Here is a 57,671-nt window from a genome sequence, read left to right as displayed (position 1 = left end):
GACGGCCTCCAGTGGCGGGAGCGGCAGCAGCGGGCGGTGCGGGCGCACGCGGAGGCCGCCGATCGGCAGCGGGCGGCCGAGCACGCGCAGGCCGCGGAACTGGTCGCCTGGTTCGCCGCCGAGGCGATCCGGCGGGGCCTGCGCACCACGCCGCTGGTCGCCCGCGGGCACGACGGTCGCGGTCGCTACCGGACCCGGCTGACCGGCTGGTACGTCGACCGCGCCGGGACCCGGGCGGTGGACACGGCGGGCCGGTTCCACCTGCTCAGCGTGCCGCCCAGCCTGCGCGGCCGGCTCTTCGGCGTCGACCCCGAGCCCGACCCGGCGCCGCTGGTGCTCGGCCGGGGCGGCCGGGACGGCGAGTCGATCCCGCTGCGGACGCTGCTCACCCGCCGACTGGAGGCTGGGGACGACTGGCGGTGACCCGGCCGGCGCGCCGGCCCACCCGCCACCACCACAGCTGCTGCACGGCGAGGGTGGCCAGGCCGGCGAGCACGATCGCACAGATGTTGATCACGAGCTGGAGCGCCGACCCGGCCGCCTCGTGCCACACCCCGTACGCGGTGGCGACGGCGACGTTCGCGGCGGCCGGCACCGTGGTGACCGAGATCAGCACACCGACCAGCGAGCCGGACTTCTTCGAGGTGAGCGAGAGCATCCCGGCGATCCCGGCGAGGATGCCGACGACCCAGGAGAGCGCGTCGGGCCGCCAGATGAAGTCGGTCAGCGGCCGCTCGGCGAGCAGCATCTCCCGGTTGACCAGGTCGGCGGCGGTGAGCGCCCAGGTGCTCAGCACAGTCGCCACCATGGCGGCCAGGAAGCCCACCGTCAGCGCCTGCACCGAGCGGACGATGGTGCGGGACTTGCGGCGCAGCAGCGCGACGCAGAGCGCGGCGAGGGGGCCGAACTCGGGGCCGACCACCATCGCACCGACGATCAGGATCGGCTGGTCCAGCAGCACGCCCACTCCGGCGATCATCGTGGCGACGATGATCAGCGCCAGGTACGTCCCGGTCAGTTCGGTCTGCTCGCCGGTCTTGGCGGCGATCTCGTCCCAGACGACCGCGTCCTCGCCGTGACCCGGGGCGTCCCGGGCGGCCTGCTTCGCGGCCCGGGACAGGGTCAGCTCGACGTCGTCGGCGGAGATCCCGCCGTGCGCCTCGACCCCGAGCTCCTGCAACTGGTGCAGCACCCGGTCGGCGCTCTCCCGGACCACATCGCAGAGGACCAGGTCGCCGGGGGGCTGCCGGGCCGCGCCGGAGATCACGGCCAGGTGCGCCACCCCCGGGTTGTCGGCGAGCAGGTCGGCCACCTGGGACGACCGGTCGGCCGGCGCGATGATCCTCAAGTGCAGCAAGAATCGCTCCCCTCGAGGCACGAACCGCCGGGCGCGGCCCGGAGAACCCTACCGCCGCCGGGGCCCGTCGCCACGGCGCACCTTCCGGATGTCGGCCCTCCCGGTCCACGCCGGACGGACAACGGTCCGGCGCCGCTCGCCCCGCACGGGAGCGGCGGACGGCCGAGCTCCGACAAGACGGCGACACGGCGCAACACTGCGAAAACCGGACGGAAGTGCGTTTGTGGGATATAACCCCTAACGGCAACGCTAACCAGATTTCTAGCGCAGGGCGGGACAATGACCCAGACACGAAGCAGGCCGAAGGCCCCACCGCGGGCCTCCTTCCGGGGTGACATCGAGGGACTTCGCGCCCTGGCGGTCCTGCTGGTACTGGTCAGCCACGCCGGTAGCCAGTTCATCCCCGGCGGCTTCGTCGGCGTGGACGTCTTCTTCGTGATCTCAGGCTTCCTGATCACCGGCCTGCTCGTCGAGGAACTCGACCGCACCGGACGGATCTCGCTGGTGAGCTTCTACGCCCGACGGGCGAAGCGGCTGCTGCCCGCCGCCGGCCTGGTGCTCGTGGTCACCCTGCTGCTCACGTACCTGTTCCTGCCGAAGGTCCGCTTCTCCACCATCGCGTGGGACGTGGTGAGCAGCGCGCTGTACGTGATGAACTGGCGGCTCGCCGAGCAGTCGGTGGACTACATGTTCGTCGACCAGGCACCCAGCGTCCTGCAGCACTACTGGTCGCTCAGCGTCGAGGAGCAGTTCTACCTGATCTGGCCGCTGCTGCTGCTCGGGTTGGCCGTTCTCGGTGGCCGGCGACGGCTACGCCGCGGGGTGCTGATGGTCGGGTTCGCCGTGGTGGCCCTGCCGTCCTTCGCCTGGTCGGTATACCTGACGTCGGCCGATCGGGCCCCGGCGTACTTCGTGACCACCACCCGGATCTGGGAGCTCGCCCTGGGCGGCGCGGTGGCCATCGTCGGTCCCCGACTGCACCGCACCCCGCGTGCGCTCGCCGTCGTGCTCGCCTGGTCCGGGTTGGTCACCGTGGTCGCCTCGGCCTTCCTGCTGGACTCCGCGTCGGCCTTCCCCGGGTACGTCGCCCTGCTGCCGACCGCCGGCACAGCGGTGGTGATCGCCTTCGCGGTGGCCGCCGGCCGGGCCGGGCCGGCCGGGCTGCTCAGCCTGCCGCCGATGCGCGGCGTCGGCGCGCTGTCGTATTCGCTCTACCTGTGGCACTGGCCCCTGCTGATCGTCGCCGACTACCGGTTCGGCGAGCTGAGCGCGTCCGCGCGCCTGGCGGTGGTCGCGCTCTCCGCGGTGCCGGCGGTCCTCACCTACCACTTCGTCGAGAACCCCATCCGCCGATCCCAGACGTTGCACTGGCAGCCGGCGCAGGCGCTGGGGATCGGCGGCCTCTGCACGGGCACGGCGGTGGTCGCCGGCCTGCTCTTCCAGCTGACCGTCTGGTCGCCGGCCCGACCGCCGGTGTCCGCGTCCGCGGTGCCGCCACCGGGTGGGAGCAGCGCGTCGGTGGGCGCCCCCGCCCCGGCCGGGCCGCCGGGAGCCGCCGTCCTGCGTAAGTCGCCCCGGGGTGACCAGGCCGGGAGACCGGTCGACCGGGTCGACTCGATCACCCCCGACCCGCTGGTCGCCGCGAAGGACGTCCCGGCGACGACCCGCACCAACTGTCACGTCCAGCAGAACAGCAGCGAGCCACTGACCTGTGTGTACGGGGTCAAGGACGCCTCCTACACCGTGGTGCTCGCCGGCGACTCGCACGCCGCGCAGTGGCTGCCGGCGCTGGAGGCGGTCGCGGTGCAGCGGAAGTGGCGGGTGGTGACCCACACCAAGTCCTCGTGCCCGTTCCTGGCGATGGAGGTGGCGCTGGACGGCCGGCCGTACACCAGTTGCACCGAGTGGAACCAGCGGGTCCGCGGCCAACTGCGCGCCGACCCGCCCGACCTGCTGCTGGTGGGCAACTCCCATTACCTGACGGTGCGCGACGGCGAGTTGGTGACCCGGGATGCGCACGACATCCTGGCCGACGGGCTACGGAACACCTGGCGGGAGATGACCGGGATCGGAGTGCCGGTGGTGGTGCTCCGGGACCCGCCGTACCACCGTCGGGACCCGGTCGAGTGTGTCTCCGCCAACCCGGACCGGCTCACCCGGTGCGCCCCGCCCCGTGACGAGGTGCTGGCTGCCGGGGGTGGCATCGCCCAGGAGCGGGCCGCCAAGGGACAGTCGGGGGTCCACCTGGTCGACCTCAACGACGCGATCTGTCCCACCGACCGCTGCGCGGCGGTCATCGGTGGCGTACTGGTCTACCGGGACACCAACCACCTCACCGCCACCTACGCCCAGACGCTCGCGCCCCGGCTCGACAGCGCCCTGGCCGCCGTACGGACACCCGGAAGCTGACGGCGTCAGCTTCGTCCCCGCGCCAGTTCTGGCGCGGGGACGGGGGTCGGGCCGGTCAGGATGGTGGGTGAGCAGGACGGGCAGGGCGGCCGCGACCGCGGTCAGTCGGCCGGGCCGCCGGCCTCCGCCCCGACCGGGGCCACCGCGATGCCGTAGCAGTTCATCCGCCGCCCCTCCTGGGTGGTCCAGGTCCCCCGCAGGGTCCACCCGGCCCGTTGGTAGAAGGCGTTGACGCGCTCGTTGTCGTCCGCGTCGGTGGTCAGGTGCGCCGAGCTCACTCCGCGTAGCCGGACCGCCTCCCACCAGGCGTCGAGGAGCCGACGCCCGTGCCCGCCGTGCGCCGCGGCCGGGTCGACGCAGATGGAGCTGAGCAGTGCTCCGCGCGCCTCGACCGGCACCTCGCCGCGGTAGGCCACCCCGCGCAGCAGGCGCAGTGCCACCGCGGGACGGCGGACGACGGCCGGCAGGCTCGCCAGCGCCAACCGGGGGCCCCGCTGGCGAAGCAGGCGGCGGAAGAACAGCTCCGGGGCGATCGTGCCGACCACCACGCCGACCAGCCGACCGTCGGGGTCCCGCGTGACCACCGTGACAGCGTCGGGATCGCGAACGAAGCCGGCGTAGAACTCCCGTAGGAACGGCTCGCCGAGACTGGTGAGGAAGAACCGTTCGAAGGCCCGCACGTGCAGCGCCGCAGCCGTACGAACGTCCTCGGCCCGCAGGACGTCCACCGCCCCGACGGCGCCCCGGCTCACCGGGCACCTGCCGCGACGGCCCGCAGCGCGTCCTCCACCCGCCGTACGCCGGAGGCCAGCGAGTACTCGCGGTCGTAGTACTCCCGCCCGGCCCGGCCGAGCAGTTCCAACTTCTCCCGCCCGAGCTGGCACACCTCCCGGATGGCATCGGCGATCGAGGACGGATCACTGGGCCGGGCGGTGAGCCCGGCCCCGCTGGCCATGGCCACCGCCGCCGCGTCGCCCTCGGCGACGACCAGCATCGCCCGCCCGGCGGCGAGGATGGCCTGAACCTTGCTCGGCATGGTGTACGCCGACATGCCGCCCGGCCGGAGGCTGACCACGTGGGCGTCCCCGGCCCGCATCAGCGCCGGCATCTCGTCGGCCGGCAGCCGGCCGAGAAAGCGCACGTTGCGCAGCTTCCGCTCGGCGGCCTGCCGGCGCAGCCGCTCCTCGCACACCCCGGAGCCGGCCAGCAGGCAGACCAGCCGCGGGTCGTCGACGAGGGCGACGGCGTCGAGCAGGGCGTCGAGCCCCTGCGCCTGCCCCATCGAGCCGGCGTAGACGAGCACCACCTGGTCGTCGCGGAGGCCCAGTTCGGCCCGGAGGTCCCGGTCGCCCGTGGTGGCGGCCGTCTCGTCGGCCCACATCGGAATGTGCACGAGCTTGTGATCCGGCACTCCCCGCCGGGCCAACAGCTCGCCCACCCCCGGGGAGATGTACGCGATCCGGTCCGCGCACCGGTACATCGCGGCGCACCAGCCCCCCATGCCGCGGGCCAGCAGCGTGCCGGCGCCACCCGGCCCGACGAAGCCGCTGGCGTACGCGCTGTCGGGCCAGAGGTCCAGCACGTGCAGCACCACCGGCACCCGGTGGACGTAGCGGGCGTACCACATCGACAGCGAGACGGTGATGGGAGAGTTGCTCACCCACAGCGCGTCCAGGCCGCGCAGCGCGCCGGTGCCCAACGTGAGCGCCGACGCGGCGAAGGAGCCGTAGTTCGCCAGGCGGCGCAGCGCCGAACGGTCGTGGCTCGGGTAGAGGGCGACCCGGCGGATCCGCACGCCGTCGCCGTCGACCTCGTCCCGACGGGGACGGATCCGGTAGCCCGGGGCGACCCGGCCGGTCGGGTAGTTCGGGAAGCCGGTCAGGACCTGGACCTCGTGGCCCCGGCGGGCCAGCGCCCGGGCGAGGGCGCCGGGCAGCGCTGCCGGCCCCGGTTCGGGGTCGTACCACTGGGTCAGCAGGCCAACCCGCATTCGGAACCTCCCGAGCAATATTCGCAAAAGCCTAAATAGTCACCATAAGGGGCAAAGACAGTTTAACCTCCGGCAAGGGAAAATCGGTCGTCAGGTGGCAAAGAGGAGTTCTGGGTGGAAAACAGCAGGCTTCCCTTCGCGTTGCCCGACATCGGCGAGGACGAGATCGCCGCGGTCACCGCTGCGCTCCGCTCCGGCTGGGTCTCCAGCGGGCCGGTGGTGCCACGTTTCGAGCAACGCTTCGCGGAGGCGTGTGGTCACGGGGTCACCGCCGTAGCGCTGAACTCGGCAACTGCCGGCCTGCATCTCGCGCTGGAGGCGCTCGGGGTCGGGCCCGGCATGGAAGTGCTGGTGCCGACCTGGACCTTCACCGCGACGGCGGAGGTCGTCGTGCACCTCGGCGCCGAACCGGTGCTCGTCGACGTGGATCCGCTGACGCTGCACATCGACCTCGCCGACGCGGCGGACAAGGTCACCCCGCGCACCGTCGCGGTGCTGCCGGTGCACTTCGCCGGCCAGCTGGTGTCGCCGGCGCGGCTGCGCGCCTTCGCCGAGTCCCACCGGCTCGCCGTGGTCGAGGACGCCGCCCACTCCTTCCCCGCCGCCGCGGAGGGCGTCGGTGTCGGCTCCGGCACCAGCGCCGCAACGATCTTCAGCTTCTACGCGACCAAGACCATCACCACCGGCGAGGGCGGCATGCTCGTCACCCGGGACGCCGACCTGGCGCGACGGGTCCGGGTGATGCGCCTGCACGGGTTCGACCGGGACGGTTTCGACCGCTACCGCAGCGAGCGACCCGCCTGGCGGTACGACGTCGTCGCGGCCGGCTACAAGTGCAACCTGACGGACCCGGCCGCCGCCCTCGGCCTGGTGCAGCTCGACCGCGCCGAGGCGATGCGGGCACGGCGGGCCGAGATCGCCGACCGCTACCGGCGGGCCTTCGCCGAGCTTCCCCTCGACCTCCCCCCGCCGGCCCCCGCCGGCGCCGTGCACGCCTGGCACCTGTACGTGGTCCGGATGCGCACCGATGCCCGGGTCGACCGCGACGCGTTCGTCGCGGAGATGTCCCACCTCGGCGTCGGGTGCAGCGTGCACTTCATCCCGCTCCACCAGCACACCTACTGGCGGCAGCGGTGCCAGCTGACCGACGCGATGTTCCCGGTGGCCAGCGCGGAGTTCGAGCGGGTGGTGAGCCTGCCGCTCTTCTCCGCGATGACCGACGAGCAGGTCGACCGGGTCATCACCTCCGTCCACAAGGTGCTCGCATGATCAAGCGTTGCTTCGACATCGCCGTCGCCGCGGTGGCCCTGATCCTCTGCGCGCCGGTACTGGCGGCGGTGGCCGTCGCCATCCGGCTCGACGACGGCGGTCCGGTGCTGTTCCGGCAGGAACGCGCCGGTCGCCGGGGCCGCAGCTTCCGAATCCACAAGTTCCGCACCATGCGGGTCGCCCCCGGCTCGGCCGTCACCTCCGACACCGACGACCGGATCACCCGGGTCGGCCGGTTCCTGCGGGCCAGCAAGCTCGACGAACTGCCCCAGCTGTACGACGTCCTGGTGGGCCACATGAGCCTGGTCGGTCCACGACCCGAGGTACGCCGGTACGTGGACTGCTGGCCGCCGATCGCGCGGTGGCGCATCCTGTCGGTGCGGCCCGGCATCACCGACCCGGCGTCGATCATCTACCGCAACGAGTCCGCGGAACTCGCCCGGGCGCCGCAGCCCGAGGACTACTACCTGGCCGTGGTGCTGCCCCGGAAGGTCGAGATGTACGTGCGCTACGTCGAGACCCGCAGCTTCCTCGGCGACCTGCTGATCCTCGCCCGTACCGTGCAGGCCGTCATCGGTCGCTGACCCGCACGCCGCGTACCGAAAAGGGGGCCGGGACCGTCGCGCGGTCCCGGCCCTCGACGGTGTTCTCAGCGGCGGATGCCCGCCCAGTCGTGGTGCCGGCGGACGGTGGAAAGGACGAAGTCGACCACCCGGCGGGAGGTGTCCGGGACCTGGTAGTCGGCCGGGCAGCGCACCCCGTCCGTGGCGACCTGCTCGGTCACCACCCGGATCGCCTCCACCACGCCCGCCGGGTCGAGGCCGGTCATCACGATCCCGCCGGCGTCCAGCGCCTCCGGCCGCTCGATCGACTCCCGCAGGGTCACCGCGGGGAAGCCCAGGATCGCCGCCTCCTCGCTGATCGTGCCGCTGTCCGACAGGGTGCAGCGGGCCCGGCTCTCCAGGTGCACGTAGTCGAAGAGCCCGAACGGTTCGTGGAAGGTGATCCCGTCGAGGGCCAGGGCGTCCGAGGCGAGAGCCTCCAGCCGCTTGCGGGTACGCGGATGGGTGGAGACCAGTACGGGCAGCTTCCAGGCGTCGTGCACGGCCCGGAGGCAGTCCAGCAGTCGGCCCAGCCGGTCCGGCCGGTCGACGTTCTCCTCCCGGTGGGCGCTGACCACGAAGAACTCTCCGGTCGTGAGCCCGAGCTGGTCCAGGATGGTCGACCGTTCGATGTCCGCCCGGTAGTGCAGCAGCACCTCCCGCATGGGCGAGCCGGTGTGCAGGATCCGCCGCGGGTGCAGGCCCTCGGCCAGCAGGTTGCGTCGGGCGTGCTCGGTGTAGACGAGGTTGAAGTCGGCGACGTGGTCCACCAGCCGCCGGTTGGTCTCCTCGGGCACGTTCAGGTCGAAGCACCGGTTGCCGGCCTCCAGGTGGTAGACCGGCACCCGCATCCGGCGGGCCATCAGCGCGGCGATGCAGCTGTTGGTGTCGCCGAGCACCAGCAGCGCGTCGGGGCGCAGCTCGGCGATCGTCTCCTCCATGCCGATCAGCACCCCGCCGAGCACCCGGCCGAGCGACGAGGTGTCCACCCGCAGGAACCGGTCCGGCTGGCGCAGCCGCAGCTCGGTGAAGAACACGTCGGACAGGGACCGGTCCCAGTTCTGGCCGGTGTGGACCAGGGTGTGCTCCACGGTCCGGTCCAGCCGGTCCAGCACCCGGGACAACCGGATGATCTCGGGACGGGTGCCGACGACCGTCATCACGCGGGTCATGCCTGGCCCTCTCTCACGCCGGCACCCCCGCCGGCTCCGCCGTGGTCAGCTCCACCGGCTCCGGCCAGGTGTCCGGCCGGGCGGGGTCGAAGATCTCGTTGGTCCAGAAGAGGGTGAGGAGCTCGTCCGAGCCGGTGTTCACGATGTTGTGCGCCCACATGGTGGGCATGTCCACCACCACCGGCTCGGCACCGCTGACCGGGAACCGGACGACGTCGTCGTCGCCGACCCGGCGCAGCCGGATCTCGGCAGTTCCGCGCAGGACGCAGAAGCGCTCCACCTTGGCCAGGTGGAAGTGCTCTCCCCGGGTGACGCCGGGGCGGCTGGTGGAGCAGAAGGTCTGCCCGCCGCCGCCGTGCACCTTGACCGTCTCCACCAGCTCCCCGCGCGGATCGGCCCGCCGGGTCACCGGCAGCGGGTAGTGCGTCGGGAAGCAGTGCGACCGGTAGGTGTTGAACAGCCGGACCGCGTGCCGGTCCGACAACGCGGGGATCTCCCCGCCGCGGTAGGCGGTCGCAAAGCCGGTGAGCCGGTCCGCCAGTTCCCGGATCCCGACTCGCAGGCCGGGCATGGCGCTGTCCCACGGGCCGCCGTCCGGGGCGCCCATCAGCCGCGCCGCGGCGTCGGTGACGTGCACCAGGGTCACCTCGCGGTCCTCGTGCACCTCGGGCGACCGCTGCTCGGCGAGCAGCCGGCAAAAGGTGGCGACCACCGAGTTGTAGTACGGCCGGCCGTGCTCGCCGTACAGGTTCGGCAGCTTCACGTCGATCAGGTCGGGTCGGGCCACGGCCAGGGTGGCGGCGGCGACGGCCTTCGCATCGCCGTACGGGGTGCCGTTGCCGGACTGCACCGAGTTGGCGAAGACCACCGCGCCGGGCGGGGTGGGGCAGCGTCGCAGCCCACGAGCCAGGGCGGCAGCCAACTCCACGTTGCCGCCGGCCACCTCCTGCGGGTCGCCCCGGTTGACCCCGGCCAGGTGGAGCACCCGGTCCACGCCGTCGAGCTTCGCCGCCACGGTGGCCGCGTCCATCAGGTCGGCGCCGCTGAGCAGGACCGGGTCCGGCCAGCCGAGGGTCCGGGCGAGCACCCGGACGTGCCAGCCCAGGAAGCCCCGACCGCCGGTGAGCGCCAGCCTCAACACGCCAGTACCGGGTCGCGCAGCGCCAGCTCCGCCCGGACCTCCGGCAAGGTGCGCAACAAGTCTTTGATCTCAGGTACGCCGAGGCGCGGAGCGTTCGCCGAGTTGAAGTCCTCGGCCGGGTTCGCCCGCAGCTCACCCTCGGACGTGTAGAGCGCGTAGTTCAGGTCCCGCGCGTCGACCGGCACCCGGAAGAAGTCGCCGAAGTCCTTCGCCCTGGCCAGTTCCTCGCGGCTGGCCAGCGTCTCGTCCTGCTTCTCGCCGTGCCGAACCCCGATGATGTCCAGCTTCGCCGGCACGTCGAAGAGCTGGCAGACCGCCTCGGCCAGGTCGCCGACCGTGCAGGCGGCCGCCTTGCGGACGAAGATGTCGCCGGGCCGGGCGTGCCGGAAGGCGTGCTCCACCAGCTCGACCGACTCGTCGAGGGACATCAGGAAGCGGGTCATGCCCGGATCCGTCACCGTCGGTGCCCGGCCCGCCTTGATCTGGTCGATGAAGAGCGGGATGACCGACCCGCGCGAGTACATGACGTTGCCGTACCGCACGCACGAGACGATGGTGTCGCTGCGGGGGTTGTTGCGGGCGTGGGCCTGGGCCAACTTCTCCATGAGCGCCTTCGACATGCCCATCGCGTTGACCGGACCGACGGCCTTGTCGGTACTGAGCAGCACCACCGACCGGACGCCGTTGCGCTCGGCGGCCTCGATCACGTTCCCGCTGCCGACGACGTTGGTCCGCACCGCCTCGAGCGGGAAGAACTCGCACGACGGCACCTGCTTGAGTGCCGCGGCGTGGAAGACGTGGTCCACGTCCCGACCGGCGCCCGACACGGAGTCGAGGTCGCGTACGTCGCCGACGTAGTACCGGACCCGGTCGTCCCCGACGACCCGGCGCATGGCGTCCTGTTTGGCCTCGTCACGGCTCAGCACCCGGACCTCCTCGACGTCCCGGTCGAGCAGTCTTCGCACCATGGTCTGACCGAACGATCCTGTGCCGCCGGTGATCAGGACCCGGCTGCCGGCAAGCGCAGCGCTCACTCGTGCTCCTTTGTCGGTGACAGTTTCGATCCAGACAACGAGTGAGGTAGACCCCAAGGTACGATTAACGGCGCAATTCGGACATCAGGGGGCTGCCGGGACGATGCCCCGGAAGGCCCGCCGGCGGACGGTGCCACCACGCGACGAGGACGACCAGCACGAGGACCACCAGCAGCCGGCAGCCCGTCCTGCTCACGTAGGTCGAGGTGCCCACCCACATCAGATCGACCATGCCGACGACGACGAGGATGCCGGCCGTGTAGGCCAGCAGCTGCCGTGGCATGGTGACGGGCCGCGACGCCACCCGGTCCACCGCCCGATCGATCCAGCGCAGTGCCAGTCCGGTGACCGGGACCATCAGCAGCAGACCGACCAGGCCGAAGTTGATCAGCCACTCCCCCGGGGAGAGCGCCGCGTGGGTATGGCCGGTGCCCACCATTTCCGGGGAGAGGATGGGCACCAGGGCGGCGCCGAGGCCGTCCGGCTTTCCGGGCCACACCGTGCGCGGCACCAGGGTCACCGCCGCCGCCCAGAAGGTCTCCCCCCACGCCCTGGGCAGCGCGCCCATCGCGTCGAGGTCCAGCAGCCTCGTGAAGTCGCGGAACGGCGTCACGACCGACCCGAGACCGTCCGCATCCCGTTCGTCGGCGCCGGTGGCCGCTCTGATCTGGCCGAGCAGGAACACGGTGGGCGCCGCCACGGCGACCAACCAGAGCTTCACGTGCCGGCGGCCACGGCCCCGGTTCGCCAGGATCACCGCCAGGGCGAAGCCGAGGGAACCGAGGACGATCCGTCCGAAGTCATCGAAGAGGTAGGCGTAGTAGAGCGCGAAGCCCGCCATCGGCACCAGGCCGTAGATCAGCCGGCGCCGACGGCGCCGGCCCGGCAGCAGGCCGAGGCCCAGCAGGACGACACCCACGAACCCGGTCGAGTCGATGAGCAGGTGGTGGTACCGGCTGGGGAACACCACGGTGAGCACCACGCCGAGGACCAGCAGGGTGAGCCCCCACCGCAGCGCCCACCGGCTCAGCTCGGGGTCCGCGCGCACCGGCTCGCTCTCCGGACGCCGACGTATCCGGCTCCAGAAGATGAGCCAGGTCGACACGTGGAGGAAGTAGCACAGCGACAGGGCCTGCAGGATCGGCACCTGGGACGCGCCAGCTCCGGCCTTGATCTCGGTGTACAGCGCGGCGAAGCCGACGAAGAGGGCGAAGCTGAAGTTGTACACCCCGACCGCAGTGATTCGCGCCCCACCGTCGCAGTAGAAGACCCAGAGCCCGAAGAGCAGGGCCAGGGCACCGAGCAGCAGCGTCGTCGAGTGTCGCGGATCGGCGGTGATGCCGAGGGATTCGACGCCCAACGCCGCGATCCCGGCCGCCAGCCAGCCGAGGCCGACCGGAAGATCCCAGCTGAACGCGCCCTTGCCGGCCGCCACTGGCGCGGGTTGCGCCGGGCCGGGCGGGCGGGCGGCCGAGCGGTGACCCGACCACCCGGTCGGTGGGCCCCACCGCTCGACCTGCTGGCGCTCCTGCACTGACATCCCGTTCCCCCGGTGGCGTCCACGTGCGGGGTCGACAGGCGCACCCCGCAGGTGGAAGCGAGGCATCGGGCCCGGGGCGGCGACGACCGTCCGGGTTGCAGGGTCGAGGTCCCCGTACCATCTGAAACCGACACCAGGGCCAACGCTACGCCGACAACTTGGTTACGCTCCGCCACCAACGCCGTCACCGGAGCTGCGGCAAGGTCGTTTGTCCGGGCATGCCACTCAGCCACCCGACCAGCCTCACCGGTTGCCACAGATCGGCGTGGTCGTGAGCGAAGGACAGGACGGGGCAGTTCGACGGGTGACCGGCCGAGCGGAGTCCGCTCCCCTGTCGGTGCTCATGACGTACAACTTCTTCGAGCCGGGGTTCCGGGCCGGCGGGCCCATCCGCTCGATCGCCCGGCTGGTCGACTCCTGCTCCGAGCAGGTCTCCGTCACGCTGGTGACCGGCGACCGGGACCTCGGCGAGGCCACGCCCTACCCCGGCCTTTCCGGCACCTGGATCGACCGGGGGCGGGCGCGCGTGTTCTACCTCGACCCCCGGCGTCCCCGCCACTGGTGGACGCTCTGGCGCACGGTACGGGCGCGCCGCTTCGACCTCCTGTACGTCAACAGTCTCTGGTCCACCTACTCGCTGGTGCCCATCCTCGCGGCCCGGCTCGGGCTGCTCCGGGTTCCCCGGGTGATGATCGCCCCCCGGGGGGAGTTCTCCCCGGCGGCGCTGGCCCTCGGTGCGCGACGTAAGCGCATCTTCCTGCGGTGGTGGATCCACGTGCTGCGCAGAGGTCGCGTGGAGTGGCACGCGGGCAGCCAGTTGGAGGCCGATGCGATCAGCCGGGTGCTGCCATGGGCGGACGTGACGGTCCGCGCGAACCAGGCCGGGCTGCCCGCGGAGCCCATCCCCCCGGACGCCTCCGGCAGCGAGGCACGGCTGGTCTTCGTGGGGCGGATCAGCCCGATGAAGAACGTGGACCTGCTCCTGACCGCCCTCACCCTGACCAGCGCACCGATCCACCTCGACCTCTTCGGCCCGGCCGAGGACGCGGTCTACTGGAGCCGCTGCCAGCAGCTCATCGACGCACTGCCGCCGACGGTCCGGTGCACCTACCACGGCCCGCTCGCGCCGGACCTGGTGCGCGAGACGTTCGCCGGCTACGACGCCTTCGCGATGCCCACCCGGGGGGAGAACTTCGGGCACGTCATCGCCGAGAGCCTCTCCGCGTCCTGCCCGGTCGTCTGCTCGGACCGCACCCCCTGGAGCGACGTCCTCCACGACGGCGGCGGCGTGGTACTGCGCGACCTCACCGCCCCGGCCCTCGCCGCCGAGCTGGAACGGATCGCCCGACTGAGCCCCGAGCAGCGACTGCGGGCGCGGCGGACCGCCGGTGCGGCGTACCGGCGCTGGGCCGCCGCCCGCGACGACTCGAACATCCTCGACCAGGTCCGCGTCCGGTTCCAGGGCGCAGGCGATCCGCTGCGACCGTCCAGGAAGCCGGCACGTGCACATGCGCCCGCGGCACCCCACGACTGACACCTCGGCAACGCCGCGACCGGCCACCGACGACGAGAACGGGGCATCCTCCCCCCGGGTGGACGGCGCCGCGAAGGGCTCGGGTGTGCGGGGGCAGACGATCGTCGCGGCGTTGGCGAGCCTGCTGAGCGGTGTGCTGAACGCCGGCATCCTGGCGATCTGCTCGCGTGGCGGCCAGACCGATGAGCTGGCCGCGTACGCCGTCATGACCGCCGCCCTGACCTGGGTGTCGGTCCTGGCGACCGGCGGGACGGCCATGCTCTACGCCTCCGGTGACGAACGGGAGTGCGCGGCGATCCGCAGCCAACGGGTGCTGGTGGTGTCCCCGCTGCTGGTCGTGAGCGCGGTGGCCGTCTCGCTATTCTACATCGACCGCGGCTATGGCACGGCCGCCCTGGCTGCGGCAGCGTTGGGCACCATCGGCAACAACTTCACCCAGCTGCAGTTCAGCGACCTGTACCGACAGTTCCGCTTCGTCGCGGCATCGGCGGTGATGATCGGCAGCCGGCTCGTCGGCGTGGCGATGGTGCTGGTCGGGGTCCCGCTGACCGTCGCACTGGCCGGTGCCACCGCCCTGCAGCTGGTCACCGCCGAGGCGCTGGTGTGCCGGGATGCGGCGATGCGACGCGGGCGGTGGCGTGGCTTCAGCCTCCGGTCGGCGGCGGCGGCTTTCCGGATGAACGGCCACCTGCTGTCGTGCAGCCTGGCGGAGGTGTTCACCGGGCGGTCGGGTGGAATCGTGCTGTCCATGGTGGCGAGTCCGCACGTGGTCGGCAGCTACGCCGCGGTGAACGGGGTGTACCAGGCGCTGGCTGCGGTGGTCTACCAGGGCCTACGGGTGCCGATGGCGGTCCGGGTGCGTCGCCGGCACGGGCTGGGCGCGCACGCTTCGGTGCGCGAGAGCGAGGTGATGGTCGTCGTCGTCGCGGCCCTCACCGGGGCGGCCGGCTGGATGCTCGCCCCTTGGCTGAGCACTGCGGTGCTGGGCCTCACCGTGCCGGCGACGGACACGGCGCTGGGGCTCTTCCTGCTCGCGCTGCCGTTCCTCACGGTCAACCGGGCGGTCGGCCTCGCCCGCCTCGGTGACGGCGACTACCGCGCGGCCGCTCGACTGGCACTGCTGACCGCCGGCCTGGCCGGCCTCGCTCTGCTGGTCCAGGCACCCCGGATCGGTCCGGTCGGGGCCGCGGTCGCGACGCTCGCCGGCGAGGCGCTGACCACAGTGGTCGTCGGGGGTTTCCTCGGCTACCTGGCGCTCCGGTCGCGGCGGCGTCGCCGGTTGCCGGAGCCGACCCGGTCGGCAGCGCGTCCGGCGGAGCGGGCTTCCGGTGTGACCTCCCGCTCGTAGTTCCCCGCACACCTGACGCCACCTGGCCGCGGTCCCTTCCTCCCGTCGGCTCGGCCGAGGTCAGGACACGAACAACGAGTGCTTTCCCGCCCGGGTCTTGGCCTGCTGGTCGACCTGGGCGAAGGTGATCGACCGGGGATCCAGGTCGGGGTGGTCGCGGCCGAGCTCCTGAACGAAGAACGCGGCGACGTCGTCGAGGTCGAGCGGGCGGTCCGCCTCGACGTGGATCCGCAGGGCATCCGGCCGTTCCTGTCGGAACTGCACCCCGACGATGCCCGGGTAGGACTTGAGGATGTGCACGGGCAGGATCGCGGACAGGTCGAGGATGCCCTGCGCCGAACCGACCTGGACGAAGTCCTGACGCCGGCCGAGGATCGCGTGGAAGGCGAGAGCGTTGCCGTCCCGGATGTCACTCGCCTCCACCCGGTCGCCGATGGCGTAGTTGACCAGGGGGAAGAGCCGGGGAGTCAGAGTTGTCACGTGCAGCTCGCCGTCGTCGTGCGCCAGGCAGACGTAACTGTCCCAGAGCACCCGGACGTTGCGGGTGCGTTGATGGGACATCGCCAGCACGCCGGTTTCCGCAGAGCCGTACTCGATCACGGCGGGAGCGCGGAACACGCGCTCGATCAGGGCGATGTCCGCGTCACTCGCCGTCTCCGCGCAGAGGATCACGGCCCGGAGGCGGTTCTTGTCTCCCAGCTCGAGCCCGTTGCGCTCCACGTAGCGAGCCAGCCTAAACACCGCCGACGTGTAACCCGCCAGGGAGACCGGGTTCCGCCGGCGGAAGGCCAGGTAGTGCCGGCGCAGGGACGGTTCGCTGAGGTCGTAGGCGTTGAGCCGGGTGATCCGCATGCCCCCGTCGGCGAGACGACGCTTGAGGTGGGCCACCTGCCCACGCCAACCGCTGCCGAACAGGTGGGAGTGTCCCCACAGGAGCACGTTCGGATCCATCGGGGCGACGCCCGACCAACTTCGCCCGAGGTACGCGTTGACCCAGCCCTCGTCCAGTTCACCCGGTCCACGCGGGTAGCGGGTGGGCTGCCCGGTGCTGCCGCCGGTGGTGTAGAAGTCGGTGATCCGACCGTCCTGGAAGATCTCCGCACTGCGGGCGATCAGCGTCTCCTTCTCCAGCGGCGGGAAGTAGCGCAGGTCGCTCGGGCGGTCGATCCGCGCCGGGAGGTCGTGTTCGCGCTGCCAGGACTGGTAGAAGGGCACCTCCGCGAGGCAGTAGGCCCAGACGTCATTGAACCGGCGCACCTGGAGGTCCTCGATCTCCTCCCGGGACGGCCAGGCGTCGTACTGGGCGATCTTGCGGTCCAGGCGCCGATGACGGTCGGCGAGGACAGTGCCCCGCAGCAGCGACGAGAGCATCAGGTGGCCCCCCTTCCAAGTGACGATGAACCCAACGATGTGCTGACCGGCGCAGTTACGCATTGATCGCGCAGCGTTCCATCTACGCATTGACATCAGTCGCGAACTCCCACCAGGCTTGCGCACACAAGTCCTTCCACCAGGAGGCGCGATGAGGCGCACACGGTTAGCGATCGCAAGCGTGTTCACTCTGGTCGGCGCTCTGGCGCTGACCGCACCGGCGAGCGCGCGGCCACCGTCCGATCCGGGCGGCCGCGACAGCTTGGAGGTGTACGTCGGCACGCTGGACCCGCAACAGCTGGAGAAGCTGCGCGCGTCCGGTGTCGACCTCGGCCACGACCACCGCGGCACCGACGCGAATGGCACCACCCGGGTCGAGACGGTGCTCAGCAAGCGGGAGGCGGCCCGCCTCGCCGACCAGGGCGTACGGCTGGACGTCAAGAAGGTCCGGGGCAAGGAGGCGTCGCAGGCGCTGCGTGAGCAGGCGGCGGCGGGCTGGGACGCGTTCCGGTCGTACAGCGAGCCGGGCGGCATCCGCGACGAGCTCACCGCGACCGTGGCGCGCTTCCCGAAGCTGGCGAAGCTGGAGACGATCGGCCGGACCGTCCAGGGCAAGCCGATCCTGGCGGTGAAGGTCACGAAGAACGCGCGGACCGTGCCGGACGGGCGACGCCCGGCGGTGCTCTACGGCAGCGCCCAGCACGCCCGCGAGTGGATCACCCCGGAGATGACCCGCCGCCTGCTGCACCACGTGCTGGACAGCTACGGCACCGACCCGGAGATCACCCGGTTGGTGGACCGCACCGAGCTGTGGTTCCTGCCGGTGGCGAACCCGGACGGCTACGACCACACCTTCACCCCGGGCAACCGGTTGTGGCGCAAGAACCTGCGCGACAACGACGGCAACGGCCAGGTCACCACCGCCGACGGCGTCGACCTGAACCGCAACTTCAGCTACAAGTGGGGGTACGACGACGAGGGCTCCTCGCCGGAGCCGAACAGCGACACCTACCGCGGCCCGGCCCCCAACTCGGAGCCGGAGACGAAGGCGCTCGACGCGCTCTTCAAGCGGGTGGGCTTCGAGTTCTTCGTCAACTACCACTCGGCGGCCCAGCTGCTGCTCTACGGCGTCGGCTGGCAGGTCAGCACCCCGACCCCGGACGACGTCATCTACCAGGCGATGGTCGGCGACGACGCGCATCCGGCGGTGCCCGGCTACGATCCCGACATCTCCGCCGAGCTGTACACCACCAACGGGGACACCGACAGCCACGCCACGGTCCGCTACGGCACGCTCGGCTTCACCCCGGAGATGTCCACCTGCCAGTCGGCGGCCGCCTCCGACCCGGACGACCAGTGGCGGCCGGAGGACTGCATCAGCGGGTTCATCTTCCCCGACGACGAGAAGCTGATCTCCGCCGAGGTGGCGAAGAACCTGCCGTTCGCGCTGTCGGTGGCGAAGTCCGCGGCCGACCCGGACGACCCGGTGTCGGTGGTCGGCCGCAGCACCCCGGACTTCGTGGTCGACTCCTTCGGCACCTCCTACGGGCGTACCCAGCAGGTCGCGTCGATCACCCGGCGGGCGCTGACGGACGTCCGGATGCACTACGTGGTCAACGGCGGCCGCCCGAAGACGGTCAAGGTCCGCGAGTGGCGCGGCGGCGAGCGGTACGGCGACACCCACGACGACTACTACGCCGAGCTGCGCGGCACGGTCACCGGCACCAGGCCGGGTGACCGGGTCGAGGTGTGGTTCACCGGGGTCAGGCCGCGCAGCGGCCCGGTGGCCAGCGAACACTTCACCTACCGGGTGCACACCGACATCGGCGGGGACGTGCTGGTGCTCGCGATGGAGGACGTGACCGGGCTCAGCCCGGCGCAGACCGACGGCGCAGGCGCCAAGTACGCCGACGAGGTGGCCGCGTCCCTGGCCAAGGCGGGCCGCAGCAGCGACGTGTACGACTTCGACGCGATGAGTCGCACGGCCCCGCACCCGCTGGGCGTGCTCTCGCACTACCGGGCGGTGGTCTGGGAGACCGGCGACGACATCATCCTGCGCTCACCCGGCCAGGTCGGCGGCACCGCCGCCCGGGCGGCGCTCGACACCGAGCTGGCCGTCCGCGACTACCTCAACGAGGGCGGCAAGCTCCTGGTCAGCGGCAAGTACGCGCTCTTCGCCCAGGCCGCCAACGGCAGCTACGTCTACCAGCCGGACCCGGCGGTGGCGGAGTGCGCCGACCCGGACGACACCACCTGCCTGCCGCTGTTGAACGACTTCCAGCAGTACTACCTGGGGGCCTACAACTACGTCAGCGACGGCGGCAGCGACCCGGACGGCACGCCGTACCCGCTGCGCGGCGCGGACGGGGCCTTCGCCGGCTTCCAGGGGCAGCTCAACGCGGCCGGCTCGGCGGGGAACCAGGACCACACGGCCTCGTTCCTCACCACGTCGAGCTTCCTGGCCCCGGATGAGTTCCCGCAGTTCGCCAGCTCGGCGGCGGTGGACTGGGCCCGGCCGGGCAGCGCGCCGTTCGACCCCCGCACCGGCGACTGGTACCTGTACAGCGGGCGGTCCGACGAGTCGTACAAGCGGCTCACCCGGACCGTCGACCTCACCTCGGCGACCAGCGGGCAGCTGCGCTTCTTCGCCTCGTACGACATCGAGCAGAACTGGGACTTCCTGATCGTCGAGGCGCACGAGGTGGGCAGCGACGACTGGACGACGCTGCCCGACGCCAACGGCCGCACCGGCACCGAGACCGGCGACAGCTGCGAGTCGGGCTGGGCGGAGACCCTGCATCCGTTCCTCACCCACTACCAGGGCGCCGACTGCTCTCCGACGGGCAGCACCGGTAGCTGGAACGCGGCCACCGGCAGCTCCGGCGGCTGGCGGGAGTTCGCCGTCGACCTGTCGGCGTACGCCGGCAAGCAGGTCGAGATCTCCATCTCGTACGTCTCCGACTGGGGCACCCAGGGCCTGGGTGTGTTCCTGGACGACGCGCGGGTGATCACCGACGGCGCGGTCGTCTCGGAAACCTCCTTCGAGACGCCGGACCTCGGTGGGTGGACGGTGGCCGGGCCGCCGCCGGGCTCCGCGCCGGGCGGCAACGACTGGGCCCGTAGCCAGCAGGCGTTCACCGAGGGCGCGGCGGTGGTCACCGACGACACCGTGTACCTCGGCTTCGGTTTGGAGGGGCTGGCCCCGGCGGTCCGGGACGACCTGGTCGCCCGGTCGCTGGCCCACCTGAGCCGGCCGCGCCGCTGACGGACGCGGGTGCGGCGGCGGGCTCCCACCGCCGCCGCACCTGTCCGTACGGCTGCCGGACCGTCCGCCCGTGTGATGAGCTGTACCGGTGGCGGGGTACGTGTTCGGTCTGGTGCTGCATCCCACCCGGGACGTATCCGAGGTCGTGGAGATCGTCGAACGGTGGGCGACCCGGCACGGCAAGAGCCTCGCCGTCCGCGCCGAGGACCGGCACCGGGTGCCACCGTCGGTGGAGCTGGTGCCGGCGGAGGAGCTGGCCCACCGGTCGGACGCGTTGATCAGCATCGGCGGGGACGGCACCATGCTCGGTGCGCTGCGCTCGGCCGTGCGGGACCCGAAGCCGGTGCTCGGGGTGCACCTGGGCAAGCTGGGCTTCCTCGTCGAGGTCGAGCCGCCGGATCTGCCCCGGGCGCTGGACCGGCTGGTCGCCCACGACTTCACCGTCGAGTCGCGCGCCTGCCTGGCCTGCGACGTGTGCGGGGACGACGTGGTGGCGTTCAACGACATCGCCCTCGTCCGCCATCCGGGGTCCGGCTTCGTCACCGCCACCCTCGCCGTCGATGGGCAGCGGTACGGCTACTACCGCTGCGACGCGCTGGTGATCAGCACGCCGACCGGCTCGACGGCGTACAGCTACGCGGCGGGCGGGCCGCTGATCTCGCCGGCGACGCAGGCGCTGGTGCTGACCCCGTCGGCGCCGATGAGCGGCATCTCCCGGTCGATTGTGCTCTCCTGCGACGAGACCATCCGGTTGGAGCTGCTGCCCGGCTCGGCGCCGGTGGCCGTGGAGATGGACGGTGTGATCATCCGGGACGCCTCGACCGAGGGCGCGGTGCACGTGCGGTACCAGCAGGACGCCGGGCTGGTGGTACGCCTGGACCCCCGCCGCTTCCAGGAGCGCAAACAGCTCAAGCTCAGCCTGCTGGACCTGCCGCTGCTGCCGGAGCAGCTGCGCGAGTTGCTGCCGGACGGGATGCGCGAGCACCTGAACCGCCGCGAGCTGCCCCCGCCGCGCTGACCGCGCGCCCCGCGCTCAGGCCTTGGCCAGCACCCCGTCGACGAGCGCCTTCGCCTCCTCCTGGATGCGGGCCAGGTGCTCCGGCCCCTGGAACGACTCGGCGTAGATCTTGTAGACATCCTCCGTGCCGGACGGGCGGGCGGCGAACCAGCCCGACTCGGTGGTCACCTTCAGCCCGCCGATCGCCGCGCCGTTGCCGGGCGCGGTGGTGAGCGTCGCGGTGATCGGCTCGCCGGCCAGCTCGGTGGCGCCCACCTGCTCCGGGGAGAGCTTGCCGAGCACGGCCTTCTGCTCCCGGGTGGCCGGGGCGTCGATCCGGGCGTAGGCGGGGGCGCCGAAGCGCCCGGTCAGCTCGGCGTAGTGCTGGCTGGGGGTCCGGCCCGTGGTGGCGATGATCTCCGAGGCGAGCAGGCAGAGCAGGATGCCGTCCTTGTCGGTGGTCCAGGTGCTCCCGTCGCGGCGCAGGAAGGACGCGCCGGCGCTCTCCTCGCCGCCGAAGCCGACCGCGCCGTCGAGCAGCCCGGGCACGAACCACTTGAAGCCCACCGGCACCTCCAGCAGCGGACGACCCAGGTCGGCCGCGATCCGGTCGATCATGGAGGAGGAGACCAGCGTCTTGCCGACCGCCGCCGCGGGACCCCACTGCTCCCGGGTACGGAACAGGTGCCCGATCGCCACGGCCAGGTAGTGGTTGGGGTTCATCAGGCCGCCGTCGGGGGTGACGATGCCGTGCCGGTCGGCGTCGGCGTCGTTGCCGGTGGAGACCTGGTAGTCGGCGCGGGCGGCGATCAGCGAGGCCATCGCGTTGGGCGAGGAGCAGTCCATCCGGATCTTGCCGTCGCCGTCCAGGGTCATGAACCGCCAGGTCGGGTCGACCGTCGGGTTGATCACGGTCAGGTCCAGCCGGTGCCGCTCGGCGATCTCCCCCCAGTACGCGACGCTGGCCCCGCCGAGCGGGTCGGCGCCGATGCGCACCCCGGCGTCGCGGATGGCGTCGATGTCGATCGCGGCGGGCAGGTCGTCGACGTAGCGGGCGAGGAAGTCGTACCCGCCGGTGGTGTCGGCGGCGCGGGCCCGCGCGTACGGGATGCGCCGGACCTCCTTGAGGCCGGCGGCCAGGATGGCGTTGGCCCGGTCCTGGATCCACCTCGTGACGTCGCTGTCGGCGGGCCCGCCGTGGGTGGGGTTGTACTTGAACCCGCCGTCGTCGGGCGGGTTGTGCGACGGGGTGATGACGATGCCGTCCGCGAGGCCGCTGGTGCGCCCCCGGTTGTGGGTGAGCACGGCGTGCGAGAGCGCCGGCGTGGGGGTGTAGCCGTCGCGGCTGTCCCGCAGCACGGTGACGCCGTTGCCGGCGAGCACCTCCAGGGCGTCGGCCTCGGCGGGGGCGGAGAGCGCGTGGGTGTCCCGGGCGAGGAAGAGTGGGCCGTCGAGGCCCTGTTTGCGGCGGTAGTCGCAGAGCGCCTGGGTGACCGCGAGGATGTGGTCGGAGTTGAAGGCGTTGCGCAGCGACGACCCGCGGTGCCCGGACGTGCCGAAGGAGACCTGCTGCGCCGGGTCGTCGGGGTCCGGGTGCTCGGCGTAGTAGGCGGTCACCAGCCGCGGCACGTCCACCAGGTCGGCGGGCTCGGCGGGCTGTCCGGCGCGGGGATGGGCCACTGCTGCAACCTCCAAGGGCGGTACTCCGACGCTCATTGCTTCCCGGCGACGGCCGGGGTCACACCTGGTTCACGGCTCGACGCGCTGGCCCTTGCCGATCACCACGATGCCGTTGTCGGAGACGGTGTAGCGCTGCCGGTCCTTCTCCAGGTCGACGCCGATCTCCGCGCCCTCGGGGACGAAGACGTTCTTGTCCAGGATGGCCCGGCGGACCACGGCGTGCCGGCCGATCTCGACGCCCTCCATCAGCACCGCGCCGTCGACGTGCGCCCAGGAGTGGACCTTGACCTTCGGCGACACGATCGAGTTCTCCACCAGCGAGCCGGAGATCACCGCGCCGGGCGAGACCATCGAGCCGACCGCCCGGCCGACCCGCTCGCCCCACTGGTGGACGAACTTCGCCGGCGGGTACGGCGGCTGGTTGCTGTAGATCGGCCAGTCGAAGTTGTAGAGGTTGAACACCGGGTGCACGTTGATCAGGTCCATGTGGGCGTCGTAGAAGGAGTCCAGCGTCCCGACGTCCCGCCAGTAGCCGCGGTCCCGGTCGGTGCTGCCCGGCACCTCGTTGTCCTTGAAGTCGTAGACGTTGGCCTCGCCCCGCTCCACCAGCATCGGGATGATGCTGCCGCCCATGTCGTGCTTGCTGGTCTTGTCCTCCGCGTCCCGCTCGACCGCCTCACAGAGGGCGCCGGTGCTGAACACGTAGTTGCCCATCGAGGCGTAGATCTGGTCCGGGGCGTCGGGGAGGCCGACCGCGTCGGTGGGCTTCTCGCGGAACGCCCGGATCCGCCGGCCGTCCTCGCCGACCTCGATCACCCCGAACTGGTCGGCCATCGACAGCGGCTGCCGGATGCCGGCCACGGTCACGCCGGCGCCGGAGGCGATGTGGTCGTCCACCATCTGCCGGGGGTCCATCCGGTAGATGTGGTCGGCCCCGAAGACGATCACGTAGTCGGGCTGCTCGTCGTTGATCAGGTTGAAGCTCTGGTAGATCGCGTCGGCGGACCCGGCGAACCACCACGGGCCGCGGCGCTGCTGCGCCGGCACCGGGGTGACGTAGTTGCCGAGCATCGTCGACATCCGCCAGGTCTGGGTGATGTGCCGGTCCAGCGAGTGGGACTTGTACTGGGTCAGCACGACGATCTTGAGAAAGCCGGCGTTCGCCAGGTTGGACAGGACGAAGTCGACCATGCGGTACATCCCGCCGAACGGGACGGCCGGCTTGGCCCGGTCCGCGGTGAGCGGCATGAGGCGCTTGCCCTCTCCGCCGGCCAGGACGATCGCGAGCACCTTGGCAGCCATGCACCGACGCTATCCATCCCGCTGCGACTTCACCACTCGTACGGGCACAGTTCTGCACTAGGGTGCGGGGGCATGACGGAATCGGCACGGCTGCGCGTGGATCTGCTGACCCGGGAGTACCCGCCCGAGGTGTACGGCGGCGCCGGGGTGCACGTCGAGTACCTGGCCCGTGAGCTGCGCCGACTCGCCGACGTACGGGTGCACTGCTTCGGCGCGCCGCGCATCGAGCCGGGGGTCACCGCGTACCCCGAACCGGCCGGCCTGGCCGGCGCGAACGCCGCGCTGCGCAGCATGGGCGTCGACCTGGAGATGGCCGCGGGCTGCGCCGGCACCGACGTGGTGCACAGCCACACCTGGTACGCCAACCTGGCCGGGCACACCGCGAAGCTGCTGCACGGCGTGCCGCACGTGGTGACCGCGCACAGCCTGGAGCCGCTGCGGCCGTGGAAGGCCGAACAGCTCGGCGGCGGGTACGCGCTCTCGTCCTGGTGCGAGCGCACGGCGGTGGAGGCGGCCGACGCGATCATCGCGGTCAGCGCGGGCATGCGCCGCGACGTCCTCACCGCGTACCCGGAGGTGAACCCGGAGCGGGTCCGCGTGGTCCACAACGGCATCGACACCGCCCAGTACGCCCCGGACACCGGCACCGACGTCGTCGACCGGCTCGGTATCAACCCGTCCCGCCCCAGCGTGGTCTACGTCGGCCGGATCACCCGGCAGAAGGGACTGCCCTACCTGCTGCGCGCGGCCCGGGAGCTGCCCGCCGACACCCAGCTGGTGCTGCTCGCCGGCGCGCCCGACACCCCGGAGATCGCCGCCGAGGTCGAGGGCCTGGTCGGCGAGCTGCGGGCCAACCGCTCCGGGGTGGTCTGGGTGGCCGAGATGCTGCCCAAGCACGAGGTGATCCAGGTGCTCACGCACGCGACGATCTTCGTCTGCCCGTCCGTCTACGAGCCGATGGGCATCGTCAACCTGGAGGCGATGGCCTGCGAGACGGCCGTGGTGGCGACCGCCACCGGCGGCATCCCGGAGGTGGTCGCCGACGGCGAGACCGGGCTGCTGGTGCCGATCGAACAGGCCGGCGACGGGTCCGGCCGGCCGCTGGAGCCGGAGCGGTTCGTGGCCGACCTGGCCGCCCGGATCAACGAGGTGCTGGCCGACCCGGCGCGCGCCGCCGAACTCGGCCGGGCCGGGCGCCGGCGGGCGGTGGAGCACTTCTCCTGGGACGCCGTCGCGGCCCGCACGATGGGGGTGTACCGGTCGGTGGGCGCCGCAGGCTGACCCGAGCGCGAAGCGATCTCGCGCAGTAGGTTGGCGGGGTGAGCGGACGGTTCCCGATCGAAGACGTCTCCCCCGTCGTCGCCTGCGGTCGCTATCCGGCCAAGGCGGTGGTCGGCGAGATGATGCCCGTGTCGGCCCGCGCCTACCGGGAGGGGCACGACGCGCTCGGCTGCAACGTGGTCTGGCTCGGCCCGGACGGCGCGGCGCGACCCTTCACCCGGATGCGCCCCGGCGAGCCGGGCCAGGACACCTGGCACGCCGCCATCCGGCCCGACGCGGTCGGCGACTGGGTCTTCACCGTCGAGGCGTTCGGAGACCCCTACCTCACCTGGCAGAACGCGGTGACCAAGAAGATCGCCGCCGGGCAGGGGCCGGCGGACCTGGCCAACGACCTCGCCGAGGGCGCCCGCGTGCTGACGGCGGCGGCCGAACTGGTGCCGGCCGCCGACGTCGTGCGGGTGAAGGCCGCCGTGGCCGCGCTGCGCGACACCGAGCTGGACCTGCCCCGCCGGGTCGCCCCGGCGCTGGAGCTGGCCGACCTGCTCTGGGAGCACCCGGTGCGCGAGCTGGTCACCACCGGCGAGGAGTACCGGCTCTGGGTGGACCGCCCCCGCGCGCTCTTCTCCGCCTGGTACGAGTTCTTCCCCCGCTCCGAGGGCGCGATCCCGGCCACCGTCGACTCCCCGGCCCGCTCGGGCACCTTCGCCACCGCGATGGAACGGCTTCCGGGCGTCGCGGCGATGGGCTTCGACGTGCTCTACCTGCCGCCGATCCACCCGATCGGCCGGGTCAACCGCAAGGGCCCCAACAACTCGCTCACCGCCGGGCCCGACGACGTGGGCTCGCCGTGGGCGATCGGCGCCGCCGAGGGCGGCCACGACGCCATCCACCCCGACCTGGGTACGCCGGAGGACTTCCGCGACTTCGTCGCGGCCGCCGCCGAGCAGGGCCTGGAGGTGGCGATGGACCTGGCGTTGCAGTGCGCGCCGGACCACCCCTGGGTGACCGAGCACCCGGAGTGGTTCACCACTCGGGCCGACGGCAGCATCGCGTACGCGGAGAACCCGCCGAAGAAGTACCAGGACATCTACCCGCTGAACTTCGACAACGACCCGGAGGGGATCCGGGCCGAGGTGCTACGGGTGGTGCTGCACTGGGTCGGCGAGGGAATCCGGATCTTCCGGGTGGACAACCCGCACACCAAGCCGTTCGACTTCTGGCACTGGCTGATCGCCGAGGTCAAGAAGGTCGACCCGGACGTGCTCTTCCTCGCCGAGGCGTTCACCCGGCCGGCCATCATGCACGGGTTGGGCAAGATCGGCTTCACCCAGTCGTACACGTACTTCACCTGGCGCACGTCGGCGGCGGAGATGCGGGCGTACTGCGAGGAGCTGGTCGCCGCGGCCGACTACATGCGACCGAACTTCTGGCCCAACACCCCGGACATCCTGCACTCCTCGTTGCAGCACGGCGGACCGCCGATGTTCAAGATCCGGGCGGTGCTGGCCGCGCTGCTCTCCCCCTCCTGGGGCGTGTACGCCGGGTTCGAGCTCTTCGAGCACGTCGCCCGCCCCGGCGCCGAGGAGTACCTGGACAACGAGAAGTACGAGCTGCGCCCCCGGGACTGGGCCGGCGCGCAGGCGCAGGGCCGCTCGCTGGCGCCGTTCATCGCCACCCTCAACCGGGTACGCCGGGACAACCCCGCCCTGCACCAGCTGCGCAACCTGCGCTTCCACGACATCGACAACCCGGCGCTGCTCTGCTGGTCCAAACACGACCCGGACAGCGGCAACACCGTCATCGTGGTCTGCTCGTTCGACTCCCGCGGCGTGCAGTGGGGCAACACCACCCTCGACATGCCCGCCCTCGGCCTCGACTGGCACGAGCGGTTCACCGTCCACGACGAGCTGACCGGCGCCCGCTACGAGTGGGGGCAGCGCAACGCCGTCCGCCTCGACCCGTATCTTCAGCCCGCCCACGTGTTGACGGTGCGCCGCCCGGCCGCCGCGGCCGCGGCGGAGCCCACCGGGCACGCCCCGGCCGACCTCACCGTCGCCGACGTGCCGACCGACGTTTCGGGCGGCACCGCCCCGACCGCTCCCGCCCCGGAGGACGCGCGATGGACCAGCTGATCGCCGGCGAGACCCACGACCCGCACGCCCTGCTCGGCGCGCACCCCGCCGACGGGTGGACCACGATCCGCGCGATGCGCCGGGGCGCCGGCGACGTGATGCTGCTGGTCGGCGAGGAGCGGCACCCGATGAAGCGGGTGCACGACGTCGGCGTCTTCGAGACCCGGGTCGAGGGCACCGTGCTCGACTACCGGATCGAGGCCGACGGGCAGGTCACCGACGACCCGTACCGCTACCCGCCGACCATCGGCGAGCTGGACCTGCACCTGATCGGCGAGGGGCGCCACGAGCGGCTCTGGGAGGCGCTCGGCGCGCGGGTCTTCGACGAGGGCGTGGCGTTCTCGGTGTGGGCGCCGAACGCCCGGGGCGTGCGGGTGGTCGGCGACTTCACCGGCTGGGGCCCGGACGACGGCTGGCCGATGCGCTCGCTCGGCTCCAGTGGTGTCTGGGAGATCTTCGTGCCGCAGGCGCGAATCGGGGCCCGCTACAAATACCGGGTCCTCGGCGCCGACGGGCGGTGGCGGGACAAGGCCGACCCGCTGGCCGCGTACGCGGAGGTGCCGCCGGCCACGGCCTCGGTGGTGCACCACTCGACGTACGAGTGGTCGGACGCCGCCTGGCTGGAGCGGCGGGCGCGGCGGCAGCCGCACCAGGAGCCGATGAGCGTGTACGAGGTGCACCTCGGCTCCTGGCGGCCCGGCCTGGGTTACCGGGAACTGGCCGAGGAGCTGACCGCGTACGTCACCGAGATGGGCTTCACCCACGTGGAGTTCCTGCCGGTAATGGAGCACCCGTTCGGCGGGTCCTGGGGGTACCAGGTCACCGGCTACTTCGCGCCGACCTCGCGCTTCGGCGACCCGGACGACTTCCGGTACCTCGTCGACACGCTGCACCGCGCCGGGATCGGCGTGATCCTGGACTGGGTGCCGGCGCACTTCCCCAAGGACGAGTGGGCACTGGCCCGCTTCGACGGCACCCCGCTGTACGAGCACCGCGACCCGCGGCGCGGCGAGCACCCGGACTGGGGCACGTACGTCTTCGACTTCGGCCGCCACGAGGTGCGCAACTTCCTGGTCGCCAACGCGCTCTACTGGTGCGAGGAGTTCCACGTCGACGGCCTGCGGGTGGACGCGGTCGCCTCGATGCTCTACCTGGACTACTCCCGCCAGGAGGGGCAGTGGGCCCCGAACGTGCGCGGCGGCCGGGAGAACCTGGAGGCGATCGCGTTCCTGCAGGAGGTCAACGCGACCGTCTACAAGCACCACGCCGGGGTGGTGATGATCGCCGAGGAGTCCACCGCCTGGCCCGGGGTGACCCGGCCGACCGCCGACGGCGGGCTCGGCTTCGGGTTCAAGTGGAACATGGGCTGGATGCACGACACCCTGCTCTACACCTCCAAGAACCCGATCTACCGCCAGCACCACCACCATCAGCTCACCTTCTCCCTGGCGTACGCCTGGAGCGAGAACTACGTGCTGCCGATCAGCCACGACGAGGTGGTGCACGGCAAGGGTTCGCTCGCCGCCAAGATGCCCGGCGACACCTGGCAGCGGCTGGCCAACGTGCGGGCGCTGCTGGCGTACATGTGGGCGCACCCGGGCAAGCAACTGCTCTTCATGGGCTGCGAGCTGGCCGACGACCGAGAGTGGAGCGAGGAGCGCGGCCTCGACTGGTACCTGACCCACGACCCCGCCCGGGCCGGCGTGCAACGCCTCGTCGGGGACCTGAACACGGTCTACCGGGCGACGCCGGCGCTCTGGGCGCAGGACACCGACCCGGCCGGCTTCCGGTGGATCGCCGGCGACGACGTCGCCCACAACACCGTCTCGTTCGTCCGGATCGCCCCCGACGGCGCCACGCTGGTCTGCGTGGCGAACTTCTCCGCGCTGCCGCTGGAGGACTACCGGATCGGGTTGCCGGCCGGCGGCACCTGGACCGAGGTGATCAACACCGACGCCCACCACTACGGCGGCTCCGGGGTCGGCAACCTCGGCGCGGTACACGCGCAGGACGTGCCGTGGCACGGGATGGCGGCCTCGGTGCCGCTGCGGGTCCCGCCGCTGGGCGTGCTCTGGCTCCGCCGCGACTGACCGGGCTGTTCCCGGGCCGGTTGGCCGTGTCCCGCCCGCGTCCCCGCGGATCGCCGCGGGTCGTCGCCCTCGTCGCCCTCGTCGCCCTGTCGCTGGACAGTCGGCATGATCGCGGGTTGATTGGCGCCGGGTCGCGGGCCGGTCGGTCGGCTCGCGGGCCGATTGGTCGGCTCGCGTTCGCTTGGTCAGCTCGCGGGCCAGCTGGTCAGGTCGCGGGCCGGTTGGTCAGCTCGCGGGCCGGCTGGTCAGGTCGCCGCCGGGGAGACATGTTCGTGGTGAGCGATATGCCTGTGAGTCATAAATATGCCTCAGAGTCATATCACTCACCGGCGCATCGACCGGCCATGCACTACTGCCAGTAGCCGAAGCCGCCCCAACCATCACCCTGCGTCGAAACCTGCGTCGTCGCCGTGCCTGGGCGTGAACCGTCTCCGCAGTCGCCGCCGTATCCCGCATCGGATGCCGGACACCGTGACGACGAGGCGGAGGAGCTTCGATGGCGTGGAGCAGGGGCACGACGAGCAGACGAAGGATGACGGGCTCGTCCCGTCAGCGGAAGATCGCCGGCGGGGTCGCGCTGGCGGTGACGGCCGGCGCGGCGTTCGCGGTCGCGACCGGGACCGGTCAGGCGGCGGAGAACTGCCAGGGCCTGGACACGGCCCTGCGCAACAACCTGACCTTCATCGCCGGACAGCGGCAGAATCCGGACGCCAACTCGCCGGCGCGGATCGCCAACCGGCAGGCCGTGGTCGACCTGATCCAGCAGCGCCGCGCCGCCGCTGGCTGTGACGGCGACGTGGACGTCGCCGGGGCCGCCTGCCCGATGGTCCCGTGGGAGGTGGCCATGGCCACCCGCCTGGACCAGGCGTGGGCGATCACCGAGCAGCTGACCGGGAAGCGGACCGGCCAGCTCGCCGACCCGCAGGCGACCCAGGCCCGGGTGCAGCGGCTCGACGGAATCTTCGGCGCCGCCCGCGACATCGTGCAGGGTGCGCAGCAGGCCCAGGCCGGGAAGGCTGCTCCTGGCGGCGACGCGGCTCCCGGCGGCGACGCAGCAGCCGGCGGCGACGCAGCAGCCGGCGGCGACGCAGCAGCCGGCGGCGACGCAGCAGCCGGCGGCGACGCAGCAGCCGGCGGCGACGCAGCAGCCGGCGGTGACGCGGCTCCCGGCGCAGGCGCGGCGGCCGTCGGCGGCGCGGCGCGGGCGGCCGGGATCATCGACGCTGTGGGTGGGCTGCTCGGGCAGATCGCCGACATCATCGAGGCCGCCGGGGCTGGCCAGCAGGCCGGCGCCGGAGAGCAGGGGGCCGGTGGGCAGCAGGCCGGCGAGGAACAGGGCGCAGGGCAGCAGGCGGCCGGCGGACAGCAGGCCGCAGGTGAGCAGGAGGCCGGCGGGCAGGAGGCGGGCGCCGAGCAGGCCGCCGGCCAGCGGGCGGGGAACGCCGGCGGCCAGAAGGCCGGGAACGCAGGCCAGAAGGCCGGAAACGCTGGCGGCCAGAAGGCGGCGAATGCCGGCGGGCAGATCGCCAACCGGATCCAGCAGATCCGCGTCCGGATCCAACAACTGCGGGCGATCGTGCAGCAGGTGCGGGCGGCCCGGCAGGCGGCGCGCGACCAGGCCGCCGCCGAGGACCAGGCGCAGAACGAGGCCGGTGCACAGAACCAGAACGAAGCCGGGAACCAGAACGAGGCCGACAACCAGGCCGACGCACAGAACCAGGCCGGAGCCGAGAATCAGGCTGGCGCCCACGACCAGAGCGGCGCAGAAGACCAGGCCGGAGCCAACGACCAGGCCGGGGCACAGGACCAGGCCGGAGCCAACGACCAAGCCGGGGCACACGACCAAGCCGGAGCCGAGGACCAGGCCGGAGCGCAGGACCAGGCCGGATCCGAGGACAAGGGTGCGGGCGGCGCCGGTTCGGTCTACATGGTGGCCGATCCGAGTGCGCCGGGCTGCGCCGACGCAGCGGGGGAGAAGTCCGGCGGGTCCGCCGCCGACGGCGGGACGGCCGACACGGGTGCGGGTGCGGGTGCCGACGGTCGCAGGGCCGGCACGGTCAGCGGGTCACGCACCGACTAGGACCGACGCGGTGGGCGCGGCCTGGTCGGGCGTACGTCAGACCAGGCCCGCGTCCCGCATCAGCTGCCAGAGCCCGGCGCCGTCCGGCGCGGAGAGCCACTTCTGCCCCACCGGCCCCGAGGAGGAGGACTGGCCGGCCGGGGCGGGCAGGCTACCGGCCAGCACCGACTGGGTCGGCGAGAGGCGGCGGATCGCCACTCCGGCGACGTTGTCCGGGTGGGCGGCGGCGAACTCGCGGTAGATCTCCTGGTCGTGCTGCCCGTCGTCGCCGATCAGCAGCCAGCGCACCTCGGGGAACTCCCGGGCCAGCCGGGCCAGGGTGGCCCGCTTGTGCTCCCGGCCGCTGCGGAACCACCGGTCGGCGGTCGGCCCCCAGTCGGTCAGCAGCAGCGGGCCGGCCGGGTAGAGATGCCGGGAGAGGAACCGGGTCAGCGTCGGCGCGACGTTCCACGCGCCGGTGGAGAGATAGAAGACCGGCGCACCCGGGTGGGCGGTGGCCAGCCGCTCGTAGAGCACCGCCATGCCGGGCACCGCGGCCCGGGCGTGCTCGTCCAGCACGAAGGTGTTCCAGGCGGCGAGCAGCGGTCGGGGCAGCGCGGTCACCATGACCGTGTCGTCGATGTCGGAGAGGATGCCGAACCGGACCTCCGGGTCGAGGATCCGCACCAACGCCTCGGCCGGCTCGGCGTCGGCGACGCTGAGGCGGACCGAGGACCAGCCGGGGGTGAAGTCGCCCTCGACGAGGGTGTCGACGAAGCCGCTGCGGTCGGCCTGCGCCTCGTGGGTGACCCCACCCGCCTCGATGGTCACCTTGACGTGCTTGGCCGGCAGGGTGGTGAAGCTGCGCCACCCGCGTACCTTGTCCAGCCGGCCCCGCTGCCGGGTGTCCGGGCGGCCGAGCAGCACCCGGCAGAGCACCCGCGCCCAGCCCGGCGCGCCGTAGCCGGCGTACGCGACGATGTTGGCCTGCCAGCCGGTGCGGCGCAGGCGACGCTCCACCAGCTGGTGCACGGCGTCCTCGAGCCGCGCGGCTCGGTGCAGGTTCGGTACGGCCAGCTGGCCTGCGGGAGTGGGTGGCACGCTGCAACCCTGCCACACGTGGGCGGAAGCGGCCACGCGAGAGATGCCCGGCTCCCGGGATCCGCCCCGGGCGTCCGGTACGGCGTGAAACACTCCGGTCGGGACGACGACGGGGGCGTTGGTCGTGTCGACATCGCAGGACCACGCGGAGCGGCCGCGGCTCGACCGGCCGGCGCTCGTCGCGCTGCTGCTCGGGGCGGTCGGGGTGGGTTACCGGCTGGTGCTGACCCTGCTGACCGTGCCCCCGTCGAACAGCGACGAGGCCACCTTCGGGCTCGCTGCCCTGCACATCGCCGCCGGCCGGGAGCGCCCGGTGTTCCTGTACGGGCAGCACTACATGGGCATGGTGGAGGCGTACCTGGCCGCGCCGCTGGTGGCGCTGTTCGGGCCGAGCTGGCCGGTGCTGCGGCTGCCGCTGCTGGCGCTGTACGCGCTCTTCCTGTGGTTGTCGTACCGGCTGACCCGTCGGCTCTACTCGCCCTGGTTCGCCACCTTCGTGGTGGGTCTGCTGGCGCTCGGCACGGAACGGGTGGTGCGCGACCAGTTGACCGTGGTGGGCGGCCGGCCCGAGGTGAAACCGGCGGTGCTGGCGATGCTGCTGATCGCGGTGGCGCTGGCCCAGGACCGGGTGCGGCGCCGGTGGGCCGCGATCGGCCTGGCCGGGCTGCTGGCCGGGCTGGCGCTCTGGTCGGACTGGCTGATCGTGCCGTACCTGGCGGTGGCCGGGCTGCTGCTGCTCTACGCCGCCCGCCGGGACCTGCTCGGCTGGCCGGGGCTGCTGCTGGTGGCCGGTTTCGTCGTCGGGGTGGCGCCGATGATCTGGGACAACCTGGTCGCGCCGCCCGGGTCGGACTCGCTGTCGGTGCTCCATGAGATCAACTCCACCGGGGGCCCGCCGCCGCCGTGGTCGCTCCGGGTGCGCGGCGGCCTGCTGGAGGGGGTGCCGCTGGCCACCGGGCTCTGCCCGATCACCGGCTGCGCCCGCTGGCAGGAGTGGTTCGGTGTGCTCTACCCGATGCTGCTGGCGGTCGCGGCGCTGCTCGCGGTGGTCGCGTACCGCCGGACCGCCGGCCTGCCCACGGCCCGGCGGGTCCGGCCGGTCGCGCAGCTCACCCTGGTCGCCGGCGCGGCGCTGACCCTGCTCGCGTACGTCCGCAGTCCGCTCACCGTGACGGACCCGCTGGGCAACGCCCGCTACCTGTCGGTGCTCCAGCTCTCCCTGCCCGCGGTGCTCTGGCCGCTCTGGGCGGCGGCGGTGGCCTGCTGGCGAGGCACGGTCGGTGCGGCGGGCCGGCTGGCCGGGGCGACCGCGACCGCCGTGCTCGCCGGGCTGGCCGCCACCGCCGTGGTGGCCACCGGGCTCTTCCTGACCGGGACGGAGGCGGCCCAGGACGAGGAGCGGCAGGCGCGGGAGCTGGCCGACGCGATGCGCCGGACCGGGCTGCGCGAGGTGTACGGCGACTACTGGACCTGCAACCGGCTGACCTTCGCCACCGGCGAGCGGGTGGTCTGCGCGGTGCTCGACGGCGCACTCACCCCCGGGCAGAACCGCTACCGACCGTACTGGGAGCAGGTCGGCCGGGCGGAGCGGCCCGGGTACGTGGTGGAGGTCGGCTCCGCGGCGGACCGGCGGCTACGACGCCTGCTCGGCGAGCAGGCCGACGCCGCCGCCCTGGTGGAGGTGGCCGGATATCGCGTGTACCACCCGCCGACCGCCGTGCGGCCGTGGCGCTGACCCCGGCCCGTACGCTGGCGGCGTGCTCATCCTGCTGCCGCCCTCCGAGGGGAAGGCCGACGCCGGCACGGGCCGGCGGCTCGACCTGACCCGGCTCTCCCTGCCCGAGCTGACCCCCGCCCGCCAGGAGGTGCTGGCCGCGCTGATCGCGCTCAGCGGCGGCGACGAGGCGGCGGCGCTGGCCGCCCTCGGGCTCAGCGCCGGGCAGCGGGGCGAGCTGGCCCGCAACGCGCGGCTGGACCGGGCGGCGACCGCACCGGCGGGGCAGGTCTACACCGGGGTGCTCTACGAGGCGCTCGACCTGGCCTCGCTGCCGGCCCCGGCACAGCGGGCGGCGCGCCGGACCGTGCTGATCAGCTCCGGCCTCTGGGGCGCGGTACGCCTCACCGACCGGATCCCGCCATACCGCTGCCCGATCGGGGCGAAGCTGCCGGGCGTGGGGGCGCTGTCGGCGTACTGGCGTCGGGAGTTGGCCCCGGCGATGGCGGCGGCGGCCGGCGACGGGCCGGTGCTGGACCTGCGCTCCGGCGCCTACGCCGCGACCTGGGCGCCGCGCGGCGAGCAGGCCGGCCGCACGGTGACGGTGCGGGTGCTGCACGAGCGGGAGACGCCGGCCGGGCCGACCCGCAGCGTGGTCAGCCACTTCAACAAGGCCACCAAGGGCCGGCTGGTCCGCGACCTGCTGGTGGCCGGGGCCCGGCCGCGCACCGCCGCCGGGCTGGTCACCGCGCTGCGTGACCTCAAGTACACGGTCGATGAGCAGCCGACGCCGCCCGGACGCCCCCGGCAGCTCGACGTGGTGGTCACCGAGCTCTGACGAGCGCAAGATTTCCTCAAGGCTGGGCCGGATCGGTGGAACCCGGCCCGCGCGCGGGTGACGGTATGGGGACCCCCGACGCCGACAAGGAGCGGTCCGATGGCCCCGCAACCCACCCTGCTCGACCGGCCCCCCGTTCCGCCGCCCCCGCCGCCGATGGACTGGCTCACCCTGGGCGACGCGTTCGAGGTGGCCTGCCTGGTCCGCTGCACGCCCCCACCCGCCGCCGAGCGCGGCCCGATCGAGCCGTACCGGCCGGTGGAGTTCAACCGGGAGGACGCCGCGCTGCGGATGCGGCAACTGCTCAACCGCCTGGCCGTACCGGTGGAGCACGAGGTGGTCAGCGGTGGCCTGCGCCGCCGCTACGAGCTGCACCGGCTGCACGTGCCCCGGGAACACCGGGCGGCGTACGCGGAGCTGCGTGAGTCGGGCTGGCGGCGGGGCCGCCGTGAGCTGCTGGGCGGGCCGGCCCCCGGCGCGTCGACGGCCCGGGCGGCCTGGCGGTCCCGGCTGGCCGCGGCGGCCTGGCGGTCGGCGCTGCTGGCCGGCGGCCGGCACGTGCGCCGGCACATCCTGGGGATCCGGCTGACCGACCGGGAGTTGGCCTCCGTGCTGGTCCGTAGCTCCGCCCTGCTGGACGTGCCGGCCCTGCTGCGGCCGGGCGCCGGCTGCTTCGTGGTCAGCGTCGCCGACGGCCCGGACCGGCTCCGGATCATGGACCGCGCGGCGCTCGCCCCGGCCCGCTGACCCGGTACGCCGACCGGGCGGGCTTGCGCCCGGGGCGGTGCGCGGCGCAGAGTGCTGCGCGTGAGTCGTTGCTGGTCTGTCTCCGGCCGGCGGCGTGCCGCCGCCCCGGCGGCGCTGCTGATGCTGCTGCTCGTGTCGGTGGGCGGGCGGGGCGCCTGCCGCGATTCCCCGCCCGAGCCGGTGCCGATCCGGATCGCCACCGGCAGCGCGACGGCCGTGTACCACGCCTTCGGGCAGTCGCTGGCCGCCATCCTCAACCGGGAGCTGCCCGAGGTGCGGGCCAGCGTGGTGGTCACCGCCGCCTCCGCCGAGAACATGCGGCTGGTCGGCGCGGGTGCGGCCGAACTCGGCTTCACCCAGGCCGACGTGCTGCCCACCGGCCCCGCCTCGCAGCCGTCGGTACTCGCGGTGGCCCGGGTCTACGACGACCTGCTGCACCTGGTCACCACCGCCGGCGGCCCGGTCCGGACGGTCGCCGACCTGCGCGGTCGGCGGGTGTCGGTGGGCGCGGCGGGCTCCGGCACCGAGGTCACCGCGACCCGGCTGCTGGAGGTGGCCCGGCTCGGCGGCGACCGGGTCCAGCAGAAGCACCTCAACCTGGACGACTCGGTGGCCGCGCTGCGGGCCGGCGAGATCGACGCGTTCTTCTTCTCGGGCGGGCTGCCGGTGCGCGCGGTGCGCGAGCTGACGGCCGACTCGGCCACCCGGGTCGTCGACCTCGGGGAGTGGACCGAGCCGCTGCGCCGCAGCTACCGCGAGGTGTACGTGTCGCGGGACATCCCGCGCTCGGTGTACCACCTCGACCCGGTCACCACGGTGGCCAACCCGAACTACCTGATCGTCCGGGCGGACCTGCCGGAGCCGCTGGTGCGGGAGGTGACCCGGCTGCTGATGGAGCGCCGGGCCGAGCTGGCCGCGGCCCATCCGGCGGCCGGCCGGATGAGCCCCCGCTCGGCGATCGCCACCGCGCCGCTGCCGCTGCACCCGGGCGCGGCGGGCTGGTACCGCTCCGTCAAACCCTGACCGGCTCAGGTCCCGGCCGGCGCCCCGTCGACGCCCATGTCTTCGGCGGAGTCCCCCGGGCCCACCTGCTTCGGCACCGGCGCGTCCGCCGGGCTGGGCCCGATGGCGGCCAACGCCGGTGGCGGGTCGCCCGGGCCCGGTGGTGGGTCGTCGGGTGCCGGGCCGTCGGGGGCGGCGGGCGGTCCCTCGGCGCCGCTGGTCGAGCCGTCCCAGGGGGCCGGGAACCACAGCTCGGCGACCAGGCCGCGCGGCTCCCCCGCCCGCATGGTCAGCCGCCCGTCGGAGGCGTCCACCAGCACCGCGACGATGGTCAGCCCGAGCCCCGCGCCGTCGATGTTCTGCGCGTCCGGCGCCCGCCAGAACCGCTCGGTGGCCTGGTCGAGCTGGCCCGGCGTCATGCCCGGCCCGGTGTCGCGTACCTCCAGGGCGGTGCCGCCGTCGGCGTACCGGACGGTCACCGTGACCTCTCCCCCGGCCCCGCTGAACTTCACGGCGTTGTCGATCAGCGCGTCGAGGGCCTGGTCGACGGCGGTGGGCACGGTCCGGGCGTACGCCGGGCCATGGGCGCGCAGCCGGAGGGCCACCGAGCGGTGCCGGGCCAGCGGCTCCCACGCGGCGACCCGCGAGGCGGCGACCTCCGCCGCGTCCACGGTCACCCGCTGGTTCTCCTCCCGCTCCGCCCGGGCCAGGGTGAGCAGGGCGTCGAGCACCAGCGCCAGCCGGTCGGTCTCCTCCAGCGCCAGCCGGTGCTCGGCGCGGCCGTCCGGGTCGGTCAGGCTCGGCCCCAGCTCCTCGACCCGCAGTCGCAGCGCGGTCAGCGGGTTGCGGAGCTGATGGCTGGCGTGGGCGACGAACGCGCGCTGCCGGTCCATCACGTCGGAGACCGCGTCGGCCATGTTGTTGAAGCTGGCCGCGAGGCGGCGCAACTCGGGCGGGCCCAGCCGGTGCTGCACCCGCGCACCCCCGTCGCCCTCGGCGATCTCGTGGGTCACCGCGTCCAGCTCGGTCACCGGGCGCAGCACCCAGCCGGCCAGCCCGAACGCGGTGGAGACGCAGGCCAGCACGGCGAGCAGGCCGATCCCGGCCAGCAGCAGCCACCAGACCGTCACCGTGCGCCGGACCTTGCCGGCCGGGGTGGCGGTGACCACCGCGCCGAGCACCTCGCCACCGTCGTTGATCGGCACCGCCACCACCAGCGGGCCGTCCACCCACGGCCAGACCGCCTCCGGCCCGCTGAACTGCTGGCCCGCCAGCGCCGTGTCGCGCGCCGTCTGGGCGTCCCGGCCGGCGCGCCAGTCGGGCGACACCACCACGGTACGGCCGTCCCGGTCGACCACCGCCGCGCCGATGCCGTACAGCTCCTCGTAGGCGGCCAGTTCGCCGCTGAGCGGTCCGGGCACGCCGCCGCGCAGCGCCGGCCCGGCCAGCGAGGCGAACCGGGTCGCGTCGGCGAGCCGGTCGGCGCGGACCCGGTCGGTCTCCCGGGAGGCGAGGGTGGCCGCCAGCGGAGTCTCCAACGCCAGCAGCACCAGCACCATCAGCAGCAGGTAGCTGATCACCAGTCGGCGACGCACCGGCCGCCCCTCACTCGCCGCGGAGCCGGTAGCCGACCCCGCGCACGGTTTCCACCAGGCGGGGCTCGCCGAGCTTGCCGCGCAGCGAGCCCACGTGCACCTCGACGGTGTGCCGGTCGGCCCAGGTGGTGCCCCAGACGTCCAACAGGATCCGGTCCCGGGGGACCGCGACGCCGGGCTGGCGGGCCAGCGAGAGCAGGATGTCGAACTCCTTGCGGGTCAGCGCCACCGGCCGCCCGGCGACGGTGACCGTACGGCCGGCGACGTCGATGCGCACGGCGCCGGCCTCGATCAGGTCCCGCTCCGGCGCGGTGTGCGACGCGCGGCGCAGCACCGCCTCTATCCGGGCCTGGAGTTCCACCATCGAGAACGGCTTCACCACGTAGTCGTCGGCGCCCAGCCGCAGGCCGAGCACCCGGTCGCGTTCCTCGCCCCGGGCGGTCACCGCGATGATGCCGAGCTGGCTGCTGCGCCGGCGCAGCTCCCGACAGACCTCGGTACCGTCCCCGTCGGGCAGGGTCAGGTCCAGCAGCACCAGGTCGCAGGGGGCGGCGGAGAGGGCCGCGGCGACGGTGGCCGCGTGCTCGACCTCGTACCCGCGCCGGGTCAGCGCCGAGGAGAGGGCGGCGGCCACCCGACGGTCGTCCTCGACCAGCAGGATGCGCACGGGTGACCCCCATTCGTCGTACGGATGACGTGCGAATGGTGGCAGACGAGCGCGACGGGCGGGAGGCCCGGTCCGGCCACCGGACAGCTCGACCGGCCCCGGGGCCGCCGGAGCGGGCCGTACGCTGCCGTCATGATCTACAAACTGGTGACCCTCGACGAGTGGGCGCGGGCCGGGGTCGACGGGTACGTCCCCGCCTCGGCCCTGGACCGCCAGGACGGGTTCCTGCACCTGTCGGCGGCGGACCAGATCGTGGCGACCGCCCGGCGGCACTACGCCGGCGCCACCGGGCTGGCCCTGCTCACCGTCGAGGAGGACCGCCTCGGCGAGGACCTGCGCTGGGAGCCGTCCCGCGGCGGCGCCCGGTTCCCGCACCTGTACGGCGCGCTGCCGCTGGCGGCGGTCACCGGCGTCGCGGAACTGCCGGCGGACGTGCCCGCCGCCGAGGCGGTGGCCGACCTGCTGCGCTGAGCCGGCAGCCGACGAGGCCCGGGACGAGTCGTCGTCCCGGGCCTCGTGGTGTGCTGGGTCAGCGGCAGAGCCGCCCGATCTCCTCGGAGAACCGGTCCATCGGGTTCGCCTCGGCCGGGCCGAGCAGGTAGGTCTTCAGCTCGCGTCGGGCCTCGGTCATCGGGTCGTCGCCGGTGCGGGTGAGCGCGAGGATCTTCTCCAGTTCGCCGCAGTCGACCGAGAGCAGGTACGCCGCCCGCGAGGTCGGGAACTCCCGGCGGAACTCGTCCTCGGGCAGCCCGCTCGGGTTGGCGACCACGTACGGCCGCTGGCTCTGCACGAAGTCGGAGACCACGCTGGACACGTCGCTGATCAGCAGGTCGGTCTGGTTGAAGCAGTCGAACAGCGCCGGGACGCGGCCGGTGACCACCCGGTGGCCGGGGCCGTCCAGCGAGGTGGCGTCGGCGTCGCCGCCGGCTGCCCGGACCAGCGACACGATCCGCTCGTGCGCGGCCTTGGCCTCCTTGGAGCGGGAGCCGGTCAGCGGGTGCGGCTTGTAGATCAGGCGGACCGCGGGCGAGGTGGCCAGCAGTCCCTTGACGATCCGCTCCCCCATCAGCACCACCGAGGTGTGGTACGGGTCGTCGTCCAGCCAACCCTCCCAGGTGGGGGCGTAGAGGACGGTGAACGGCCGATCCTCGGCGGGCGCGCCGAAGGTGTGCACGCCGGCGAGCTGCGGGCGTCCGATCTCGACGATGTCCTCGTCGCGTACGCCGACACCGGCCCGGGCGTAGCGCTCCCGGCCGGCGAGGCCGGCGACCCACACCTCGTCGTACACCTTGCTGTACGGGTTGACGCTGGCCTGCTTGTCGCTGTCGCCGTGCCCGACGAAGACGTGCTTCATGCCCGGCTCGCGGAGCATGTGGATGTTCGCGCCGACGTTCGCGGCGTAGAGCGCGGCGCGGACGGTGCCCAGTTCGAGGTTCATGAAGTCGACCCCGGCCGGTACGCAGACCACCGGCAGCCGGGTGTCGGCCAGCTCGAGGAAGGCCTCCTTGCTGCGCATCAGCACGATGCCGCGCTGGTTCAGCGCCTCAGTCGGGGCCAGCCACATGTTGGCCTGGTAGACGTCCTTGGCGGGGCCGGCGAAGTAGAGCGCCACCTCGGGCCGGTAGCTGTCCAGCCAGCGCTGGAGCACCGGCAGCACCGGGCTCTTGCCGGTGCCCCGGCCGCGCAGCCAGGTCAGCGCGATGATCCCGCCGACCGCCGCCGCGGCGACGACGGCCACCGCGCCGACGACCAGGACCGGGGTGACGTCCTCCTGGACCGCGGCCACCACGGCGGCCGGGATCAGCAGCACGTTCGCCACCGCCAGCGGGACGCCGGCGAGGTCGGACGCCCACTGCGGCGGGCGCGGCGCGGACCGGATCGGGCCCAGCTCGATGTTGCGGACCAGCGCGGAGATCGGGTTACGACGGTCGATCATCGTGTTGAGCGCGCCGGAGAAGACCGCGATCACCCACACCGCGGCCGGCAGGATCAGCAGCCAGGTCACCTCGATAGCGGTCAGCCGGACGGTCGCGGCGACCAGCAGCACCGTGGCCAGGTCGCGGCTGAGCTGCCGGTAGCCCCGGTTGAGGCCGACCTTCTCCAGCAGGAGGTCCGACGGCGGCGACCACCGGGAGAGGGCGAACTCACCGACGACGGCGGCCAGCCCGGCCACGGCGAAGACGGGCACCCAGCCGAGGGCGCCCGCGACGAGCATGACCAGGTAGGACAGCACCAGCAGCGCGCCACGGGCGGCGACGCCGATGCGTTCCATAAACGTGCCGAACAACGGTTACGCTCCTATGAGATCGATGACGGGCGTTGCCCGTGTCGTCGACGTCACGCCGCGACGTGGGTGGTATTTCCCGCGCCGTGTCCGGTTCGACCCGGCTGCGGGTGACTGCGACCTTAACGCGAGTGGATGCCCCGGCGTCGCTCGGGTGTCGGGAACGATCATCGTCGCCGCGACACGGGCCGGCGCGCCGCCGGGGCGTGGGTGTCGGACCGCTCAGCCGGCCGGTCGGTAGCAGGTCATCGCCCCCGGCCCCTTGCGCGCGGCGAACTCCTCAAAGCCGAGGTCGACCACGGTGTCGCGGGCGTACCGGTTGCCGTTGTAGACGCAGATGGTGCCCACGCCGACCCGCCGCACCGCCGTGGCCACCTCGTCCTTCGGGGGCTGGATCCGGCCGTCGGCGAACCTGGCGAGCAGCAGCCGGTCCTTGGCGAAGTCCGAGTTGAGGTCGTACTCGACCAGGTAGAAGTCGCGCGGCAGGACCACCCGGACCTCGCTGGTGACGATCAGCGAGGTCCGCATGATCACCGACGGGGCGAGCAGGAAGCCGTCCGGCCGGTCCTGGTCGGAGATCCAGAACGCGATCTTCTGCCGCTGCTGGGGCAGCTTCCAGGTGGGCCGGTCGTGGGTCTGCACCCAGCTCACCGGGGACCACATCGGAGTCGCCCAGAGCGCGAAGCAGGCGACCATCGCCGCCGCGAGCACGGCCCCGACCGCGCCGCGCAGCAGCGGCGCGGGTGACGGGACGTCCACCGTGCAGAGCAGGCCGATCAGCGCCGGCAGGGCCAGCAGCCAGGGCACCCGCCAGAGCACCACGGAGATGCCGCTGAGATCGCCCAGCACCTCCAGCACGCCGGGGACCAGCAGCACGCTCATCGTCAGGGTGGCGCCGGCGGCCAGCAGCGCCGGGGTGCGGCGCCGGGCCAGCAGCGGGCCGCACCAGAGCGCCAGGCCGCTGATCACGCCGACGATCCCCACCAGCAGCGTCCGCCGGTAGGTGTACTCGGCGTCGAAGAAGGCGTCGTCCGCGCCGGTCGCGGTCATCCCGCCGAGCACCAGCCGGGACACCACGATCGCCCCGATCGGGTACGCGACGGCGGCCACCCCGCCGATCAGGGCGTCCTTCCAGCGGCCGACCAGCAGCATGGCCAGCCCCGCCGCGCCGACCAGCATCGGCAGGATGATCGCCGAGGTGGTGGTCAGTCCGGCGGCGGTCACCGACAGCGCGAAGACCAGCAGCAGCGACCGGCGCGAGCGGGTGTCGAACCACTCGGTCAGGTAGAGCCACATCAGCGGGATGACCGCCGAGACGAACATGCCCTTGCCCTCGTAGAGCCGGGGCAGGTGGAAGGTGCCCAGCGCGGCGTCCGCCCCGGCCACCAGGTAGAGGTAGGCGACGGCGACGCTGAAGGCGAGCACCGGGCGGCGGGGCGCCCACCGGTGGACCAGCCGCCAGAGCGCCAGGATGGCCAGCACGGCCAGCGCCGGCAGCAGCACGTACCAGGTCGCGGAGGCGCCGTGGATGCCGAGCACCCGGCCGAGCGCGCCGGCGAACACCTCGATGGAGGGGGTCGGCGGCTGCGAGCCCATCGCCGGGGCGACGTTCTCGGTGAAGAGGAAGTCGTTGAGCGGGACGATGTCGCGCTCGGCCACCCAGACCGACTTGCCGACGTAGTAGACGTCGTCGGGGGTGTTGCGGGCGATGAACAGCGAGGAGATCGCCACCCCGACCGAGACCAGCAGCGCGTACGCCGACTGGAGCGCGGTCGGCGCGGGCGCCGCCGGCTCCGGCGCGGGCCCGGCCAGCCAGGCCCGCCGGGTCAGCAGCATCGCGCCGACGGCCGCGACCATCCCGGCGGCGGCCGGCACCCACCAGGAGATGCCGTCCCCGGCCGGCGTGCCGGCCAGGCCGGCGGTGATCGCCGCCACGGCGGCGGCCGCCACGACCGGCAGCACCCAGCGGCGCGGGTGAGCCGCGGGGGACGGGCTCGGCGCCACCGGCGTCGACGCGGTGGCCGCGCCGCTGCGCCGCCAGGCGCGCACCCCCGCCCAGCCGGCCAGCAGGACGCCGGACGCCACCCAGATCAGGAAGGTCACCGACGGGCGGAGGCTGAACAGGAACGCGGCGTGGTAGAGCACGGTCCACAGGGCGAAGCCGACCACGCCCGCGTCGGTGACGGCGGCGGGCGCCGCCGCGATCAGCGCGGACAGCCGGCGCCGACCGGGCGCGTGCGGGCTCTGCGGGGACGCGTCCGCGGGAGCGGGAGGCTCCTCGACGGCAACGTGGTCGGCGTTCGACACGGGTCGTCCTTGTCGTTGTGTGGGCGATGTGCGCGACAGGCATGCGGCGGGCGGCGCCACGGGGGCGGCCCGGCTCCGGTCCGGGTTGCAGAGTAGCCGGAACCACCTTTTCGTGATGTCCGGCAGGCGGCGTGGCGGTGACGCGTCGGGGCGCACGGGTGTCTTCCGGGTCAGCCGGACACCGGCGCCTCGCGCTGGCGGGGCAGCGTCGGTTCGGCGCCGAGGCCGGCCGCGACCGCCTCGGCGAGGATGTCGAGGTAGGTGTCGGTGAGCGGGGTGCGGGCGATGGCGAGCCGCCAGTAGAGCGGCCCCACGATCAGGTCGACCGCGGCGTCCGGGTCGGTGCCGGCCGGCAGCTCGCCGCGCTCGATCGCCCGGCCGATGAGCTGGCCGCCGATCTCCTGCTGCTTGCCCCGGAGCACCTGCTGCAGGGTCTGGTCGATGGTCGGGTTGCGGGCCGCCTCGGCGAGCAGGTCGGGGATGATCTGCGAGGCCAGCGGGTGGCTCAGCGCGTGCGCCATCACCTGGAACAGCAGCGCCAGGTCGCCGCGGAGGGTGCCGGTGTCCAGCGCGGGCAACTTGCTGCCGGCGGCGGCGACCACGTTCTCCAGGACCAGTTCGAGCTTGGAGCTCCACCGCCGGTAGATGGCCGTCTTGCTGACCCCGGCCCGGCGGGCGACCGCCTCGATCGAGAGCCGGCCGTAGCCGACCGCGGCGAGCTCCTGCATCAGCGCGCGCCGGATGGCCTTCGTGATGTCGCCCCGGAGCACCGCGGCGCCGGCCGGCGTACGCCTCTTCTCGCTGGTCATCGGGGACCTTCCGCAGCTGTCACGTGGGCCAATGTACCGCAACGACGGTACGGTTGCGTCCCGACGTGTTTTGGACTACCGTCCACGCAGCGACGAGGCGGCCTCCGCGAACAGCTCCCCTCGTAAGATTCCATCGTCGCGAGCATCCCGTTGGCACGAAAGATCGGAGTGCCCTTCCATGGCCGACACCGCGCTGGTCGACCCCGAAACGGGCCTGACCCAGGCGCAGCTGGCCGCCCGGCACGGACTACGGGTCGCCGGTGAGCGCCCCTCCCTGGCCGAATACAGCCGCCGGCTGTGGTCCTACCGGCACTTCATCGCCGCGTACGCCAACGCCAAGCTCGTCGCCTCGTACAGCAACGCCAAGCTGGGTCAGGTCTGGCAGGTGCTGACCCCGCTCACCAACGCCCTGGTCTACTACCTGATCTTCGGGATCGTGCTCGCCCAGAACCAGATCCCGAACTTCATCGCGTACCTGACCACCGGGCTGTTCATCTTCAACTTCACCCAGAGCGCGGTGCTGGCCGGCACCCAGTCGATCAGCGGCAACCTCGGGCTGATCCGGGCGCTGCACTTCCCCCGGGCCAGCCTGCCGCTGGCCGCCACGGTGACCCAGTTCCAGCAGCTGCTGGCCTCGATGGTCGTGCTGGTCGGGATCGTGCTGGTGACCGGCGAGCCGATCACCCTCAAGTGGCTGATGGTGGTGCCGGCGCTGCTGCTCCAGGCGGTCTTCAACGCCGGCATCGTGATGCTGGTCGCCCGGATGGGCTCGAAGGCCAGCGACCTGAAGCAGGTCATGCCCTTCATCCTGCGCACCTGGATGTACGGCTCCGGCGTCCTCTACAGCGTCAGCCTCTTCGAGCGGCTGCCGGGCTGGGCGACGACCGTGGTCCAGTTCAACCCGATGCTGGTCTACATCGAGCTGGCCCGCTACTCCCTGCTCGAGCAGGCGCCACTGCTCAACGAGTCGCTGGCCCAGCTCTGGCTGGTCGGCGCGGCGTGGGCGGTGCTGGCGGGTGTCGGGGGCTTCATCTACTTCTGGCGCGGCGAACAGGAGTACGGCCGTGGTTGACCACTTCGAGGCGTCCAACGACGCCACCGTCACGCTGCCCCGGCTGACGGAGCGGATCCCCACCGTGGTGGTGGACGACGCGCACGTGATCTACCGGGTGCACAAGGGCGCCGGTGGGGGCAGCTCGCCGGTGGCCGCGCTGCGGCGGCTGGTGAAGCGGTCCTCCGCACCGAACATCCAGGAGGTGCACGCGGTCAAGGGGGTCTCCTTCACCGCGTACCGGGGCGAGGCGATCGGGCTGATCGGCAGCAACGGCTCCGGCAAGTCCACCCTGCTGCGCACCATCGCCGGCCTGCTGCCGGTGAACCGGGGCGCGGTCTACACCCAGGGCCAGCCCTCGCTGCTCGGCGTGAACGCCGCCCTGCTCAACGACCTGTCGGGTGAGCGGAACGTCACGCTCGGCTGCCTGGCCATGGGCATGCACCCGGACGACGTGGCCCGGATGACCCCGGAGATCATCGAGTTCTCCGGGATCAACCAGCGGGGCGACTTCGCCAGCCTGCCGATGCGGACGTACTCCTCCGGCATGGCGGCCCGGCTGCGCTTCTCCATCGCGGCCGCCAAGAAGCACGACGTGCTGCTGATCGACGAGGCGCTCGCCACCGGCGACAAGGGCTTCCGCAAGCGCAGCGAGCAGCGGGTCCGCGAGCTGCGGGAGGGCGCTGGCACGGTGTTCCTGGTGAGCCACCAGCTCTCCTCGATCCGGGACACCTGCGAACGGACGATCTGGCTGGAATCGGGCGTGCTGCGGATGGACGGGCCGACCGACGAGGTCATCCGGGCATACGAGGCGTTCTCGAACGGTAAGTAACATCCCGGACCGCGTCGCCCCGTTGGGACGGCGCGGTCCGCGCGTTAAGGTTCAACCCGCCGCCACTCGGGCGCAATCTTTCATTCAGGCATTCCTGGAAGTGAGGATCGGCAATGACGCAGGACCACACCACTGGCCCGGACGCCACACCGGAGACCCCGGCGCCGTGGCGGCCCTCGCGGACGGTGGCGGTGGTGCTGGCCGGTGGCACCGGGACCCGGCTCGGCCTGGGCATCCCGAAGCAGCTGCTGAAGATCGCCGGTAAGCCGATCATCGAGCACACCCTGGCCGTCTTCGAGGCCGCGGCGGAGATCGACGAGATCATCGTGCTGATGGCCACCGGCCACGTCGCCGACGCCCAGCAGATCGTCGACAAGGCCGGCTTCCGCAAGGTCAGCAAGGTGATCGAGGGCGGCGACACCCGCAACGCCACCACCCGGATCGCCCTGGACGCGGTCGGCGAGGGCGACGTCAACATCCTCTTCCACGACGCGGTCCGGCCGCTGGTCAGCGCCCGCATCGTGCGGGAGTGCGTGAACGCGCTCTGGACCTACTCCGCGGTCGACGTGGCGATCCCCTCGGCCGACACGATCATCCAGGTCGACGAGAACGAGTGCATCACCGACATCCCGGTCCGCGCCACGCTGCGCCGTGGCCAGACCCCGCAGGCGTTCCGCTCCGGCACCATCCGGGAGGCGTACCGGCGGGCCGCGGGCGACCCGGACTTCGCCGCCACCGACGACTGCGGCGTGGTGCTGTGCTACCTGCCCGGCACGCCGATCAAGGTGATCGACGGCTCGGACGAGAACATCAAGGTCACCCACCCGGTCGACGTGCACCTGGCGGACAAGCTCTTCCAGCTCGCCGCCGCCCAGGCACCCCGGCTGACCGACCACCGCAGCTACACCGAGGAGCTGACCGGCCGCACGATCGTCATCTTCGGCGGCAGCTACGGCATCGGCCACGACCTGGCCGAGCTGGCCCGCCGCTACGGCGCCCAGGTCTTCCCGTTCAGCCGCTCCTCCACCGGCACCCACGTCGAGCGCGCCGAGGACGTCGAGGCCGCGCTGAAGACCGCCTTCGAGGCCACCGGCCGGATCGACCACGTGGTGGTCACCGCCGGCATCCTGGAGAAGGGCTCACTGACCGACATGGACCAGGAGACGATGGACCGGGTGCTCCAGGTCAACTTCGTCGGCCCGGTGATCGCGGCCCGGCAGTCCCTGCCGTACCTGCAGCAGACCAAGGGTCAGCTGCTGCTCTACACCTCCAGCTCCTACACCCGGGGCCGGGCCCAGTACGCCCTCTACTCCGCCACCAAGGCGGCCCTGGTCAACCTGACCCAGGCGCTGGCCGACGAGTGGGCCGAGTTCGGCGTGCGGGTCAACTGCATCAACCCGGAGCGCACCGCCACCCCGATGCGTACCAAGGCCTTCGGCGAGGAGCCCGAGCACACCCTGCTCGCCGCCGAGACGGTGGCTCAGTCCTCGCTGGACGTGCTGATCTCCGACCTGACCGGCCAGGTGATCGACGTACGCCGGGCGCCGGGCGAACCGGCCCCGGTGCCGGCGCAGCCCACCGCCGTCGACCAGGACCGGCTGGCCAGCGGCGTCGACGCCGGCTGAGCCGCGACCCGGAGGCGAGTGGGCGACATGCGTGGTGACCTGGTCAGAAAACTGATCGCGCGGTGCCTGACCACCGGCCTGGCCGTGGTCGCGTTCCTGGTGGTGGCGCTGACCGGCGCCACCGGCTGGGGTCTGGCGCTGGCGGTGGCCGCGCTCGTCGCGGCCGCGGCGGAGCGCCGGGTCCGGCCGGGCGCCGACATCAGCGCCGAGTCGGTGCTGCTCGCCGCCGGGATCCTGGTCGGGTACGCCCGCCGGCTCGACGGCGGCTTCGACCCGGCGCTGGTGCTCACCGCGCTGGCGCTGCTCGGCCTGGTGCTGCTGGTCGGGCCGCTGCGCGACGCCGGCAACCTGGAGATCCGGGCCGCCAACCTGCCGGTGCGCACCTGGACCCCGCTGGTCGCCGCGCGACTCGGCGGCGCGCTGCTGGCCCTGCTGGGGGTGGTGGCGGTGTGCGCCGCGCTCGCCCTGCCCGCCGTCGTCGCGCTGGCCGCCAGCCTGCTGGTGGCCGGCGCGTGCGCGGCGGGCGGGCTCGACCGGTCCCGCCGGCGGGTCCGGCCGGCGGCGGGCGGCGGGCCGGTCGCCCGGGCGCTGCGGGCGCACCAGCCGGAGTTCCTGCTCTACTTCTCCGCCCCTCCCGGCTCCGAGTACCAGGTAACCATGTGGCTGCCGTACCTGGAGCGGCTCGGCCGGCCGTTCGTGGTGCTGCTGCGGGAGCCGGAGTTCCTGCCGACCGTCGCCGCCGCGACGAGCGCCCCCGTCGTCTACTGCCCGACGCTCAAGGCGATGGACGAGGCGCTGGTGCCGAGCCTGCGGGTGGCGTTCTACGTCAACCACGGCGCGAAGAACAGCCACTGCATCCGGTTCTCCCAGCTCACCCACGTGCAGCTGCACCACGGCGACAGCGACAAGGCGCCGAGCGCCAACCCGGTGTCGGCGATCTTCGACCGGATCTTCGTGGCCGGTCCGGCCGCCGTCGAGCGGTACGCCCGCGCCGGGGTGGAGATCCCGGCGGAGAAGTTCGTCGTGGTCGGCCGCCCGCAGGTCGAGGCGATCGAGGTACGCACCGAGGCGGTCACCGGCCTGGCGCACCCGACCGTGCTCTACACCCCGACCTGGACCGGGCACCACGCCGACGCCAACTACTGCTCCCTGCCGGTGGCCGAGACGCTGCTGCGGCGGCTGCTGGACCGGGGGGCGACGGTGATCCTGCGGGCCCACCCGTACACCGCGCAAGACCCGGCCTCGGCCCGGCAACTGGCCCGGCTGACCGAGCTGCTGGCTGCCGACCGGGCCGGCACCGGCCGGCAGCACCTCTGGGGGGCCGCCGCGAGCCGGGAGCTGTCCCTGGTCGAGTGCGTCAACCGGGCGGACGCGCTGGTCTCCGACGTCTCCGGGGTGATCTCCGACTTCCTCTACTCCGGCAAGCCGTACGCGGTGACCGACATGGGGGTGGACGGCGACGACTTCGTGGCGCGGTTCCCCCTCGCCGGCTCCGGTTACGTGCTGCGGCGGGACATGTCCAACGTGGACGACGTGCTGACCCGGCTGCTGGACACCGATCCGCTGGCCTCGGTCCGGTGGGAGACCCGCCGCCGCTACCTCGGCGACTTCCCCGCCGACTCGTACGCCGAGGGGTTCCTCGAGGCGGCCCGGCGCGAGCTGGAGCCGGGGTGGGAGCCCCCGTCGCCGCGCGCCGCCGACGCGGTGGCGCAGGAGGGGTCACCCCTCTCCCGCACGGCCTGAACGTCGGCCCGGGGCGCGTCCACCCGGCTCCGGTCCGGCTGGTCCGGCGCGCCTTCGGTCAGCTGCCGATGGCGAAGGCCAGATGAGAAACCCGCGGATGCCAGACAGCCGATGCTGCGCCGCCCAGGCGAGCCCATCAGCTCCAGAGGGGAACACCCATAGCCCTGCGGCAACCCCAACTGGGGTGTCGACGCGAGGCGCCTGTCAGTCATGCTGGAGCTGCGAGCCGGCGCGACTGCTCCCTAGAACGAGGCACTTATGGGCACGGACGAGAAGGAGATCTCCCTACGGGCCTTCTTGCGGTCGTTGCCTTCAACCGCGGTCTGGATGCTGTTGGCGTGCATCGCCGTTTGGATCATGTTGGTCTGGTGGGAGCCGAACCCTCCGCCGTTCTGGATCATCCTGGTTGCCTGGCCAGCGTTTACGATTTCGCTGGGTCCGTTGATCTGGCTTCGCTACGACCGGGACTCCCACACACCCGGTTGGTGGCCGGCCGTGGCCCTCGCCTTGGTGTGGGGCGTCCTGGTGTCCCCGCTACTGCTTGCCCTGGTGTATGGCACCGCCGCAGCCTTGTTCGACATCGGACGTTAAGGGCCGAGACTGACCCCGGTATGACCCAACGTGGGGGCTCGAACAGCACGATGAATCAAGCGAGCAGTGGATTGCTATAGGTGGTGACTGCTGACGTAGGGGGTACGGTCGAGAGCGATGGCTCGCTGGGTGGCGGCCGGCGAGTCAGCTTGGACCTTCAGCTGGGAGCGGCGCTATGGCCTCATTCGTCGACCCGCGCTTCGGCGTAGCTCTGCGTGAGTTCCGAGAGCGCCGTGGTCTGTCGCTTCGGTCTCTTGGGCAGCTCGCCCATCGGAGTAAGAGCCATCTGCACGAGCTGGAGACGGGGCTCAAGGCTCCGACCGTCGACACCGCGCGCCACCTGGACCGGATCCTCGACGCGGGAGGCGTTCTCGCTCGCTTGATCGATGCACCCATAGACCATGCTGCCGAGGCCGGCGAGCTCCGGGCGAGGGTTATCGCCAGTGATGTCAGTAAGGACGTGCTCGGCCGTATCGAGCAGGGCGTTGATGACCTTGCCAGCGCCTATCCGACAATGGCCCCAGCTGATCTCCTGCCTCTGGTGCGACGGCACCTGGCCTACGTCGGGCGGCTACTCGACGGTCGTGTCACGCTTGCTCAGCAACGACGGCTGTTGGTTGCTGGCGGGTGGTTGGCGGTGCTGCGGGCCACGGTTCACATCGACCTGCGGCAGCGGCCTGCGGCGGCTGCCCATTTGCGGGCCGGGCATGACCTCGCCGAGCACGCCGAGCACGCCGAGATCCGGGCTTGGTGTCTGGAGACCCGCGCCTGGGACGTGCTGACTCAGGGCGACTACCGGGCGGCACTCGACCTTTCCCGCCAGGCCCAGCGGGTCGCTCCGAAGGGTAGCTCCGCCTACATTCAGGCAACTGCCCAGGAGGCGCGTGCGTGGGCGCGGATGGGTGACGTTGGTGCCACGCGGCGCGCGTTGGATCGGGTAGAGCGACTGGCGGCGAATTTGCCGGTTCCTGAGCGTGCGGAGCACCACTATCGCTATGACCCGGCCAAGGCTGCCGCGTACACGGCTACGACGTTGTCGTGGGCGGGGGACCCTGGTGCCGAGCAGGTTGCGCGAGCCGTGCTGGCGGACCTGGACCCAGACGGCGATGGAGGAGCGCGGCCCCGCCGGTCCGCGTCAGCCCGTCTTGACCTGGGCCTTGCCTTGGTCGCCGCTGGCCAGTCAGACGAGGCGGTAGCTCTCGGGGCGAAGGCCGTGGCGTCCGGACGGGTGGTGCCGTCGAACTGGTGGCGGGCTACGGAGCTGCTGGCCAAGGTGGAGCAGGCGGGAGTGCCGGAGGCCGCGACCTTACGCGACCTGTGCATCGAGTTCGCCCCCGGGCGGCGGCCATCAGCGGACAGCACATCCGGTTAGCGGACAGTCACCTTCTGGATCGACGATGTTTGTGGCGTGACGCTGTTCCTCACTGCACCGGGGTGCGGAACAGGGCACATCAGCCGCTGCCGATCCGCGCCCTGCAAAGAAGAGGGGGCGGATTCGTGACGTTGATTGTCGGGCTTCTACGACAGATCGTCAGCCGGCTTTTCCCGTCGCCACCGGCGCTCCCCGGCACCGGACAGCGCATTGAGGCACGGGAGCAGGAGGCTGCCCGGCGGCGGCTCTTGGATCAGGCGCGAGGCACGGAGCAGCAGCCCTCGACGGTAGAAGACCGGTCGCTCGACTATCACCCGGCGCCGGAGTCTGCGGAGGGCGGCAAGTGAGCGCCCATGGGCCAGTGCTGCCGATCTGGAGCTGCGGCGGCTGTGGCGCACCATGGCCATGCACTACCCGACGCCGGGAGCTGCGAGCAGAGTTCGAGGATGCCCCGGTGTCCCTGTCTCTCTACATGGGGGCGCAACTGGTTCGTGCGACCGCCGATCTGACCTGGGCACCCGCCGGCACGCTGTATCGGCGCTTCCTCGGCTGGATGCGGTGAGCATTCTGCGGCCCGGCGACGAGAAGTTCCACTACAGCGACGGCTCCCACAGGTGGATCCCGCCGGACCCGGACTACGACCAGGCAGTCTGGGACGAGCAGGTCCGCCAGCACAAGCAGGGCCACCTGAAGAACGAGCGCCCGAAGGTCCGTGTCCAGCGCCTCGTGTGATGCCAGCAGTACAGCAGCGAAGTACAGCAACCGTGTCAGCCGAGCCGGACGCGTCAGCAGGCCGTCTGACCTCGCATCAAGCCCGAACCGACCGCCTTGCCGAGAGTTCACACCGAAGCGGCCGGCCACGCCTCACTAATATCCATATTCATCCACGTCTAGCTCAGCTCCCGTGTGGTGAAGGAACTCCAGGACGCGGCGGTCGAGGTGCCAGCCGAGAAGCTGATGCTGGCCGGGTAAACGGACCAAGTCAGTGCCGTCCGGCTGCGGATTCTCTTCTTCGCCATCGTCGTCGTTGAAGTAGCGCACCACTTGGAGCGTCGCGGCACGGCACTCCCCCTCCGACGCGTCGATCTCCCTAGCGAGGGCCGCGATCTGATCGGTGAGAGGCTGAAGCCGATCGATGACGCGGTCAATCTGCTCATCTACCGTGAGGCCGCCATCACGGCATACAACGTTCCACGCGTGACAACGCGGCGCCGGAGGGTTCTCCCTCCTGCTGGCCTTGACCCTGATCTCGTCTGCCTCCGTGCCTAGCCGCGCCGCTATCTCATCCGCCGGTATGTAGTCCGAACGCAACGAGAAGTACACGTACTGATGGACCCGCATGGCTCCCGATCATGGCAGCCGGCCGGAGCAACAGACAGCCGGCAACCCGCTTCGTGCCCGATCCGTGCCCGACGCAGCGGTCAACACGGGCAACGGTGGCATGTAGATGGCCTCAGCCTGAACGGTCCGTGTTCCTCTACCAGCCGGTATGGCTACTCAGGGCCGGAATCAACGCGATTCCCAAGCTGTTTTCGGGTCTGATGCTCGGCATCTTCCAAACTGACGGTGGGGGTAGAGGTCGACGGAGCGGCTTCTGGTCAGGGCATGTAGCGGTGAGTTTTGATCTTGTGGTCCTGTCGGTCGAGCCTTCCGCGACGGCAGACGATGTGCGGCAGATGGCCGATCACTGCACCGGCATGGAACACCGAGACGGTGAGCTTGACCAGCGGATCGTCTCCTTCTACGAGGAACTGCGTGCGCGCTTCCCGGATCATCCGCCGTACGACCCGGAGTCGCCCTGGATGTCGGCACCTCTCGCTGTCGGCATCGACCACGTGAGGATGAACATCAGCTACTCACCGCGGGGCAGCGAGGTGGTAGACGTCGTCCTGGACCTGGCGGAGCGGTACGGCCTGGTTATCTACGACCCTCAGGGTGACGAGGTCACCGGCTTGCGTGGGGACTACGAGGTCCCGGTGGGACCGGGTGACTAATTGAGTGACGACCGGGACCGACGTCGGCGGACAACCGTGGACGTCGGAGGACCCTCTCGGAGCTCACCTATCGCGGGAGAGCATGTCGGGCGGTTGTGTTGGTTGCCTGGGGGTCAAGGAGTCGGAGCTTCAGTTGGCCGTCCGTCCTACCTGTGCGATCCCTCGCGGTTCCGGCCGCCGACCTGAAAATCCCGAGCGGGTCAGAACGAGAAGTGCTTGACCACCGCCCAGCCCCGCTCCGCGGACCTGGCGTAGAAGGCCCGAAGGTCCTCGTGGTACTGAGCCAGGCGCTCCCGCAGCTCCTCATCCGACTCGGACGAGGGCAGTTGCCGCCACTCCTGCCACCAGTCCGGGAACGACACCCTCTCCAGGTACGCCGCCGTGCGCGCCACGTCCGGCAGCTCGAGCGCCACGTGGCCCGGACCGCCGCCGGGGTCCGGTGTGTGCCGGCCTCCGAAGACGGGGAGCGTCCGGTCGCCGCCCAGCTGCGACTGGAGCAAGTAAAGCTCGTCCAGCTGGAAGAAGCCGCTCTCCAGCCATACTGCGTCACCTGCCCGGACCCGCCGGCGCAGGTCGTCGAACTCCACATCGAATAGGGCCTCAAAACCCGCCGGGTTCCCGGGCAGCTCGGAGGATTCGAGCCCTCGAAAGTAGATCCACATACTCACTCTCGGCAAACTACCTGGCGCCACCGACGCGAGCCCCGTCGCCAACAGGCACCGCAGGCACGAGCGCGTCATCGACGAAGACCAGGTCCAGGCCGCCGACAGGTCAACGTCAAGTAAGAGGGCAGCGAGCTGAGGCAGCCAGGAGGCAGCGAGAGCAACGACCGGCACCAGACGACACAGGTCGGCAAGGAACCCCCGCTGTGCAGGGCAGAACGGCATCAGAGGACACCAAAGGATGTCCCGAACCCGCGTTCACACCGAAGAGCTCACCGCGGCATTATCCGTGGTCAGGCCGCATGAACGGACTGCGATCAGTGGGGGACGGCGTCCGGCGGTACACCAAGCGCCGTGGCGAGGTCCGCTGTCGACGGCGAGCTCGAAGGTCCAGGTCGGCAGGTGGTTCCGAGCCACATGCGACCCACGGCGGCGACGCCCGCCGTCCGCGACCGGTCACAGGTACGGGTCGAGCAGGGCCAGCACCGCCGCCGGGTCCTCCACGTGCGCGTTGTGGCCGAGGCCGGGCAGGGTCGCCACCGGCACGCCCAGCTCGGCGAGCTGCGCGTCGCTGACCATCGGGTCGTGCTCGCCCCGGGCCAGCAGCACCGGGACGTCGGTGGCCGCCAGCAGGGCCGGCAGCTCCGGCGCGCCCACCGCGAAGGCGGCCGGGTCCATGGCCAGCCGCCAGCGGCCGTCCTCGGCACGCAGCCCCGCGTCGACCACCGGATGCTCCGGCGCGAAGAGCCCGCCCAGGCCGGCCACCTTCAGGTAGCGGCGGGCCGCCTCGTCCCGGGTGGCGAACCAGGTCACCGGGCGCTCCGCCAGCTCGCGCGCCCGAGCCAGCTCGGCCGGCGACCAGACCGCCTTGATGCCCAGCCCGACCACCGCGTCCACCGGGAGCCCGGCGTCGCGGGCGGCCAGCGCCAGCGCGACCACCCCGCCGAGGGAGTGGCCGAGGACGACCAGGCGGTCAGCCCGGCGGGCCCCCTCGGCCACCGGGCCGAGCCCCACCGCGACCTGCTCGGCGAACCCGGCGAAGGAGTACCCGGGCAGCGGCGGCGAGAAGCCGTGGCCGGCCAGGTCCGGCGCCAGCCAGCGGCCCGGCCAGCGGTGTTCCAGCAGCGGCGCCCAGGGCAGCCACACGTCGCCGGTGGTGCCCATCCCGTGCAGCAGCAACAGCAGCCGGCGGGTACCCGAGTCGTCGGTCATGGGCCGCAGTGTGCCACCGCCCGGTCGCGCCGCGCGAGACCCGCGCCAACGGCGACGGGCACCGGCCCCCAGGGGAGCCGGTGCCCGGACGAGCGACGGTGTGGATCAGGCGGAGTAGCCGCGGGTGGCGATCCAGTTCGCCAGGTCGATGGTGCTGATCCAGTACGACGGCAGGTTCGGGTCCGCCGAGTCGGCGATCCGGACGGTCCGGCCGTCGTTCTTGTAGCCGACCACCGCGATGTAGTGGCCGCCCGGGAAGGAGTGCCAGCCGCCGTTGGTGTCCGTGGCGGTCCCCGCCACGTTCGCCACGACGCCCCGGCCGTCGGTGATCGCCGCGACCACGTCGGCCTGGAGCCGGTCGATCTGCGCCGAGCTCGGGGTGCCCCGGAACATCCGGGTCCGGTACGGGTCGCCCTTGACGATCTGGTTCAGCACGCGGGTGGTGTCCAGCGCGGAGTTGGTGCCCATCTCGGTGGTGCCGAGCGGGCCCTCCAGCTCGTACTGGGTCCGCTCGATGCCCGACGCGCTGAGCGCGTTGCGCACCGCGGCCGGACCGCAGTTGTAGAAGGTGGTCTGCGCCTGGTAGTCGTAGCGGAGGACCTTGGTCGACGGCGGCTTGGGAGCCGCCTTGCGGGTCAGGTCCGGGTCCGCCTTGGCCTTGGTGGCGCTCGCCGACGGCGAGGGGCTGGCCGAGGGCGACGGCTTGTGGGACGGGGCGGCGACGCGGGCCTGGCCGCGGGTCGCGACGTCGTCCAGCCGGGGCGCCACCTCGGCGACGGCGGCCGAGGTCTGCTGGCGGGCGGGTGCCTCGTCGGCGAACTGGGCGGCGGCGCCGGAGACGAGCACGAGCGCGGCGGCCGAGCCGGCGACCAGCTGGTACGGCCGCTCGGTGACAAGTCGTCGCAGCTGCCGCTTCAGGGGGTGCTTCACGTGTTTTCCTCCACGGTACGAGGGCGGGAGCGGCGTGCCGGACCGGCGCGTGACGGAACGTCACCCGCGGTGTCAGAACCGGTGTGCGAGGCCGCTCGGCGGGGGTGCGCCCGGTCGGTGACCGGGCGGCGGGGTGGGGCCGGAATCAGCGCGCGAGGGCGCGGCGGACCGGCACGAACACCCCGGTACCGAGGTGGAGAGCAAGCCGAGAAATGCGAGAGAACAGCAAAAGTAGGAACTCCTTCCGACACCGCCTACCGGGTTAGCTGACGGATTCGGGCGGGAAGAGCGCCCTACCACGGGCCGTGGCCCGCGGATTCACCCCGGACGTGCATGGGTCCCCGGTTCGTGAAAGTCACGATTGAGCGGGTCGGCGCGGCGTCGCTTCTTGCGATCGGTAACCGCACCGGACCGAGGCGACACTACTGGTAGGTCACGGTCCGGCCAAGCCCTCCGAGCTGCGTAAACATGATCAGGGCGACAAATTTGCCGTACAGTTCGGCACTGACGTCACTCAATGGGACACGCGGTTTTTCCGGGACCGCCGGGCGACAACCGGACAACACGGCGACAAACCCCGCCGATCGTCGCGATCGATGTCACCGGCTGTGACCGGATGACCGGTTTCCCGATTGCCGTGACGCGACTCACGGAAATACGGGTAACAATTTGGTCGCGTCCTCAGCCCACCCGGGCCGGCCGCCACCGCGCCGCGAGCGCCGTCCGCGCCGTCGCCGTCGCCGTCCGCTGGGCGGGCAGCCGCGCCGGACGCAGCCGCTCCGCCGCCGCGTACGCCTCGACGGCGAGCGCGCGGGCCGCCTCGACGGCCAGTTCGGCGTCCCGCCACGCCGACCGCTCCCGCCCGGCCGCCGCCCGGTACGCGTCCCGCCGGCCGTCGCGCACCGCCCGGGCCAGCAGCACCTCCTGCTCGACGGGGTGCCGCCGGGAGTCCCAACCGTCCCGGTGCGCGAAGACGTCCCGCAGCCGCTCCACCGGCAGCTCGCCGCGCCAGTGGGCCGCCA

At 72.4% G+C, this 57,671-nt stretch carries 45 protein-coding genes, 2 pseudogenes and 1 riboswitch (1 of these 48 running past the window's edge); of the genes and pseudogenes, 26 read left to right on the top strand and 21 right to left on the bottom strand.

Going from position 1 to position 57,671, the window contains the following annotated elements; genetic code table 11:
• A protein-coding gene (locus KBX37_RS07360) for a hypothetical protein (RefSeq protein WP_210775164.1) crosses the window boundary here: on the top strand, positions 1–423 show its 3' portion. Its footprint begins 12 nt before the window's first position; only the last 423 of its 435 coding nucleotides appear in the window; the start codon falls outside the window, past its left edge; it ends in the stop codon at positions 421–423.
• Here the strand turns inward: KBX37_RS07360 and KBX37_RS07355 are convergent.
• Complete coding sequence (locus KBX37_RS07355; RefSeq protein WP_210775163.1) at positions 386–1,357, bottom strand: DUF389 domain-containing protein; 972 nt, start codon at positions 1,355–1,357, stop codon at positions 386–388. The genes KBX37_RS07360 and KBX37_RS07355 overlap by 38 nt on opposite strands.
• Positions 1,358–1,636: 279 nt before the next feature.
• On the opposite strand from KBX37_RS07355, the gene KBX37_RS07350 reads away from it, so the two are divergent.
• Positions 1,637–3,766 (top strand): acyltransferase family protein, encoded by a 2,130-nt coding sequence (locus KBX37_RS07350; RefSeq protein WP_210775162.1) that lies wholly within the window; start codon positions 1,637–1,639, stop codon positions 3,764–3,766.
• A gap of 101 nt (positions 3,767–3,867) precedes the next feature.
• Here KBX37_RS07350 and KBX37_RS07345 read toward each other — a convergent pair whose 3' ends face one another.
• Complete coding sequence (locus KBX37_RS07345; RefSeq protein ID WP_210775161.1) at positions 3,868–4,518, bottom strand: N-acetyltransferase; 651 nt, start codon at positions 4,516–4,518, stop codon at positions 3,868–3,870.
• Entirely contained in the window at positions 4,515–5,756 is a 1,242-nt protein-coding gene (locus KBX37_RS35425; RefSeq protein WP_210775160.1) for a glycosyltransferase family 4 protein, read from the bottom strand. Before KBX37_RS35425 ends, KBX37_RS07345 begins: the two co-directional genes overlap by 4 nt.
• Positions 5,757–5,870: 114 nt before the next feature.
• Here KBX37_RS35425 and KBX37_RS07335 point away from each other — a divergent pair, with 114 nt between their 5' ends.
• Together KBX37_RS07335 and KBX37_RS07330 are read left to right on the top strand one after the other, a co-directional pair.
• Positions 5,871–7,025 (top strand): DegT/DnrJ/EryC1/StrS aminotransferase family protein, encoded by a 1,155-nt coding sequence (locus tag KBX37_RS07335; protein ID WP_210775159.1) that lies wholly within the window; start codon positions 5,871–5,873, stop codon positions 7,023–7,025.
• Positions 7,022–7,609 carry a sugar transferase gene (locus KBX37_RS07330; RefSeq protein ID WP_210775158.1) on the top strand — a complete coding sequence of 196 codons (588 nt, stop codon included), beginning with the start codon at positions 7,022–7,024 and terminating at the stop codon, positions 7,607–7,609. Before KBX37_RS07335 ends, KBX37_RS07330 begins: the two co-directional genes overlap by 4 nt.
• Positions 7,610–7,674: 65 nt before the next feature.
• On the opposite strand, the gene wecB is transcribed toward KBX37_RS07330, so the two are convergent.
• The 4 genes from wecB to KBX37_RS07310 all read right to left on the bottom strand — a co-directional run bounded on the left by wecB (position 7,675) and on the right by KBX37_RS07310 (position 12,514).
• Complete coding sequence (wecB, locus tag KBX37_RS07325; protein WP_210775157.1) at positions 7,675–8,799, bottom strand: non-hydrolyzing UDP-N-acetylglucosamine 2-epimerase; 1,125 nt, start codon at positions 8,797–8,799, stop codon at positions 7,675–7,677.
• Positions 8,800–8,812: 13 nt separating this feature from the next.
• Positions 8,813–9,940: a capsular biosynthesis protein gene (locus KBX37_RS07320; protein WP_210775156.1), complete on the bottom strand. Its 1,128-nt coding sequence runs from the start codon at positions 9,938–9,940 to the stop codon at positions 8,813–8,815.
• Positions 9,934–10,974 (bottom strand): polysaccharide biosynthesis protein, encoded by a 1,041-nt coding sequence (locus tag KBX37_RS07315; protein WP_210775155.1) that lies wholly within the window; start codon positions 10,972–10,974, stop codon positions 9,934–9,936. The genes KBX37_RS07320 and KBX37_RS07315 overlap by 7 nt, the downstream gene beginning before the upstream one ends.
• A gap of 64 nt (positions 10,975–11,038) precedes the next feature.
• Positions 11,039–12,514 carry a hypothetical protein gene (locus KBX37_RS07310; RefSeq protein ID WP_210775154.1) on the bottom strand — a complete coding sequence of 492 codons (1,476 nt, stop codon included), beginning with the start codon at positions 12,512–12,514 and terminating at the stop codon, positions 11,039–11,041.
• Between the two features lie 304 nt (positions 12,515–12,818).
• Here KBX37_RS07310 and KBX37_RS34255 point away from each other — a divergent pair, with 304 nt between their 5' ends.
• Entirely contained in the window at positions 12,819–14,048 is a 1,230-nt protein-coding gene (locus KBX37_RS34255; protein ID WP_210775153.1) for a glycosyltransferase, read from the top strand.
• A 58-nt stretch (positions 14,049–14,106) separates the two neighbouring features.
• The gene (locus KBX37_RS07300; RefSeq protein WP_210775152.1) at positions 14,107–15,396 is read left to right on the top strand and encodes a hypothetical protein; all 1,290 of its coding nucleotides are present in this window, start codon (positions 14,107–14,109) and stop codon (positions 15,394–15,396) included.
• A 60-nt stretch (positions 15,397–15,456) separates the two neighbouring features.
• On the opposite strand, the gene KBX37_RS07295 is transcribed toward KBX37_RS07300, so the two are convergent.
• Complete coding sequence (locus KBX37_RS07295; protein WP_210775151.1) at positions 15,457–16,767, bottom strand: phenylacetate--CoA ligase family protein; 1,311 nt, start codon at positions 16,765–16,767, stop codon at positions 15,457–15,459.
• 151 nt (positions 16,768–16,918) lie between these two features.
• Here KBX37_RS07295 and KBX37_RS07290 point away from each other — a divergent pair, with 151 nt between their 5' ends.
• Both KBX37_RS07290 and KBX37_RS07285 read left to right on the top strand, forming a co-directional pair.
• Positions 16,919–20,032: a M14 family metallopeptidase gene (locus KBX37_RS07290; protein ID WP_210775150.1), complete on the top strand. Its 3,114-nt coding sequence runs from the start codon at positions 16,919–16,921 to the stop codon at positions 20,030–20,032.
• An 88-nt stretch (positions 20,033–20,120) separates the two neighbouring features.
• Positions 20,121–21,050, top strand: a complete 930-nt coding sequence (locus KBX37_RS07285) for an NAD(+)/NADH kinase (RefSeq protein WP_210775149.1) — start codon at positions 20,121–20,123, stop codon at positions 21,048–21,050.
• A gap of 15 nt (positions 21,051–21,065) precedes the next feature.
• Here the strand turns inward: KBX37_RS07285 and pgm are convergent, their stop codons facing one another.
• Positions 21,066–22,745 (bottom strand): phosphoglucomutase (alpha-D-glucose-1,6-bisphosphate-dependent), encoded by a 1,680-nt coding sequence (gene pgm / locus KBX37_RS07280; RefSeq protein WP_210775148.1) that lies wholly within the window; start codon positions 22,743–22,745, stop codon positions 21,066–21,068.
• Positions 22,746–22,778: 33 nt separating this feature from the next.
• Positions 22,779–24,011, bottom strand: coding sequence for a glucose-1-phosphate adenylyltransferase (gene glgC / locus KBX37_RS07275; protein ID WP_210775147.1), 1,233 nt, complete (start codon positions 24,009–24,011; stop codon positions 22,779–22,781).
• Between the two features lie 72 nt (positions 24,012–24,083).
• On the opposite strand from glgC, the gene glgA reads away from it, so the two are divergent.
• The 4 genes from glgA (at position 24,084) to KBX37_RS07255 (ending at position 31,594) form a co-directional block, all read left to right on the top strand.
• A complete protein-coding gene (glgA, locus tag KBX37_RS07270) occupies positions 24,084–25,292 on the top strand; it encodes a glycogen synthase (RefSeq protein ID WP_247657215.1) in 1,209 nt (402 codons plus the stop codon).
• Between the two features lie 38 nt (positions 25,293–25,330).
• On the top strand, positions 25,331–27,424 hold the full coding sequence (locus KBX37_RS07265; protein WP_210775146.1) for an alpha-1,4-glucan--maltose-1-phosphate maltosyltransferase: 2,094 nt from the start codon (positions 25,331–25,333) through the stop codon (positions 27,422–27,424).
• A complete protein-coding gene (gene glgB / locus KBX37_RS07260) occupies positions 27,412–29,514 on the top strand; it encodes a 1,4-alpha-glucan branching protein GlgB (protein ID WP_210775145.1) in 2,103 nt (700 codons plus the stop codon). Before KBX37_RS07265 ends, glgB begins: the two co-directional genes overlap by 13 nt.
• Before the next feature lie 532 nt (positions 29,515–30,046).
• Positions 30,047–31,594: a hypothetical protein gene (locus KBX37_RS07255; protein ID WP_210775144.1), complete on the top strand. Its 1,548-nt coding sequence runs from the start codon at positions 30,047–30,049 to the stop codon at positions 31,592–31,594.
• A 36-nt stretch (positions 31,595–31,630) separates the two neighbouring features.
• On the opposite strand, the gene KBX37_RS07250 is transcribed toward KBX37_RS07255, so the two are convergent.
• Complete coding sequence (locus KBX37_RS07250; RefSeq protein WP_210775143.1) at positions 31,631–32,674, bottom strand: App1 family protein; 1,044 nt, start codon at positions 32,672–32,674, stop codon at positions 31,631–31,633.
• Positions 32,675–32,792: 118 nt separating this feature from the next.
• On the opposite strand from KBX37_RS07250, the gene KBX37_RS07245 reads away from it, so the two are divergent.
• The 4 genes from KBX37_RS07245 to KBX37_RS07230 all read left to right on the top strand — a co-directional run bounded on the left by KBX37_RS07245 (position 32,793) and on the right by KBX37_RS07230 (position 36,996).
• Complete coding sequence (locus KBX37_RS07245) at positions 32,793–34,409, top strand: hypothetical protein (protein WP_247657214.1); 1,617 nt, start codon at positions 32,793–32,795, stop codon at positions 34,407–34,409.
• Between the two features lie 22 nt (positions 34,410–34,431).
• Positions 34,432–35,226 carry a peroxide stress protein YaaA gene (gene yaaA / locus KBX37_RS07240; RefSeq protein ID WP_210775141.1) on the top strand — a complete coding sequence of 265 codons (795 nt, stop codon included), beginning with the start codon at positions 34,432–34,434 and terminating at the stop codon, positions 35,224–35,226.
• Positions 35,227–35,325: 99 nt separating this feature from the next.
• The gene (locus KBX37_RS07235) at positions 35,326–35,973 is read left to right on the top strand and encodes a hypothetical protein (RefSeq protein WP_210775140.1); all 648 of its coding nucleotides are present in this window, start codon (positions 35,326–35,328) and stop codon (positions 35,971–35,973) included.
• A gap of 60 nt (positions 35,974–36,033) precedes the next feature.
• Positions 36,034–36,996 carry a TAXI family TRAP transporter solute-binding subunit gene (locus KBX37_RS07230; RefSeq protein ID WP_374103682.1) on the top strand — a complete coding sequence of 321 codons (963 nt, stop codon included), beginning with the start codon at positions 36,034–36,036 and terminating at the stop codon, positions 36,994–36,996.
• A gap of 105 nt (positions 36,997–37,101) precedes the next feature.
• On the opposite strand, the pseudogene KBX37_RS07225 reads toward KBX37_RS07230, so the two are convergent.
• A pseudogene (locus KBX37_RS07225) lies at positions 37,102–38,570 on the bottom strand (ATP-binding protein); the annotation flags it as partial.
• Positions 38,571–38,580: 10 nt separating this feature from the next.
• Complete coding sequence (locus tag KBX37_RS07220) at positions 38,581–39,237, bottom strand: response regulator transcription factor (RefSeq protein WP_210775139.1); 657 nt, start codon at positions 39,235–39,237, stop codon at positions 38,581–38,583.
• 132 nt (positions 39,238–39,369) lie between these two features.
• Between KBX37_RS07220 and KBX37_RS07215 the strand changes: the two genes are divergently transcribed.
• The gene (locus KBX37_RS07215; RefSeq protein WP_210775138.1) at positions 39,370–39,708 is read left to right on the top strand and encodes a DUF952 domain-containing protein; all 339 of its coding nucleotides are present in this window, start codon (positions 39,370–39,372) and stop codon (positions 39,706–39,708) included.
• 58 nt (positions 39,709–39,766) lie between these two features.
• On the opposite strand, the gene KBX37_RS07210 is transcribed toward KBX37_RS07215, so the two are convergent.
• From KBX37_RS07210 to KBX37_RS07200, 3 genes are all read right to left on the bottom strand, one after another.
• Positions 39,767–41,524 (bottom strand): CDP-glycerol glycerophosphotransferase family protein, encoded by a 1,758-nt coding sequence (locus KBX37_RS07210; protein WP_374103681.1) that lies wholly within the window; start codon positions 41,522–41,524, stop codon positions 39,767–39,769.
• Positions 41,525–41,743: 219 nt separating this feature from the next.
• On the bottom strand, positions 41,744–43,828 hold the full coding sequence (locus KBX37_RS07205; protein WP_210775137.1) for a DUF6077 domain-containing protein: 2,085 nt from the start codon (positions 43,826–43,828) through the stop codon (positions 41,744–41,746).
• A gap of 170 nt (positions 43,829–43,998) precedes the next feature.
• On the bottom strand, positions 43,999–44,598 hold the full coding sequence (locus tag KBX37_RS07200) for a TetR/AcrR family transcriptional regulator (protein WP_210775180.1): 600 nt from the start codon (positions 44,596–44,598) through the stop codon (positions 43,999–44,001).
• 217 nt (positions 44,599–44,815) lie between these two features.
• On the opposite strand from KBX37_RS07200, the gene KBX37_RS07195 reads away from it, so the two are divergent.
• The 8 genes from KBX37_RS07195 to KBX37_RS07155 all read left to right on the top strand — a co-directional run bounded on the left by KBX37_RS07195 (position 44,816) and on the right by KBX37_RS07155 (position 52,583).
• A complete protein-coding gene (locus KBX37_RS07195) occupies positions 44,816–45,709 on the top strand; it encodes an ABC transporter permease (protein WP_210775136.1) in 894 nt (297 codons plus the stop codon).
• Positions 45,702–46,520, top strand: a complete 819-nt coding sequence (locus KBX37_RS07190; protein WP_210775135.1) for an ABC transporter ATP-binding protein — start codon at positions 45,702–45,704, stop codon at positions 46,518–46,520. Before KBX37_RS07195 ends, KBX37_RS07190 begins: the two co-directional genes overlap by 8 nt.
• A gap of 113 nt (positions 46,521–46,633) precedes the next feature.
• Positions 46,634–48,145 carry a bifunctional cytidylyltransferase/SDR family oxidoreductase gene (locus KBX37_RS07185; RefSeq protein WP_210775134.1) on the top strand — a complete coding sequence of 504 codons (1,512 nt, stop codon included), beginning with the start codon at positions 46,634–46,636 and terminating at the stop codon, positions 48,143–48,145.
• A 27-nt stretch (positions 48,146–48,172) separates the two neighbouring features.
• Positions 48,173–49,888: a CDP-glycerol glycerophosphotransferase family protein gene (locus KBX37_RS07180; protein WP_210775133.1), complete on the top strand. Its 1,716-nt coding sequence runs from the start codon at positions 48,173–48,175 to the stop codon at positions 49,886–49,888.
• A 258-nt stretch (positions 49,889–50,146) separates the two neighbouring features.
• The gene (locus KBX37_RS07175) at positions 50,147–50,479 is read left to right on the top strand and encodes a hypothetical protein (RefSeq protein ID WP_210775132.1); all 333 of its coding nucleotides are present in this window, start codon (positions 50,147–50,149) and stop codon (positions 50,477–50,479) included.
• 175 nt (positions 50,480–50,654) lie between these two features.
• Complete coding sequence (locus KBX37_RS07170) at positions 50,655–51,851, top strand: helix-turn-helix transcriptional regulator (protein ID WP_210775131.1); 1,197 nt, start codon at positions 50,655–50,657, stop codon at positions 51,849–51,851.
• A gap of 125 nt (positions 51,852–51,976) precedes the next feature.
• A complete protein-coding gene (locus KBX37_RS07165) occupies positions 51,977–52,198 on the top strand; it encodes a hypothetical protein (RefSeq protein WP_210775130.1) in 222 nt (73 codons plus the stop codon).
• A 211-nt stretch (positions 52,199–52,409) separates the two neighbouring features.
• Positions 52,410–52,583 carry a hypothetical protein gene (locus KBX37_RS07155; RefSeq protein ID WP_210775129.1) on the top strand — a complete coding sequence of 58 codons (174 nt, stop codon included), beginning with the start codon at positions 52,410–52,412 and terminating at the stop codon, positions 52,581–52,583.
• A gap of 135 nt (positions 52,584–52,718) precedes the next feature.
• Here KBX37_RS07155 and KBX37_RS07150 read toward each other — a convergent pair whose 3' ends face one another.
• A complete protein-coding gene (locus tag KBX37_RS07150) occupies positions 52,719–53,192 on the bottom strand; it encodes a DUF4279 domain-containing protein (protein ID WP_210775128.1) in 474 nt (157 codons plus the stop codon).
• Positions 53,193–53,320: 128 nt separating this feature from the next.
• Here KBX37_RS07150 and KBX37_RS07145 point away from each other — a divergent pair, with 128 nt between their 5' ends.
• Positions 53,321–53,845: a hypothetical protein gene (locus tag KBX37_RS07145; RefSeq protein ID WP_247657212.1), complete on the top strand. Its 525-nt coding sequence runs from the start codon at positions 53,321–53,323 to the stop codon at positions 53,843–53,845.
• 200 nt (positions 53,846–54,045) lie between these two features.
• Here the strand turns inward: KBX37_RS07145 and KBX37_RS07140 are convergent, their stop codons facing one another.
• The 4 genes and pseudogenes from KBX37_RS07140 to KBX37_RS07125 form a co-directional block, all read right to left on the bottom strand.
• Positions 54,046–54,432, bottom strand: coding sequence for a DUF1877 family protein (locus KBX37_RS07140; RefSeq protein ID WP_210775127.1), 387 nt, complete (start codon positions 54,430–54,432; stop codon positions 54,046–54,048).
• A 531-nt stretch (positions 54,433–54,963) separates the two neighbouring features.
• On the bottom strand, positions 54,964–55,719 hold the full coding sequence (locus KBX37_RS07135; protein ID WP_210775126.1) for an alpha/beta fold hydrolase: 756 nt from the start codon (positions 55,717–55,719) through the stop codon (positions 54,964–54,966).
• Between the two features lie 105 nt (positions 55,720–55,824).
• A complete protein-coding gene (locus KBX37_RS07130) occupies positions 55,825–56,649 on the bottom strand; it encodes a C39 family peptidase (protein WP_210775125.1) in 825 nt (274 codons plus the stop codon).
• 236 nt (positions 56,650–56,885) lie between these two features.
• Positions 56,886–57,027: riboswitch (cyclic di-AMP (ydaO/yuaA leader) on the bottom strand.
• Positions 57,028–57,330: 303 nt separating this feature from the next.
• Positions 57,331–57,671 (bottom strand): annotated as a pseudogene (locus tag KBX37_RS07125) (hypothetical protein); the annotation flags it as partial.

It is taken from the genome of Micromonospora sp. U56, assembly GCF_018070095.1.
GTDB classification, from domain to species: Bacteria; Actinomycetota; Actinomycetes; order Mycobacteriales; family Micromonosporaceae; genus Micromonospora; species Micromonospora purpureochromogenes.
Note: the sequence above shows the minus strand (reverse complement) of the source record. Positions and strands in the feature narration are given on the sequence as shown.

Coding starts and splice junctions, on each gene's coding strand:
- KBX37_RS07150 (WP_210775128.1), bottom strand. CDS start 53,192: ATGCGGGTCCATCAGTACGTGTACTTCTCGTTGCGTTCGGACTACATA.
- KBX37_RS07310 (WP_210775154.1), bottom strand. CDS start 12,514: ATGTCAGTGCAGGAGCGCCAGCAGGTCGAGCGGTGGGGCCCACCGACC.
- glgA (WP_247657215.1), top strand. CDS start 24,084: ATGACGGAATCGGCACGGCTGCGCGTGGATCTGCTGACCCGGGAGTAC.
- KBX37_RS07215 (WP_210775138.1), top strand. CDS start 39,370: ATGATCTACAAACTGGTGACCCTCGACGAGTGGGCGCGGGCCGGGGTC.
- KBX37_RS07195 (WP_210775136.1), top strand. CDS start 44,816: ATGGCCGACACCGCGCTGGTCGACCCCGAAACGGGCCTGACCCAGGCG.
- KBX37_RS07350 (WP_210775162.1), top strand. CDS start 1,637: ATGACCCAGACACGAAGCAGGCCGAAGGCCCCACCGCGGGCCTCCTTC.
- glgC (WP_210775147.1), bottom strand. CDS start 24,011: ATGGCTGCCAAGGTGCTCGCGATCGTCCTGGCCGGCGGAGAGGGCAAG.
- pgm (WP_210775148.1), bottom strand. CDS start 22,745: ATGAGCGTCGGAGTACCGCCCTTGGAGGTTGCAGCAGTGGCCCATCCC.
- KBX37_RS07295 (WP_210775151.1), bottom strand. CDS start 16,767: ATGCTCTCGTCGCTGCTGCGGGGCACTGTCCTCGCCGACCGTCATCGG.
- glgB (WP_210775145.1), top strand. CDS start 27,412: ATGGACCAGCTGATCGCCGGCGAGACCCACGACCCGCACGCCCTGCTC.
- KBX37_RS07135 (WP_210775126.1), bottom strand. CDS start 55,719: ATGACCGACGACTCGGGTACCCGCCGGCTGCTGTTGCTGCTGCACGGG.
- KBX37_RS07235 (WP_210775140.1), top strand. CDS start 35,326: ATGGCCCCGCAACCCACCCTGCTCGACCGGCCCCCCGTTCCGCCGCCC.
- KBX37_RS35425 (WP_210775160.1), bottom strand. CDS start 5,756: ATGCGGGTTGGCCTGCTGACCCAGTGGTACGACCCCGAACCGGGGCCG.
- KBX37_RS07180 (WP_210775133.1), top strand. CDS start 48,173: ATGCGTGGTGACCTGGTCAGAAAACTGATCGCGCGGTGCCTGACCACC.
- KBX37_RS07330 (WP_210775158.1), top strand. CDS start 7,022: ATGATCAAGCGTTGCTTCGACATCGCCGTCGCCGCGGTGGCCCTGATC.
- wecB (WP_210775157.1), bottom strand. CDS start 8,799: ATGACCCGCGTGATGACGGTCGTCGGCACCCGTCCCGAGATCATCCGG.
- KBX37_RS07255 (WP_210775144.1), top strand. CDS start 30,047: ATGACGGGCTCGTCCCGTCAGCGGAAGATCGCCGGCGGGGTCGCGCTG.
- KBX37_RS07175 (WP_210775132.1), top strand. CDS start 50,147: ATGGGCACGGACGAGAAGGAGATCTCCCTACGGGCCTTCTTGCGGTCG.
- KBX37_RS07185 (WP_210775134.1), top strand. CDS start 46,634: ATGACGCAGGACCACACCACTGGCCCGGACGCCACACCGGAGACCCCG.
- KBX37_RS07290 (WP_210775150.1), top strand. CDS start 16,919: ATGAGGCGCACACGGTTAGCGATCGCAAGCGTGTTCACTCTGGTCGGC.
- KBX37_RS07170 (WP_210775131.1), top strand. CDS start 50,655: ATGGCCTCATTCGTCGACCCGCGCTTCGGCGTAGCTCTGCGTGAGTTC.